The organism is Hydrogenophaga intermedia (assembly GCF_000723405.1).
Classification (GTDB): domain Bacteria; phylum Pseudomonadota; class Gammaproteobacteria; order Burkholderiales; family Burkholderiaceae_C; genus Hydrogenophaga; species Hydrogenophaga intermedia.
The window spans coordinates 131,157-187,107 of record NZ_CCAE010000006.1 but is presented as its reverse complement, the minus strand read 5'-3'; the positions used below and the strand labels follow the sequence as shown (position 1 = coordinate 187,107).

The window sequence follows — 55,951 nt, the reverse complement described above, 5'->3', positions numbered from 1 at the left end:
CACCGAGGTGCGGCGCTCCTCGTCCATGATGCCCAGCTTGACGGTGCTGGCTGGCAGGCCCAGCAGTTGCTCGACGCGGCCGAACAGCTCGTCCGCGAAGGCCACTTCGCGCGGGCCGTGCATCTTGGGCTTGACGATGTACACCGAGCCCTTGCGCGAGTTGCGCAGCGGGTGCTTCTTGTCCTTCCTGATGTCGTGCACCGCGATGGCGGTGGTGACCACTGCGTCCATGATGCCCTCGGGAATCTCCTTGCCCTCGGGGCCCCAGAGGATGGCCGGGTTGGTCATCAGGTGGCCCACGTTGCGCACGAAGAGCAGCGAACGGCCGTGCAGGCGCACGGTCTTTTTGCCGTTCGGTGCCGTGTACTCGCGGTCGCCGTTGAGGCCGCGCTTGAGCGTCTGGCCGCCTTTCTCGAAGGTCTCGGTGAGCATGCCCTTGAGAATGCCCAGCCAGTTGCTGTACGCCAGCAGCTTGTCTTCGGCGTCCACCGCGGCCACGGAGTCTTCGAGGTCGAGGATGGTGGAAAGCGCGGCCTCGACCACGAGGTCGCTCACACCCGCCGGGTCGGTCTTGCCGATGGCGCTGTCGGGGCGGATCTGGATCTCCAGGTGCAGGCCGTTGTGCGCCAGCAGGATGGCGGAGGGCTTCTTCGCATCGCCTTGGTAGCCGACGAACTGTTTGCCGTCGGCGAGCTTGCTGGTGCCGCCGTCGGCCAGCGACACGACCAGCTCACCGTCCTTCACGCGGTAGCCCGTGGAGCCCACATGCGAGCCCTTCTTCAGCGGGCAGGTACGGTCCAGCACGTGGCGCGCCCATTCGATGACCTTGGCGCCGCGCTTGGGGTTGTAGCGCGTGCCCTTCTCGCAGCCGCCGTCCTCAGCGATCACGTCGGTGCCGTAGAGCGCGTCGTACAGCGAGCCCCAGCGCGCGTTGGCGGCGTTGAGTGCGTAGCGCGCGTTCAGGATAGGCACCACCAGTTGCGGGCCGGCCTGTACCGCGAGCTCGTCATCCACGTTCTTCGTCGTCGCTTTCACCTTGCCCGGATCGGACACGAGGTAGCCGATGGTTTCGAGGAATTTCCGGTAGGCCGCCATGTCGCGCACCGGGCCGGGGTTGGCGCTGTGCCAGGTGTCCAGCTCGGTCTGCAGGCGGTCGCGCTCGGCCAACAGGGCCGCGTTCTTGGGCGCCAGGCCGCGCACCAGGGTGTCGAAGCCCTGCCAGAAAGCGGCCGGCTCGGTGCCGGTGCCGGGCAGCACTTCGTCGTTGATGAACTGGTACAGGGCCGTGTCGACCTGCAGGCTGTGGATCGTGGTGCGTGGGCTCATGCGAAGGCTCCGGAAGAAACGAACAGAAGAAGAGGCATCAGAAGAAGTCGAGCACCGCGCGCAGGTTGGTGCCTGTCGCGGTGGGCTGCGTGTCGAGCTGCTCGAAGGGCAGGTTGGCTCGGTTGATCCAGAGCGTCTGGTAGCCGAACCAGGTGGCGCCCAGCACGTCCCAGGCGTTGCTGCTCACGAAGACGATCTGCCCGCGTGGCAGGCCCGTGGCCTGTTCGCCCAGGCCGTAGAGCGCGGGCGATACCTTGAAGGCGCGCACCGCGTCGGCGCTGATCACGTGGTCGAACAGGCCATCGAGCCCGGCGCTGCGCAGGGCGATGCCGAGCATCTCCGGGTCGCCGTTGGACAGGATCCCCGTGACCACGCCTTGCGCGCGCAAGGCCTGCACGACTTCTCGGTTCTCGGGGAAGGACGAAAGGTGGCGGTACTGGTTCATCAGGCTGGCCGCCGCCTCGGCGTAGTCGCCCCAGCGCTCGGCCGCTTGCGGCACCAGTGCCTGGATGGCGTAGCGCAGCGCGCGCTCGGTGAGGTCCCAGAAGCTGCGGTAGTGCGCCGGGTCACCGCTCATGGTGATGAGACGCGAGTAGTCGATCTGGCGCTCGCGCCACAGCACGGCCAGGCGCGCGCCCCGGCCCGGGAACAGCTGTTCCGCGCGCAGGCCCACGCTGTACACGTCGAACAGCGTGCCGTAGGCGTCGAAGAGCACGGCGCGGGGTTTGGCCATGGGAAAGCACTGTATTGCAAACATGGGCGCGCATTGAAGCGCCGCAACGCGATGGATCCATGACTTTTTTGCGTGTAATCTGCGCCCAGTCATTCGAGGAGACCCCATTGAGCCCCGCCCCCGACCACCCGAGCCTGCCGCTGGCCGGCATCCGCGTCGCCGAGTTCTCTCACATGGTGATGGGCCCCATGTGCGGCATGGTGCTGGCCGACCTGGGTGCCGAGGTGATCAAGGTGGAGCCGCCCGCCGGCGACAACACGCGCCGCCTGCTGGGCTCGGGTGCGGGCTTCTTCCCGCTGTTCAACCGCAACAAGAAGAGCCTGGTGCTGGACCTGCAGAGCGAGGCCGGCCGCGAGGCCGCACTGCGACTGGTGGCCACGGCCGACGTGCTGGTGGAGAACTTCAAGCCCGAGACCATGCGCAAGCTGGGCCTCGACCATCAGAGCCTCAAGGCGCGCTTCCCGCGCCTGATCCACGTGAGCCACAAGGGCTTCCTGCCCGGGCCGTACGACCACCGCACCGCGCTGGATGAAGTGGTGCAGATGATGGGCGGCCTGGCCTACATGACCGGGCGTCCCGGCGACCCGTTGCGCGCGGGCAGCAGCGTCAACGACATCATGGGCGGCATGTTCGGCGCCATCGGCGTGATGGCCGCGCTGCGCGAGCGCGAGCGCACCGGACGCGGTCAGGCGGTGCAGAGTGCGCTGTTCGAGAACAACATCTTCCTGGTGGCGCAGCACATGCTGCAATACGCCGTGACGGGCGCCGCCGCCAACCCCATGCCGCAGCGCATCTCGCCCTGGGGCATCTACGACGTGTTCACCGCGGCCGGCGGCGAGCAGATCTTCCTGGCGGTGGTGAGCGACACGCAGTGGGCCATCTTCTGCAGCGCCATAGGCTGGAGCGACTGGCGCGACGACCCGCGCCTGCGGACCAACAACGAGCGCGTGCGCGCGCGCGACTGGCTGCTGCCCGAGTTGCGCGCGCGCGTGGCGCAGCGGCCGGTGAAGGAGCTGGCCGAGCTGTTCGAGCGCCACGGCCTGCCTTTCGCCCCCATCGCCAAACCGCACGAGTTGCTGGACGACCCGCACCTTCGCGCCACGGGCGGGTTGGCGCCCATTACCTTGCCCGACGGCGAGCGCGCGGGGCAGACTGTGCAGACCGTGCCGCTGCCCTTCACGCTGGATGACCAGCGCCTGCCGGTGCACAGCCCGCCACGCCTGGGGGCCGACAGCAGCGAGGTGCTGCGCGAACTGGGCTACGACGACGCGGCGATCGAGCGCCTGTCGCGCACCGCCAGCAAGGGCTGAACGGCGTGGACAAACTCAAGCAACTGGAGACCTTCGTGTCGGTGGCCACGCGCGGCAGCCTCACGGCGGCGGCGCGCGCCGAGTCGGTGGCGCCGGCCATCATCGGGCGCCGGCTGGACGCGCTGGAATCGCGCCTGGGCGTGAAGCTGCTGGTGCGCACCACGCGGCGCATCTCGCTCACGCACGAGGGCAGCGCCTTCCTGGAGGACTGTCAGCGCCTGCTGACCGACCTGTCGAACGCGGAAGCGAGCGTGAGTGCCGGCGGCGTGAAGGCCAGCGGGCATCTGCGCATCACCGCGCCCGCCGGCTTCGGCCGGCGCCACGTGGCGCCGCTGGTGCCGCGCTTTCGCGAGCTGCACCCGGAGGTGACGGTCTCGCTGAACCTGTCCGACCGCGTGGTGGACGTGGCCGGCGAAGGCTATGACTGCGCCGTGCGCGTGGGCGATCTGCCGGACTCGTCCCTGGTGAGCGTGCGCCTGGCCGACAACCGCCGCCTCTGCGTGGCCGCGCCCGCCTACCTGCAACGGCGCGGAACGCCCGAGGCCCCGGCCGATCTGGCGCGCCACGACTGCCTCACCCTGTCCAGCGACGCCTCGCAGACGCGCGGCTGGGCGTTCTCCATGCCCGCCGAGGGCGGCGAGGAGCGCGAGATCCACTATCTGCGCCCCGGCGGCCCCATGGACTGCAGCGACGGCCAGGTGCTGCACGAGTGGTGCCTCGCGGGCCAGGGCATCGCCTGGCGCAGCACCTGGGAGGTGGAGGCCGATGTCGCCGCCGGCCGCCTGGTGCGCGTGCTCGACGCCTTTGCGGCGCCGCCGAACGGCATTTACGCGCTGTTCCCCCAGCGCAAGCACCTGGCGTTGCGCGTGCGCTTGTGGATCGACTACCTCAAGCACGAGTACGGCAGAGTGGAGTACTGGGCGGGGCGGTGAGCGCCGCCTGCAGCATGGCCTCGTGGCGCGCCAGCGCGCCCAGGCGCTGTCCTTTGTGCGTGCACACGGTGGACAGGCCGTTGTAGACCGTATCGCCTTCCCGCCCGCAGGCGTTTGCATAGGCGATGGCCATGCCGAAGCGGCGCGCCGCTTCCGGCAGGCGGGTTTGCTGCACCTCGTCGTAGCCCACCATGTTGGCCGTGGGCACCAGCACCGCCTGCGCGCCCGCGTCGGCGAGTTGCCGCAGCGGTTCGTCGTGCTCCACGTCGAAGCAGATCAGCAGGCCCAGGTGCCAGCCGCGCCAGTCGAAGCGCGCCGGTGGATCGGTGCCGGGTGTGAAGCGCTGCGCGTCGCCCGCGCCGAACAGGTGGATCTTGCGGTGCACCGCCAGCAGCGCGCCGTTCTCGTCGATGGCGGTTACGCTGTTGAAGGGCGGGGCGTCTCCATTCGCTTCGGGCCAGCCCGTGACGACGCCGATGCCGCGGCGCCGCGCGATGCCCCGCACCGCCTGCAGCAGCAGGCCATCGGCCGGCTCGGCGTGCGCGGCCAGGCGCTCGGGCGCGATCAGGTAGCCCGTGAGGAACATCTCGGGCGTGATGAGCCAGTGCGCGCCCTGCGCGGCGGCCTCGCGCGCGGCGCTGTCCAGCCGCGCCAGCGCCTCGGTGCTCTCGGCTGGGTGGGCCGTCTGCCAGAGCGCGAGACGCAGCGGCTCCATGGCGTCAATCGCTCAACGCAACCGGTCCGATGTCCGGCCAGGCCTCGCAGGGCCCGGGGTTGTCCGCGTGGCTTGCGCCGCCCAGGTGGCGCACCATGCCCGCCACCGCGTTCAGCGCCGTCTGCACCGCGCCCTCCACCCAGGCCGGGGTGAACGACACGTCGTCGCCCGCGAGGAAGAGGCCGCGCTCGGCCTCGTGCAGGGTGTCCTGCACGAAGTGCCCATACATGCGGTGGTTGTAGCGGTAGTGGCCCGGCAGTGCGCCCTTGAACGCGCCGAGAAAGTGCGGGTCGGCCTCCCAGGACACGCTGATCGGGTCGCCAATGACATGGCTGGCGATGTCCACGTCGGGGTAGATCTTCTTCAGCGCCGACAGCGCGAGCTGAACGCGCCGCGCGGTGGGGTGCGGCAGCATCTTCAGCGCGTCGCTCATCCAGGCGTAGCTCAGGCAGATCACGCCGGGCTTGTCCGGGCCGTTGTCGAACAGGTAGGTGCCGCGCGTGAGCCGGTCCGTCAGCGTCATGCCCATCACGGGCCAGCCATCGGCCTTCAGGTCGTTCCAGAACGGCCGGTCCACCATCACGAAGGTCTTGGACGACTGCATGTAGCGCGTGCGGTCCAGCGCCATCCACAGCTTGTGCGAGAACAGCGATTCCTCCACCGCGATCTGCGTGGTGAGCAGCCAGCTCTGGCAGGTGACGAGCACGGCGGGGTAGCGGCGGGTGTTGCCCAGCACGTCGGTGACGTCGAGCTGGCCGTGCGGTGCGCGCGCGATGGCCGCGACGCCGGGGCGGGGCGCGCCGCCGTGCAATTGCGCGAGTGAGGTGCCGGCGCCCCAGTGCGCGAGCGCCTTCGCGTCGGGCGCGCATTGCCACAGGCCCTGCGGCACCTGCTGCACGCCGCCCACCACCAGGTGCTGGTTCTCGTCGCAGCCCGTGAGCACCACGCGCAGGATCTCCAGCATGGAGTTGGGGAAGTCCGAATCCCAGCCGCCGGTGCCGAAGCCCACCTGGCCGAAGACCTCGCGGTGGTGGAAGGACAGGCGCTGGAAGGCGCGCGACTGCGCGACGAAGTCGTAGAAGGTGCGGTCGTCCCACAGCGGCACCAGGCGGTCCCACAGGGCCTTCAGGCGCAGCACGTCGCGCTCGTGCAGGGCGTCCTGCAGCTCGCCGAAACCGGCGCCTTCTTGCAGCGCGTCGGCCCAGGCCTCGGCCACTTCGCTGAACAGGGGCGGCAGGTCGGCCAGGGTGCGCGCGCGGTGCGTGCGGCCTTCCAGGTCGATTACCGTGCAGCCGGCGGCGGGTGTGAGCGGATTGGGGAACGGCTTTGTGGCCAGGCCCAGTTGGTCCACGTAGTGGAAGAAGGCCGTGCCCGAGCGCGGAAAGCGCATGCCGCCGAGCTCGGCCACCACGCCATGGCCGCCGTCGAAGGCCTGCGAGCGCAGCCGCCCGCCCAGGCGAGAGGCCTCGTAGACCACGGGCCTGAGGCCCAGCTTCATGAGCTCGTGCGCGGCGGTCAGGCCGGCCATGCCGGCGCCGACGATCGCCACCTCGCTGCCCAGCAGATCGCGCGGCAGCGCGCCCAGGCCCGCGGGGTGGCGCAGCCAGTCGTCATAGGCGAAGGGGAAGTCGGGGCCGAAGACGGTGACGGGTTTGCTTGATGGCATGGTGCTCAGAACAGCGAAGCCAGCAGCCAGGCGGCCGTGCCCCACATCATGAGCGCAACCAGCCCATCCAGCACGCGCCAGATGTGCAGGGAATTGAGCCGGCGCCCTGCCCAGAAGGCGGCGGCGCCCAGGCCGGTGAACCAGATCAGCGAGCCCGTGGCCGCGCCCAGGCCGAACACCTCGCTCGCCGGGCCGTAGGCCAGCGAGGCGGTGCCGATCAGCACGGCGGTGTCCAGCCAGGCGTGCGGGTTGAGCCAGGAAAAGGCCAGGGCCGAGAACACGGCCTGGCGGCGCGTGGTGGGCGGCGGCGCCAGCGGCTGGCCCTCCAGGCTGCGCACCATCGGCGAACGGAAACGCTGGAAGGCTTGCCAGCCGTAGGCCAGCAGGAACAGCACGCCCGCGCCGATGAGCGCGCCCTGCAGCTTGTCCGACAGGCCGCCGAGCTGGGCCAGGCCCAACACGCCCAGGGCGATGAGCGCGACGTCGGACAGCGCGCACAGCGCCACGGTGAGCCACAGGTGCTGGCGCTGCAGGCCCATGCGCAGCACGTGCGCGTTCTGCGGGCCGATGGCCATGATCAGCGACAGGCTCAGCACCATGCCGGCGGAAAAGACGGGGAAGCTCAGGGTCATGGCGTTCTCGGGTTCGGGTGACAGCGGAGCGCATGGTGCCGCAAAGGCGCTTGTTGTTTAATCGAGTTGATTCGAATTCAAATCACTCAAATTCGGTTTAATCGATGCTTGATCCCCGTCACCTGGATGCCCTGTCCGCCGTGGTGGAACACGGTGGCTTCGGCCCGGCCGCGCAAGCCTTGAAGCTCACCCTGGCGGCGGTGTCGTTGCGCATCAAGTCGCTGGAGGACCAGCTCGGCCAGCGCCTGCTGGTGCGCGGCAAGCGCGTGCGCGCCACGCCCGCTGGCCAGGCCTTGCTGGGCCACGTGAAGCAGGTGCGCCTGATGGAGGCCGACCTGCTGGCCGGCCTCGTGGGCGGCGAGGCGCGCGCGGGCGAGCGGTGGCAGAGCTTGTCGGTGGCGATCAACGCCGATTCGGTGTCGAGCTGGTTCCTGCCCGGCGTGGCGCCCCTGCTGGCGCGCCAACGCCTGCTGCTGGAGGTCGTCATCGACGACCAGGACCACACGCACGACGCCTTGAAGAGCGGCGACGTGGTGGGATGCGTCACCACCCGCGCCGACGCCATGCGTGGCTGCGTGGCCGAGCCCCTGGGCGTGATCCGCTACCACTGCGTGGCCACGCCCGCCGTCGCGCAGCGCTGCCGCACGCCGCGCGGCGCGGTGTCGCCGCACAAGCTGCTGGCCCAGCCCGCCATCATCTTCAACCGCAAGGACGCGCTGCAGGACGCCTTCCTCGAGCAGCACATCGGCCTGCGCCAGCCGGCGTACCCGCGCCACTACGTGCCGGCCGTGGAAGCCTTCGAAACCGCCATAGAGCTGGGCATGGGCTGGGGCATGGTGCCCGCGCAGCACCTGCCCAAACACCCCACGCTGACCGAGCTGCTGCCCGGCGCCACAGTGGACGTGGCCCTGTACTGGCAGCACTGGACGCATGAGCCGCCCTCGGCGCAGCGCCTGACGGCGGCGGTGAAGGCGGCCGCGCGCGAGCGTCTGGCCCCGCTGGCGGAGGTGGCGCGGCCCGCCACCTAAAATCGCGCGATGCTCCAGATCCAACAAGACCTGCTCGCGGCCCTGCGCGACGAGCTGGACAAACTCAGCCCCGGCGCGGGCGAGAAGGCCGCCTTCGAGTCGCCCAAGGTGGCGGCCCATGGCGATTTCGCCGTCACGGCGGCCATGCAACTGGCCAAGCCGCTCAAGCTCAACCCGCGCGCCGTGGGCGAGCAGTTGCGCGCGGCGCTGCTGGCGCAACCCGCATTCGAGCGCTGGGTCGAGGCGATCGAGATCGCCGGTCCGGGCTTCATCAACATCCGCTTGAAGCCCGAGGCCAAGCAGCAGGTGGTGCACGAGGTGTTGGGCGCGGGCGAGCATTTCGGCCGCCAGGCCAGCAACGGACAGCGCCTGATGGTCGAGTTCGTCTCGGCCAACCCCACCGGCCCGCTGCACGTGGGCCACGGCCGCCAGGCCGCGCTGGGCGACGCCATTTGCAACCTGTACCAGACCCAGGGCTGGGACGTGCACCGCGAGTTCTATTACAACGACGCGGGCGTGCAGATCAACACCCTGGCCACGTCCACGCAACTGCGCGCGCAGGGCGTGAAGCCGGGCGACGCCAACTGGCCGGAGGCTGCCTACAACGGCGACTACATCGGCGACATCGCGAACGACTTCCTCGCGAAGCAGACCGTGAAGGCCGATGACCGCGAATTCACCGCCAGCGGCGACGCGAACGATCTCGATGGCATCCGCCAGTTCGCCGTGGCCTATCTGCGCCACGAGCAGGACCTGGACCTGCAGGCCTTCGCGGTCAAGTTCGACCACTACTACCTCGAGTCCAGCCTGTACACCAGCGGGCGCGTCGAGGCCGCGGTGAATCGGCTCATCGCCAACGGCAAGACCTACGAGCAGGATGGCGCGCTGTGGCTGCGCAGCACCGACTACGGCGACGACAAGGACCGCGTGATGCGCAAGTCCGACGGCTCGTACACCTACTTCGTGCCCGATGTGGCGTACCACATCGCCAAATGGGAGCGTGGCTTCAGCAAGGTCATCAATATCCAGGGCACCGACCACCACGGCACCATCGCGCGTGTGCGCGCCGGCCTGCAGGCGGCCGACGTGGGCATTCCACCCGGCTACCCCGACTACGTGCTGCACACCATGGTGCGCGTGGTGCGCGGTGGGCAGGAGGTGAAGATCAGCAAGCGCGCGGGCAGCTACGTCACGCTGCGCGACCTGATCGAATGGACCAGCAAGGACGCGGTGCGCTTCTTCCTGCTCAGCCGCAAGCCCGACACCGAATACACCTTCGACGTCGACCTGGCTGTCCAGCAAAACAATGACAACCCCGTCTACTACGTGCAGTACGCGCACGCGCGCATCTGCTCGGTGCTGGCCGGCTGGGGGGGCGACGTGGCCACGCTGACGGGCGCCGAGTTGTCCGCGTTGGACACGCCGGCCGCGCAGGCCCTGATGCGCCAGATCGCCAAGTACCCCGAGATGCTCACCGCCGCCGCGCGCGACTTCGCGCCGCACGACGTGACCTTCTACCTGCGAGAGCTTGCCGCGAGTTACCACAGTTACTACGACGCCGAACGCATCCTGGTCGATGATGAAGCGGTCAAGCGCGCGCGCCTGGCGCTCGTCGCGGCCACGCGGCAGGTGCTGCACAATGGCCTGGCCGTGCTGGGCGTGAGCGCGCCGCAGAAGATGTAAGAGCCACCATGAGCAAGAAATCCTCCTCCTCCAAGTCGTCGTCGCGCAGCAGCCTGGGCGGCACGCTGGTGGGCTTCATCGTCGGCCTGCTGGTCGGCCTGGCTGCGGCCTTGGCCGTGGCGGTCTACGTCACGCGCGTGCCCGTGCCCTTCGTCGATCGCGGCCTCTCGCGCAGCGCCGAGGACGACGCGAAGGAGGCCGAGCGCAACAAGGGCTGGAACCCCAACCGCGGCGTGAGCGGTGCGCCGGCCGCGCCACCCGCCGCACCGGGCGCGGCCCCCGGCACCGAAGGCGCCATCTCCGTGCCCCCCACCGACGGCCGCACGCTGCCCCCCGCCGGCACCGCCACGCCGCCCAGTGACCCGCTGGGCGATCTGGCCCGTTCCCGCACCGCTCAGCCCACACCCGCCGCGCCGGCCGCCGCACCGGGGGCCGCACCCGCCGAAACCCCCGCGCCGGGCGCCGACCCCTACACCTACTTCGTGCAGGCCGGCGCCTTCCGCAACGCCTCCGACGCCGAAGCCCAGCGCGCACGCCTGGCCATGCTGGGCATCGCCGCCACGGTGGACGAGCGCGAGCAGGCCGGCCGCACCCTGTACCGCGTGCGCGTGGGCCCGTTCGCCCAGAAGGCCCTGGCCGACCTGACCATCGAGCAGTTGCAGGTCAACGGGGTCGAATCGGCCCTGGTGCGCGTCCAGCGCTGAGCCGCGCGGGAACTTCCCGCGCTTCGCCCGGCCCAAGCGCTGGTTCAACCCCTCGGAGTGCCTTGCCATGCTTCGCCGCGATTTCGCCCTGTCCCTGCTCGCCACCGGCGCCGCCCTGCCGGCCCTGGCCCAACGCGTCGCCCCCCAAGAGGGCACCGAATACGTGCGGCTGGGCAAACCCGTGCCCGTGGAGGCGCCGGCCGGCCAGATCGAGGTGGTCGAGTTTTTCGCCTATTCCTGTATTCACTGCTTCAACTTCGAGCCGCTGCTGGAAGACTGGGACAAGCGCAAACCCAGTGGCACGGTGCTGCGCCGCGTGCCGGTGGCCTTCAGTCCGGCCTTCGTGCCCATGCAGCGCCTGTACTACACGCTGGAGGCCATGAATCTGGTCGAGCGCCTGCACACCCAGGTGTTCAAGGCCATTCACGTGGACCGCTTGCCGCTGACGACGCCGGGCCCGATCACCGACTGGGTGGTCAAGCAGGGCGTGGATCGGGCGAAGTTCTCGGAGATCTTCAACCACGCCGACACCTTGAAGAAGGCCCAGCACGCGGCCTTGCTGCAGGACGTCTACGGTGTGGAGGGCACGCCCGCCCTGGGCGTGGCCGGCCGCTTCTACATCCCCGGCCAGGGCCCGAAAACGCTGACCATCGCCAACTACCTCATCGGCGAAGCCCGAAAAGGCTGAGGCGGGGCACCCAGGGGTTCACCCTGGGTGTTTAGAATGCATGCAAGTTTCGTGCCCTTGACATGCCACACGCCATCCCCCTGCTGCACCGCACCACCCTTGGTTTGCTGATCGCCTGTGCCCTGGCGGGCACGGCACAGGCCGAGCAGGCCGACCGGCTCAAGCCGATGAACGCCGAGTCCGACAACCTGCGCTACGACGACGCGCGGCAGGTCAGCATCTTCACTGGCAACGTGGTCATCACCAAAGGCACCATCGTGATCCGTGGCAACCAGGTCGAGGTGCGCCAGGACGCCCAGGGCAATCAGTTCGGCATCGTGCTGGGCAACCTGGCCTACTTCAAGCAGAAGCGTGACGGCGTCAACGAATTCATCGAGGGCGAGGCCCGGCGCATCGAGTACGACAGCCGCGCCGACAACGTGCGTTTCATTGGCGACGCGGTGCTTCGCCGCTACCTGGGCACCCAGCTCAACGACGAGACGCGCGGCAGCGTGATCGTCTACGACAACCGCACCGAAGTGTTCACGGTCGACAGCAGTCCGGCGGGTGCCAACCCCGGCAACCCCTCGGGCCGCGTGCGCGCCACGCTCACGCCGGTGCCGCGCGAGGGCGAGGCGGCGCCGCCGCCCACGCCCGCTCCCACGCCGCTGCGCCCGTCCAACGAGCTCGGCGGAGAGCGGAAGTGAGCGGGTCGCCGTCCACCACATTCCCCGAGACCCAGGTGCTGGCGACCAGCCGCCTGGAAGCCAACGGGCTGAAGAAGGCCTACGGCAGCCGCCTCGTCGTAAAGGACGTGTCGCTCGCGGTGGACAAGGGTGAGGTGGTGGGCCTGCTGGGCCCCAACGGCGCCGGCAAGACGACCTCGTTTTACATGCTCGTGGGCCTGCTGCGCGCCGACGGCGGGCAGATCCTGCTCGACGGCCAATCCATCGAACGCCTGCCCATTCACCGCCGTGCGCGACTGGGGCTGGGCTACCTGCCACAGGAGGCCTCCATCTTCCGCAAGCTCAGCGTGGCGCAGAACGTGCGCGCCGTGCTGGAGCTGCAGGAGGATGCACGCGGTCGCCCGCTGAGCGCCGCCGCCATCGACGAGCGCCTGGACACGCTGCTGCGCGACCTGCACGTCGAGCACCTGCGCGATTCGCCCGCGCCCGCGTTGTCGGGCGGCGAGCGCCGCCGCGTCGAGATCGCGCGGGCCCTGGCCACCGACCCGCGCTTCATCCTGCTCGACGAACCCTTCGCCGGCATCGACCCGATTGCCGTGATCGAGATCCAGCGCATCATCGGCTTCCTCAAGTCGCGCGGCATCGGCGTGCTCATCACCGACCACAACGTGCGCGAGACCCTGGGCATCTGCGACCGCGCCTACATCATCAACGACGGCCACGTGCTCACCAGCGGCACACCGTCGGACATCGTCGAGAACGCCGACGTGCGCCGGGTGTACCTCGGCGAGCACTTCCGGATGTGACCGTGTTGGCCGGTTCACGATGAAACAGAGTCTTTCCCTTCGCGTCTCTCAGCACCTGGCGCTCACGCCTCAGTTGCAGCAGTCGATACGCCTGCTGCAACTGTCGACGCTGGAGATGGCGCAGGAGGTCGAGCAGATGCTCGACGAGAACCCATTTCTTGAACGCGCCGACGAGACGCTGGAGCGCGAGGAGTTCGGCCTGGCCGCGACCGATGCGCCGGTGAATGCGGGCGAGCAGATCGCCGATGCGGCCGCACCCGCCCCCAGCACGACCGCCGACACCGGTGACAGCGGAGACGGTGAAGCCGTCGAAGCGAACCTGGACGGCGCCTCGCCGGTGGAAGAAAGCTGGGAAGGCGACGGCACCGTGGAGGTGGCGCCCGACGACAGCGAGTGGGGTGGCGACGCGCCGCCGCGCAGCACCGGCTCGGGCGACGACGGCGAGACCGCCAGCGCGGCCGACCTCGCGCGCGCGCTGGTGTCCCTGCAGGACCACCTGCACGAGCAGGCGCGCTGCCTGCGCCTGTCCGACGAAGACGCCGCCGTGCTGCTCTTCCTGATCGAATCGCTCGACGACGACGGCTACCTGAGCGACCCGCTGTCCGAACTCGCGCTCGCGCTGCTGCGCCTGCAAGGCGACGATGGCAACGACGCCGACTCGCCCGAAGCCACCGAGCGCCGCGAGGCCTGCGAGCAGCTGCTGCGCACCAACCTGCAGTTGCTGCAGCACATGGACCCGCCCGGCGTGGGTGCGCGCGACCTCGCCGAGTGCCTCAAGCTGCAGATCCTGGAGTTGCGCAACACGCCCGAGGCGCGCGCGGCGCTGGCCATCTGCGCGCAGCCGCTGGAGCTCATCGCCAAGCGCGACATCCGCAAGCTCGTGCAACTGTGCCGCGCCGACGAGGACACCGTGCGCGGCGCGCTCGCGCTCATCGCGCGGCTCGAGCCCAAGCCCGGGCGCCGCTTCGTTGACGTCGAGCGCAACATCGTCGTGCCCGACGTGATCGTCACGCGCGCCGGGCGCGGCTTCAAGGTCATCCTCAACCCCGACGTGATGCCCCGCCTGCGCGTGCACGACGTGTACGCCAACGCCCTGCGCCAGAACCGCGGCGGGCGCGATGGCGGCGAGGGCGGCCACGCCGCCATGCAGCAGCGCCTGCAGGAGGCTCGCTGGTTCATCAAGAACATCCAGCAGCGCTTCGACACCATCCTGCGCGTCTCCAGCGCCATCGTCGAACGCCAGCGCAACTTCTTCATGCACGGCGAACTCGCCATGCGCCCGCTGGTGCTGCGCGAGATCGCTGACGAGCTGGGCCTGCACGAATCCACCATCAGCCGCGTGACCACCGCCAAGTACATGGCCACGCCCTTCGGCACCTACGAACTCAAGTACTTCTTCGGTTCCTCGCTCGGCACCGAAACCGGCGGCAACGCCTCCAGCACGGCGGTGCGCGCGCTGCTCAAGCAGTTCATCGCCGCCGAGGCACCGGCCAAGCCGCTGTCCGACAACCAGCTCTCCGACCTGCTCAAGGAGCAGGGCATCGAGTGCGCGCGCCGCACCGTGGCCAAGTACCGCGAGGCCATGCGCATCGCCCCGGCCAACCTTCGCAAATCGCTTTGAACCAGCTCCAGATCTTTCTTCCCTGCGCCGCCGGCGTGGAGGACTTTCTCGCCGCCGAGGTGCAGCGCATCACCGGCGTCGATTCGCTGCAGCGCTCGCGCGGCGGTGTGTCGCTGGAGGCCTCGTGGCGCGACGCCTTGCTGCTCAACCTGCACAGCCGCCTTGCGCAGCGCGTGCTGGTGCGCCTGTGGCACGGCACCTACCGCGCCGAGCAGGACCTGTACACCGCCGCCGCCGAGGTGGCCTGGGAAATCTGGTTCACGCCGAAGCAGACCATCAAGGTGGAGCTGACCGCGCAGCACAGCCCGCTCAAGAGCCTGAACTTCGCCGCGCTGCGCATCAAGGACGCCGTCTGCGACCGCTTCCGCGACAAGCGCGGCGAGCGTCCCAGCGTGGACACGCAGCGGCCCGACGTGCGCCTGTTCGGCCACGTCACGGCAGAGACGCTCACGCTCTACATCGACACCACGGGCGAGCCGCTGTTCAAGCGCGGCTGGCGTGAGGACAAGGGCGATGCGCCACTGAAGGAAACCCTGGCCGCCGCCATGATCGTGGCCACCGGCTGGGACGCACTGGCGCGCGAGGCCGCCACGCTGGCCGACGTGCCGCCGCTGGTCGATCCCTGCTGCGGCAGCGGCACCGTGCCCATCGAGGCCGCGCAGATCGCGCTCAGGATCGCGCCGGGCGGACAGCGCCGCTTCGGTTTCGAGAAGCTGCTGCCCTTTCAGCCCCACGTGTGGCAGGCCCTGCGCGACGAGGCGCGCGCGGCCGAGCGGCCCTGGCCCGAAGGCCAGGCGCCCATCGTCTTCGGCAGCGATGTGGCCTTCCGCATGGTCGACTTCGCCAAGCGCAACGCCGAGCGCGCGCGCGTGGCCCAGGCCATCGAACTGCGCGGCGGCGACGCGCTGCAGCGCCTGCCGCCCAGCCCGCGCGCGGGCGTGCTGCTGCTCAACCCGCCATATGGTGAGCGCATCGCGGCAGCGGGCGTGGCCGGCCGCAACGCAGCCGAGCGCGCGCGCGTGGGCGGGCGCGAGCAGGCCCGCGACGAAGACGGGCAGACCGCCGACGCCTTCTTCGAGCGTCTGGCCGCGCACTGGAAATCGCACTACGCGGGCTGGAGCGCCTGGCTGCTCACGCCCGACCTGAAGCTGCCCGGGCGCATGCGCTTCAAGGAGTCGCGCCGCGTGCCGCTGTGGAACGGCCCCATCGAGTGCCGGCTGTTCCGCTTCGACCTGACCGCGCGCGCCCCGCGCCCGGCGAATCCCGATAAGGCCTGACGATGGGCCTGGTCGTCATCGACACCAACGTCGTGCTCGACCTGTTCGTTTTCGACGATCCTGCCGTGGCGCCGCTGCGTGCGGCGCTGGTGGAAAGTCGCGTGGCCTGGATCGCGACCGAGGCGATGCGTGAGGAGCTGCGGCGTGTGCTGGACTACCCGCACCTCGCTCGCCGCCTCGGCGCAACGGGGGCAGACGTCGTGCTGGCCGATTTCGACCGACACACCCGCCGCGTCGAACCCGCCGACAAGGCCCCCTTCACCTGCCGCGACCCCGACGACCAGCGCTTCATCGACCTCGCCGTGGCCCACGGTGCCGCGCTGCTGAGCAAGGACGCGCAGGTGCTGGCGCTGGCGCGCCGCCTCGTGCGCGTCGGTGTGCGGGTGACCCGCTCGTGGGCACCGCCGACAGAGGAGGTCGGCACATGAACGCCTGGCGGGCCGGCTGGCTGGTGGGGTTGTTGACCGCCTTGCCTCCGGCCTGGGCCGACGACGAGCCACGTTGCGGTCCCGTCGGACCGGCCGGCCAGCAGCGCTGCGCGATGCCCGACGGCTCCACCCTCCAGCGCGCGATGAGCGCCGATGGCCGCCGAGCGATGGCCTTGCTGCGCCGCTGGAGCGACGGCAGCCTGGCCGAATTGCGTTGCGCGCCCACCAGCCTGCTGCCCGAGGACCGTGGGCCCTGCGGCCACGGCGGCGAACTTGCCGAGGTCACGCTCTACCGCGAACCCGGCAAGCCCCTGGGCACCGTAAGCCACCGGCGCGGCGTGCTGATCCGCCAGGTCATCGTCAATCCGCAGGGCGGGGTGGTGCGCAGCGAGGAGTTCGTCGACAACACCTTCGCGCCGGACCGCCGCATCAAGCGCGTCTACTACCCCTCGGGTCGCCTGCGCCACGAGATCGACCTGATCGAACCTCCGCCCGAACAGTACCCTGGCCGTGAGGGCGTAGGGCGCGAGTTCGCCGAGTCGGGCCAGCTCACGCAGGAGGTGGAATGGGTCGGCGGACGCGAGCGGCGCATCCGCCAGTGGCACCTCAACGGCCGGCTCAAGCTCGATCAGACCATTCGCCACCTGGGCCGCGACGAACTGCGCGAGACGCGCAGCTTCTACGAGGACGGCACCGAGGCCGCCCTCAACCGCGAGCGCAACGGCCGCCTGTTCGGTTGGCAGCAGTACCACGCGCCCGGCGGCGCGCTGCAACGCGAGGAGGAGTACGGCGAGCGCGGCGTGCTGCTGCGCCGCAAGCTCTACGACCCGCGCGGGCACTTGCTGCGCGATGAACGCGTGAACGAGGACCCATCGAGCAGTTGAGGCCGCGGCGCGGCCTCAACGCTGGGCGAAGCTCTCCGCGCTCGCGCGCCGCCACCAGGTCGTGAACACCGCGTGCTCACCTTCCGCGTCGTCGTCCAGCAAGGCGCCCGGCGAGGTGGTGGGCAGCAGGTTGGCCAGCAGGCGCACCTCGTTGTCGCTCACGCGGCGCACCAGGTGCTGCGCGCTGATCTCGCCCGGGTGCTGCAGCCCGGCGGCCTGCACCAGCTCCTTCAACGCCTTCAGCGTGTTCTGGTGAAAGCGCCACACGCGCTCGGCCTTGTCGGGCACCACCAGGGCCTGCTGGCGCAGCGGGTCCTGCGCCGTTACGCCGGTGGGGCACTGGCCGGTGTGGCAAGTCTGGGCCTGGATGCAGCCCAGCGCGAACATGAAGCCGCGCGCGCTGTTGCACCAGTCGGCGCCGATGGCGATGGCGCGCACGATGTCGAAGGCGCTCACCACCTTGCCCGCGCAGCCGATGCGGATGCGATCGCGCAGGTTCACGCCCACCAGGGTGTTGTGCACCAGGCGCAGGCCTTCCTGCAGTGGCGCGCCCACGTGGTCGGTGAACTCCAGTGGCGCCGCGCCCGTGCCGCCCTCGGCGCCATCCACGACGATGAAGTCGGGCGTGATGCCGCTCTTCTGCATGGCCTTGACGATGGCAAACCACTCCCAGGGGTGGCCGATGCACAGCTTGAAACCCACCGGCTTGCCGCCCGACAGCGAGCGCAGCTTCACGATGAAGGCCATCAGTTCCAGCGGCGTGGAGAAGGCGCTGTGCGCGGCGGGCGAGATGCAGTCCACCGCCTCGGGCACGCCGCGCGCGGCGGCGATCTCGGCGGTCACCTTGGCACCGGGCAGCATGCCGCCGTGGCCGGGCTTGGCGCCCTGGCTCAGCTTGATCTCGATCATCTTCACTTGCGGGTCGCTCGCGTTGGCGGCGAACCTCTCGTCGCTGAACGTGCCGTCCTCGTCGCGGCAGCCGAAATAGCCCGAGCCGATCTCCCAGATCAGGTCGCCGCCATGCAGGCGGTGCCAGGCCGAGATGGAGCCCTCGCCCGTGTCGTGCGCGAAGCCGCCGCGCTGCGCGCCCGCGTTGAGCGCCTGGATGGCGTTGGCCGAGAGCGCGCCGAAGCTCATGGCCGAAATGTTGAACACGCTGGCCTCGTAGGGCTGGGCGCAGTCGGGCCCGCCGATGCGCACGCGGAAATCGTGCGAGGGCAGGCTGGTCGGCGCGATCGAGTGGTTGATCCACTCGTGCCCGTTGCTCAGCATGTCGATCTGGCTGCCGAAGGGGCGCTTGTCGGTCTCGCCCTTGGCGCGCGCATAGACCAGGCTGCGCTGCGCGCGCGAGAACGGTTGCGCCTCGGTGTCGCTTTCGATGAAGTACTGGCGCATCTCGGGCCGGATGTACTCCAGCATGAAGCGCAGATGGCCGATCACCGGGTAGTTGCGCAGCACCGAGCTGCGCGTCTGGCGCAGGTCCCACAGGCCCAGCAGCGCCAGCGCACCGAACAGCAGGAACCAGAAGCCACCAATGCCGAAGGCCACCAGGGAGAACAGGCTCAGCAGCGCGATGAAGGCGCACAGGCCGAGCGCGGTGTAGCGCACGGGGTAGATGGCGTTGAGTCGGTCAAGCATGGGCGTTCGTCGTCTGGTCGTGGGGAAAAAATCCTGCCTACGCATTATTGGGGCGTGTTTTGAACAAGCGAACAATGGCTTGAATCCAAACACCACCGCACGCGCCGGGCAGGCGACGCGCAGGCGGGAACCCAGGGCCTGCCAATAAGGAGATCGACATGTTCCCCATCCTGATGGACGAGCCCGATTCGATGACCGTGGCGCCCAGTGTCTGGCAGAGCCTGCAGAACGCCTGGCGCAGCGTGTACGAAGCGCCTCCGCCCGCCACGCACCAGTCGCCGCCCGAGCGGCCTGCCACCCCGAGCGCGCTGGCCTCGTTGGCCATGGGCGCGGTCGAGGCGTCGGGCCACACGCGCCACTGACGCACCGCTCCGCGCGACAGGCGGCACTACACTGTCGGGCCTTTTCCGCCCGACCGCCGCCCACCGATGACCACCGACAGCGATTCCGCCCTGCAGGCCAGCGATTTTGACGAGCTCGATGCCATCCTGGATGAGCTCGCTGCCCTGGGCGGCGACGTGCCCCCTTGGGAATACCTGGACGGCGCGCTGACGGCCCTGGTGTGCACGCGCCGACCCGTGCCGCCGGCCGAGTGGTTGCCCGTATTGCTGGGCACGGGCCCGCTGCCCACGGTGCCGCACCCTGAGGGCGTGCATTTCCCGAATACCGCCCGATACGAGCGTTTCATGGCGCTGTGGGCGCGACGTGAGGCCGAGGTGCGCCAGGCCCTGGGCACCGAGGTGGGCACGCTCGATGACGAGCGCGCCTACCACCCCGAGGTGGTCGACCTGCGCGGTGCCGTGGCCGCCATGCCCGAGGCCGAGCGCCCTTCCGGCGACGAGCCGCTGCCCTCGTACGCGCAGGCCTGGGCCGAGGGCTTCTTCGACGTGGTGGAGCAATGGGCCGAGGAGTGGACCCCGCCGCGCGACAAGGAAACGGCGCGCTGGATCGCCGAGGCGCTGGAGACCATCGGCGCGCTCACGGACGATGACCGCGGCGTGCCGACGCAGAACCTGCACGACGAAGAGGCCGCGCCCAGCGTGAGCGACGCGCGGCTTGACCAGTTCTACGGTGCGGTCTGGGCCGTGTACGAGCTGTACCGCATCTGGACGGCGCTGGGCCCGCGCGCCGAGCCGCTGCGCCAGGCCGCCACGCCCGGACGCAACGACCCCTGCTGGTGCGGCAGCGGCAAGAAATTCAAGAAGTGCCACGGCGCCTGAGGGGCGCCTGACGCGGCCAAGCGGGGCGCGGTTGACGCCGCGCGACCTCAACCGAGGATCTCGAACGGCCCGCCCTTGTCGATCGCGCGCCGGTAAGCCGGGCGCTCGTGGATGCGGCGCAGCCAGTCCATCAGGCGCGGGCGCTTCGCATCGAGCCCGCCGCGCGCCACGGCCGCTTCCACCGGAAAGCTCATCTGCACGTCGGCCGCGCTGAAGGCCTGGCCGGCGAACCACGGGTCGCTGGCCAGTTCGGCCTCCAGGAAGTCCAGGTGTTGCTTCAGGTTGGGCGTGATGAAGCGGCGCTTGACCTTGGCCGAGATGGCTTTCGCCACCGGCCGCACGATCAGCGGCGCCTTCTCCACTTGGTCGAACACCAGCTTGAGCAGCAGCGGCGGCATCAGCGAGCCCTCGGCGTAGTGCATCCAGTAGCGGTAGCGCAGGAACTCTGGCGACGCCGGGTCGGGCCGCAGCTGCGGCCCGTGGCGTTCCACCAGGGTTTCCAGGATGGCGCCGGATTCGGCCAGCACCAGCGCACCGTCGGTGACCACGGGCGACTTGCCCAGCGGGTGCACCCGCTTGAGCTCGGGCGGCGCCAGCATGGTCTTGCGGTCGCGTTCGTAGCGCACGATCTCGTAGGGCAGGCCCAGCTCTTCCAGGAGCCAGAGCACGCGCTGCGAGCGCGAGTGGTTGAGGTGGTGGACGCGGATCATGCGGGCAGTCCAGACGTGTGGTTCAGTCCAGCAACTCCTTTGGCACGTTGCCGCCATTGGCCGCGATGTGGCCGAGCACGTTCTTGTGCAGCCACACGTTCATCTTGGCCGAGTCGTTCATGAACTCATCGGGGCAGTAGAGCTCCTTGGCCAGTTCCTTGCGCGCCTGCAGGCTGCTGTCCATGTCGAGCAGCTTGAGCAGGTCGACGATGGAGGTCTTCCAGTTGAGCTTCTGCGGGTTGGCGGCGGCGCGCTTTTCCAGCTGCGCGACCACGTCCACCATGGCGATGGGGTTGACCACGGCCGGCGCGGGCGCGGCGGCGGCCGGTGCCGGGCTGGGTGCGGCCACGGGCGCCTGTGCAGGCGACGCGGCCGGCGGCGTGGCGGCGTTGGCGGTGGACAGGCCCAGCTTGTCGAGGATGGTGGTGAAGAACCCCATGGCGATCTCCTGAAGTCGTTGGTGGGCGGCCAGTATAGAAGTGGGGGATGACGCCTGGGGCATTCAACCCAGCGCGCCGGGCAGGGATGCCGCCAGGTAATCCCACACCGCGCGTACGCGCGGGTTGCTGCGGATCTCACGGTGCACCGCCAGCCACATGGGCAGCGGCGGGATCGGCAGCGTCGGCAGCAGAGGCACCAGCTCGGCGTGCTGGCGCGCCACGTAGCGTGTGAGGAAGCCGATGCCCGCGCCCGCGCGCACCAGCGCCTCGTGCGCGATGAGGTCGTCGGTGCGCAGCGCGAAGTGCTCGCGCGTGACCGCATGCCCCAGCGCTGCGAAGCCACGCACGATGTCGGTCTGGCGGTCGTTGCCGATCAGCTCGTGCTGCAGCAGGTCGGCGGGTTGGCGCGGCGTGCCGCGGCGGCGCAGGTAGTCGCGGTGGGCGTACGCGCCGATGGCCGCCTGGCCCACGCGCCGGCTCACCAGCGAGCCCTGGTCCGGGCGCACCAGGCGGATCGCGATGTCGGCGTCGCGCTGCAGCAGGTTGCTCACCGCGTTGCTCACCACGAGTTCGATCTGCACCTCGGGCAAGGCCGCGCGCAGTTGCACGAGCACGGGGGGCAGCAGCGTGCAGGCCACGGGCTGGCTGGCGCTCAGGCGCACGGTGCCCTGCAGGCCGTGCTGCGCGCCGCTGGCCCGGCGCGCGAGCTGGTCGGCCGCCGCCGCCATGCCGCGTGCCGACTCGGCCAGCCGCAGCGCGTCGGGCGTGGGGATCAGGCCGCGCCCGGTGCGTTCGAACAGTGTCAGGCCGAGTTGCGCCTCCAGCTCGCCGATGTGCCGGCCCAGGGTGGGCTGGTGCAGGCCCAGGGCGCGCGCGGCGCCCATGAGGCTGCCCTGGTCGAGCGCGGCCAGGAAGGAGCGGATCAGCGACCAGTTGAAGCCCGGGTCATTCATTTGTGCATGGCTGGTGTTTGATGTTCGTCAATTGTTCTAGAGGCCTGGTCTTTCGACAATGGCCTCACCCAGCACCCAACAGGAGCCCACCATGCACCGCCGTTCCCTCCTTCGCCTCGCGGGTGGTGGCGCCATCGCCGCAGCAACCGCGGGTCTGCCAGGCTGCAGCAGCGCGCTGCCCGACGAGGCCATCGCGGCCTGGCGCGGCCCAGGTGACGAGCCAGATCCTCGCCGCTGGGCCCTGTCGTACGCGCTGCTCGCGCCACATTCGCACAACTTGCAAAGCTGGCTGGTGGACCTGTCGGTGCCGGGCGAGATCACGCTGTTCATCGACCGCACGCGCTTGCTGCCCGAAACTGATCCGTTCTCGCGCCAGATGCTGATGAGCCAGGGCACCTTCATCGAATTGCTGGAACAGGCCACGCGGCAGAAGGGCCACCGCGCCGACATCGCGCTGTTTCCCGAGGGCGAGTTCGGTCCGGCCGCGGTGGATGCGCGGCCCACCGCACGCATCCGCCTGGTGCCCGACGCCAGCGTGCGGCCCGACCCCTTGTTCGCCCAGGTGCTGCGCCGCCGCACCAACCGCGAGGCCTACGAGCCCCGCGTGCCCGAGGCCAGCGCGCGCGAGGCGATCGCGCGCAGCACCTCGGCCCACCCGTTCCGCACGGGCTTCGTCACGGCCGACGACGCCGAGGCCATAGAACACCACAGGCGCATCGCCAAGGAGGCCTGGCGCATCGAGCTCACCACGCCGCGCACCGTGCTCGAATCGTTCAAGGTGCTGCGCGTTGGCCCGCGCGAGATCGCCGCGCACCGTGACGGCCTGTCGGTCAACGACCCGATGGTGCGCGTGGCGACCGCGCTCGGCTTGTTCGACCGCAGCGTCGCGCCCGCGCCCGGCGACCGCGCTGTCCAGAGCCAGATCGACGGCTTCAACGCCAAGATCGACACCACGCCGGCCTTCTACTGGCTGGTCACCGAGGGCAACGACCGGGTGACGCAGGTGAACGCCGGTCGCGCCTGGGTGCGCACGCAACTCGCGGCCACCGAACAGGGCCTGTCGATGCAGCCCATCTCGCAGGCCTTGCAGGAGTACCCGGAGATGGGCGCGCTCTACCGCGAGATCCACGAGCGGCTGCAGGCCAGCGCCCCGCGCTTCACGGTGCAGATGTGGGCGCGTCTGGGCCACGCGCCAGCGGTGCAGCCAGCCCCTAGGCGCGGTTTGCAGGCGCACATCCTCAAGGCCTGATCAAGGCCCGAGTCAGGCCGACAGATCGAACGCGGCCTCGGCCACCGCCACACCGTTGACCAGCAGCTCCACCCGGTGGCGGCCCGGGTACAGGCGCCGCGTCGTCACCTCCCGAAGCGAATGCGCCTTGCCCAGCGCGCGGGTCTCGCCCGGTGCGAGGTCGAGCTTCCACCCTTTGAACACCTTGGGCGAGGCCGAGCCATTGGCCTTCACGTGGTGCACGGCGTAATCGACCACCAGCGCCTGCGCAGTGCGCGCGCGGGACCGCAGCGTGGCGTCGAGTCGCAGGCTGCCGCCCACCACCACCTTCGCGGGCGTGAGCTTCAGCGTGGCCCCACCGTCGAGACCGTGTGCGAGGCCCCAGGCCGCCAGCGTGGGCGCGTGCCCGGCCTTGATGAGGCCGCGGCTGGCGTGGCGCAGCAAGGCCTCGCGCGCCGCGCTGGCGCCCACGCGGTGCTCGCGCACCCAGCTGGCCACCAGCTCGGGGTGGTCCTTGGCGATGTCGTTGAGGTGGTTGGCCACGCTGCGGCGCACGTAGGCGCTGCCGTCGTTCTGCAGCGCGTGCAGCAGCGGCAGCGTGGGGGCCGGATCGACCACCAAAGCCTGCAGCCGCAGGCCCCAGGGCAGTCGCGGGCGGCTGCCTTCGCTGACCAGCCGACGCACGTGCGCGCTGCTGTCGCCGGTCCAGCGCTCGAGCACCGGGAACACCGCCTCGGGCCGCTGCGCGATGAAGGGGCGGATGGCGAACTCGGCCGTGAAGCGCTGCGTGATCTCGCGCAGGCAGAGCAGGGCGCGTTCGGGCTCGCCCAGGCCGGCGCGCGCCACCCATTCGCCGGCGCCCCACAGCGCCCAGCCCGACACGCCCTGCGGTTGCGCGCCCTGCAAGCCCACGGGCTCGCCGTCGGCGTCCAGGGCCAACGGCGGCGCGAGCGCGGTCTCCAGCACGCCGCAGGCGCGGTCGAAGTCCTCGGGCAGCGTGGCCAGCAGCGCGTCGGCCAGACGGTGCGCGCGGGCCTTGAACTCCAGGCCGTCCTGGCCGTCGAGTGCGATGGCCGAGAAGCGCTCGGCGTCGAAGCCGCGCCAGGCGCGTCGCAGGTGGCGCGCGGTGTGCGCCACGGTCTCGGGGTTGATGAGCAGCTTGAAGGCGTCGGCCATGGGGGAATCAGGGCAAGCGTTGCAGCAGGCCGGCGAGCGCGTGCCGCACGGCCTGCGCGCGCACGGCGGCGCGGTCGCCGTCGAAGCGGCGGTGTTCGGTGGCCACGCCGGCCGGCGTGCTCCAGCCGAACCACACGGTGCCCACGGGTTTGTCGGCGCTGCCACCTGTGGGACCGGCCACGCCGGTGACCGCGAGCGCGCAGCGCGCCGCCGAGTGCGCCACCGCGCCCGAGGCCATGGCGCGCGCCACGGGCTCGCTCACCGCGCCGTGCGCGTCGATGAGGGCGGCGGGCACGCCCAGTGAGTCGGTCTTGGCGGCGTTGGAGTAGGTCACGAAGCCGCGATCGAACCAGTCGCTGGAGCCGCTGAGTTCGGTGCAGGCGGCGGCGATCAGGCCGCCGGTGCAGCTTTCGGCGCTGGCCATCTGCCAGCCGCGTTCGCGCAGGCGGGTGGCGAGTTCGGTCACGACGTCGGTGAGGTCCATGGTCAGAAGCGCCAGAGCGCGATCACCAGCAGCGTGCACAGCGCGGCCGCGAAGTCGTCGAGCAGGATGCCGAAGCCGCCGCGCGGGCCGAAGCCTTTGAACGCGCGGTCGGCCCAGGCCATGGGCCCCAGCTTCACCGCGTCGAACAGGCGGAACAGCGCGAAGGCCACGAGCTGCGCCCAGAAGCCGCTGGGCGCGATGAGCCAGAGCACGAGCCAGAAGGCGACCACCTCGTCCCACACGATGTGGCCCGAGTCGGCCACGCCCATGTGCCGCGCGGTGACGGTGCAGGCCCACCAGCCGATCAGCGTGGCGGCGGCGATGAGCAGGCCCCAGGTGCTGTGCGGGAGCACCGGCTCCAGCACCAGCCAGGCCACCCAGGCCCACAGCGTGCCCGAGGTGCCCGGCGCCAGCCTCGACAGGCCCGCGCCCGCGCCGAGCGCGATGAAGTGGGCGGGGTGGGCGAAGAGGAAGCGCCAGGTGGGGCGGGCCGGCGACGCGGTGAGCGTGTCGCGGGGGGCGGTGTCGGGCATGCGCGGATTATCGGACGCCGCCGGTCGCCGCTCCTGGCGCGCGCGGGGCTCAGGCCCAGGATTTGCGGTCGCGTCGGAAGCCGTTGGCCACGAACTCGCCGGCCACCACCGGTTCGAAGTTGGCGGGTTCGCCACGCACGAGGTCCAGCGGATCCACCACCGCATGGAACGTGGTGTGATGGAACTGCGGGATGGAGTAGCGCTGGCGCCCGGTGGCGTTGACCACGCGGTGCATTGCCGAGCGGAAGCGCCCGTTGGTCCAGCGCGTCATCAGGTCGCCCACGTTGACGATGATGGCCTCAGGGTCGGGCGGCGCATCGATCCACTGCCCGTCGTCGGACATGACGTGCAGGCCGCCCACGTCGTCGTTGAGCAGGAGGGTGACGATGCCCTTGTCGGTGTGCGCGCGCGCGCCCAGGCCCGCGTCGGGGTCGGTGCTTTGCGGCGGGTAGTGCACCAGGCGCATGTTGGTCGTGGGCTTGCGGCAGCGGCCGACGAAGAAGTTCTCGTCGGCGTCCAGCGAGAGCGCCATGGCGCGCAGGATCTGGTGGCCGCAGTGGAGCATGGCGAAGTACAGGCCTTCGACGTGGGCGCGAAAGCCGGGCAGTTGGGGCCAGGCGTTGGGCGCGTGGAAGGGCAGGCCGGCTTCGATGTCGGCGTCGTCCTCGGGCAGGGGAAAGCCCATGTCGAAGGAATGCTTGAGGTCGCTCTTGCCGCCGGCCAGGGCTGTGTCGAACATCGGTTGGTAGCCGCGGTTCTGGCGCGGGCGGGTGACGCGGCAGGCCATTCGCTCGTCCAGCGGCAGCTCGAAGAAGCGCCGCGCCGACTCGAAGCCGCCCGCGATGGTGTCGGCCGGAATGCCGTGTCCGCGCAGGTAGAAAAAGCCGTAGGCCTCGCAGGCGATCGCGATGTCGCGGGCGACCGCGTGTCGCGCGGCGGCGTCGCCAAAGAGGAAGGGCTGCAGGTCCACCACCGGCAGGCGGCGTGTGGACATGGCGGTGGGAACGGCGGCGGTGTCGATGGCCGTGTTCATGCGGAAAACACCTTGCGTTGTGCCAGCGGCGGCAGGAACCGGGTGTCGACCAGGGTGGCCGCGTCGGGCGTGGTCTTGAAGGACAGGAACTTCGCGAGCGCGTCGATGCCTTCCTGGTAGCGCGCCAGGTCGATGTCGCCGATGCCTTGGCGGCGCACGGTGGGCGTGGCGATTTCGCCGTCGAGCACGACGCCCAGGCGCATGGCTTCGATGCGTGTGTCCACCAGCGGCTCGTGGCCCTTGAGCACGGCCACGGCTCCGGCGCGGTCGGTGTGAGCGTCCTTCAGGCCGCGCGTGACGGCGCGCAGGAAGGCCGCGACCGCCTCGGGCTGCTCGTCGATGAAGCCCGGGCGCGCCAGGATGGCGTTGCCCGGCAGCTTCACGCCATGCTCGGCGTACTTCATCACCGCGATGTCCTTCGGGTCCACGCCCAGGCGCTGCAGCGAGACCCAGCCCGAGGCCATGTAGCCCGAAATCACCTCGGCCTGGCCGCGCGCCAGCATGGTCTCGCGCATGGCCGGGTCCACCGAGGTCCAGGCCACGTCGTTTGCGGGATCCAGGCCGTTGGCCAGGGCAAATGCCGGGAAGATGCGGCGCGCGCCGTCGTTGGCCGGCGCGGCGAGCGTGCGCCCGCGCAGGTCGGCCGGCTTGCTGATGCCGGTCTTGCGCAGCGAGAAGATGGCGGCCGGCGTGCTTTCGTACATCAGCATCACGGCCTTGGCGGGCACCAGGCCGTTGTTGCCCGCGAACTCGGCCAACGAGTTCATGTCGCCGGTGCCCATGTCGAAGTTGCCCGACGCCAGGCGCGTGACGGTGGCCGACGCGCCCGCCCCCACGTTGAGCGTGACGTCCAGACCCTCGTCGGCGAAGTAGCCCTTTCTGAGCGCCACCACGTAGGGGATGGTGCCGGCTTCGAAGCGCCAATCGCACTGGAAGCGCACTTTCACCGGGGTGCGCTGCGACCAGGCCGGTGCGCCCACCAGCGCGGCGAGTCCGCCGAGCGCGAGGCTGCGGCGGCGAGGGGAGAAGGAAGAGAGGCTGCCCATGTCCGTGTTCCATTCGACAGCGCAGGAAAACGCCTGCGTGAGGGGGAATCTAGGCCTTGCCTTGTTCAGCTACAAGAATCGTTTTTCGAACTTCGTGTTGCCATCAAGGCAACACAACCCCGGGCCCGCCCGTTTCAGAACTGCCCGGCGTAGCGGTCGAAGCGCAGGTCCAGCAGGTCCAGGATCAGCGCGGCCATGGGCGGCAGGGTGCGCTCGGCACGCACCAGCAACTCAAGTTGAAGCCCCTGCATGCCGCGGTCGGACAAAGGGATGTGCACCAGGGTGCCGGCGCGGATCTCGTCCGCCACGGTCACGCGCGTCATGACGGCCACACCCGCCCCGGCCAGCACCAGACGCGTCATGGTGGCCATGGAATTCGTTTCGGCCAGCAGCTGCAGCGAGGCGGAGGCGCCGCGCAGCATGCTGTCGATCATGCGGCGCGGCTCGGTGTCGGGCGTGGGCAGGATCAGTGGCTGGCCCAGGCACTCCGACAGGGTGATGCTCTTGCGCCGCGCCCATTCGTGTCGGGGCGGTACCGTCAGGCCCAGTGACACCGGGTAGGAGCGCACGCGGCGCACCGGAGCGGCGGAGGGCGGCGCCCAACACATGCCGATGTCGAGTTCACCGTTGGCCACGCGGTCCACGATCTCCGGCGAGTTGGCCGACAGCACGGAGAAGAAGATGCCCGGGTAGTCGCGGCTGACGTCGGCGATGAGGTCCGGAATGAGTTGCGCGCCCATGTACTGCAGGATGCCCAGGCGCACCTGGCCGCGGCGCATGCCCTTGAGCGCGTCGATCTGGGATAGCGCGCCGCCGAAGTCGCGGCGCATGCGGCGCACGTTGGCCAGCATGATCTCGCCGGCCGAGGTGAGCCTCACACCTCGCGGCAGGCGCTCGAACAGCGGCATGCCCAGCATCTCCTCGAAACGGGCGATCTGACGCGTGACCGCGCTGGGCGCGATGTGCAGGCGCTCGGCCGCGCGGCGGATCGATTGCTGCTCGGCCACTTCCTCGAAGTAGCGGACCAGGGGCGAGAAGGCGCTCATGGGCGCATCCTATCGCCGGCGGCGTGCACGTCGCCTCAGTCGGCGAAGTGATCGAAGCCGTGCCGCGCGAGCGGGAGCGGGGTGCCGTCGCGGTCCAGGACCAGCATGCCGCCATCGGCCGGCGTGATTCGCCCGATGCAGGTGACGGCGGTGGCGCTTGCCGTGCCGGCGGCGAGCACCGCCTCGTGCGCCGATGCGTCGGCGGTGAACAGCAGCTCGTAGTCATCGCCCCCGGCCAGCAGGCAGTCGAGCCGGTGCTGATCGTCCAGTGCGCGCAGTGCGGGCGCCAGCGGCAGGGCTGCGGTCTCGATCTCGGCGCCCACGCCGCTGGCCTTGAGGATGTGACCGAGGTCGCCGAGCAGGCCATCGCTGACGTCCAGCGCGGCGCGCACGCCCTCGGTGGCGGCCAGGGCCTGGCCCAGGGCCAGGCGCGGCATGGGCCGGTCCATGCGCTCCTGCACCTCGGCCAGATCGCCCCGCGCCCAGGGCTCGCCGCGCCGCAAGGCCAGGGCCAGGCGCGCTTCGCCCGTGCGCCCGCTGATCCACAAGTCGTCGCCCGCACGCGCGGCGTTGCGGCGCAGGGCGCGTCCGGGGAGCACCTCGCCGAACACGGTGAGGCTGATGGTGAGCGGCCCGCGCGTGGTGTCGCCGCCCACCAGCGGGCAGGCCTGTGCATCGGCCAAGGCCAACAGCCCGCGCGCGAAGGGCGCGAGCCAGGCCTCGTCGGCCGCGGGCAGAGCCAGCGCCAGCGTGAAGCCCAGCGGGCGCGCGCCCATGGCGGCCAGGTCAGACAGGTTGACGGCGAGCGCCTTGTGGCCCAGGGCCTCGGGCTCGGCACCGGCGAAGAAGTGTCGGCCCTCGACCAGCATGTCGCTGCTGATGGCGAGCTGGTGGCCCGGCGTGGGCTGCAACAGGGCGCAGTCGTCGCCCACGCCCAGCACCACGGCGCCGCCGGCGGGCGCGGCGCGCGTGAAGTGGCGTGCGATCAGCTCGAACTCACCCATGCGCGGAAGGCGCGGTGGCATCACCATCGTCGCCGCTGTCGGGCCGCGCGCGCGGTGGCAGCAGGAAACTCAGCGGTGCCGCGCGCAGGCGCCGGCGCATGGCCACGCGGATGAGTTGGCGGTTGCCGGTGCTGATGGCCTGCGCCCGCAGCGCCAGGCGGAAGGCCAGGTAGAAGCTCACCGTGAGGTTCAGCGGCCCCACCACCAGCACACCGGCCACGGCCCACCAGAAGGCGGGCTCGCGCAGCACGTCGAGCCCGAGTGCGAAGCCGGCGGCCGTGAGCTGGCCGGCAGAGAGGGTGACGTGGCGCACGTCCAGCCCCAGGCCGAAGAACTGCGCGAACACCGGCACCAGGCCCAGCATGAAGCCCAGCGAGATGTTGGCCGCCAGGCCCGAGACGTTGGCTCGCGCGAACATGGCCCAGCGCGCGGCGCGTTCGCGGCCCAGCGCGCGCGTGAAGCGCGGGTTGTGCGTGATGGCCGAGTCGAGCTTGTGGAAGACGAACCAGTTCTCGAACCAGCCCGCGACGATGCTGCTGGCGAACAGCAGCACACCGGTGAAGGCGGCGAAGAGCGCCGTGGGCCCCAGCAGGTGCAGGCTGTGCAGCACATGTTGCGCCTGCTCGGGGCCGATCATGGCCTCGCCCGTGAGGAACAGCAGCGGCGCGCTGATCAGCAGCACCGTGGGCACCACCATGCCCACGTTGCCCAGGATGGCCGCGATCTGCGAGCGGAACAGGTTCGCGACCTCGTCGATGAAGCGGCGCACCGCGCCGGTGGCCTTGATGTCGCGCAGCTTGGCCACCATGGCCGGTGCGGTCACGGCGGGTTGCTTGGTCGCCACCGTCCACTGCAGCAGCATGATGAGCACGAAGCAGGCAGCGTAGTTGAAGCCGGCCGCGAAGCCGCCCCAGAAGGCCGAGAGCCCCAGGCCATAGAGCGCGAACTTGATCCAGGTGGTGAAGCCGAGCACGAAGCCGCCGCCTGCGGCCTTGCCGAGCATTTCCTTGTACTCGGCCGCGTTGCGGGTGATGTAGTGCTCGCCGCTCTCGGCGCTGCGCTCGGCCACCTTGGCGGCGGTGAGGTGCGAGCTGGCGGCGATGAGCGCGCGCACGCTGCGGTTTTCGATGCCGACCTGGACCAGGTCGGCCAGCAGCGCGGCGTTGGCGCGGCCCGGTTGATCGGCCAGCAGGCAGTCCAGCAATTGCTTGATGCGCACGATGCGCTCGCGCAACTGGCGCAGGCGGAACACGATGCCCACCGACACGCCGTGTTCCTCGAGGTGGTGGTAGACCGTGTAGGCGGCGTGTCGGCAGGCGTCGAGCTGCTCGCGCAGGCGGTCGGCGGCCTGGTCAGCTTCGGCGCTGCGCGGGCCGTGCACGCGCACCTCGCGCCGCAGCGCCTCGAACACGCTGGGCAGCTCGTGAAAGGGGCGTTCGGCCTGCGCCTCGGCCGACATGCGGATGCGGATCTCGGAGGCGAAGCCGGTGGCGCTGACCTGGCTGGTGCAGAAGGTCAACGCGTCCATCAGCGACTCGTTCCACACCTGCGTGCCGCGCTCGGGGGTGAGCACGGCCAGGCGCCCCAGCGTGGCGGTGTCCAGCGCCTTGATCCAGCGCACGTCGAAGGGCGAGGGGAGCAGCAGCGAGAACAGCTCGGCGAGGTCGCGCGTCTCGGGCGTGCCGGGCAGCAGCTTGCGGCGCAGGCGGTGGCCCAGCTCGCTCAGGAAGGCGGTGCGCGGTGCGAAGCCGAAGTCGGCCAGCAGGGGGGTGATGTCCACGCCCGCCACGAAGGCGCGCAGCCAGGCGTGCCAGCGCTCGCGCAGGGCGGCGTCGTTCTCGAGCGCGCCGACGAACAGGCGCACGCGAGAGATCGCGGCGGCCACGTCGAGCGCGTCGCCGCGCACCCAGGCCAGGGCGTTGGCGAGCCACAGGTGGCGTTGCGCCAGCGGCGCCTCGGGCGCCATCGAGTCGAGGAGCTCTTGCAGGTCCATGCGGGCCCTGGGGATGCCGCTCAGTGCAGCACGCGAGAGGACGGGGCGTCGCTGGCGCCGCTGCCGCCCGCGCGCAGGGCGAATTCGGGCACGGCTGCCTCGAAGCGCTCGCCGTCCTCGGCCACGCAGAAGAAGCTGCCGCGCATGGCGCCGGTGGGCGTGCGCAGGCGGGTGCCACTGGTGTACTGGAAGGACTCGCCTGGGCGCAGCAGCGGCTGATGGCCCACCACACCCAGGCCCTTCACCTCCTCGGTGTGGCCGTGCGCGTCCTCGATGATCCAGTGCCGCGCGATGAGTTGCGCGGTGGCCTCTCCGTGGTTGGTGATGGTGATGGTGTACGCGAAGGCGTAGAGCTCCTCCTCGGGCGCGGATTGCTCGCTCAGGTATTGCGGCTCGGCCTCGCAGGTGAAGAGGTACTTGGGCATGGCCGGCATGTTACCCGCGGGCTGCGACCGCCGGCGAGGCCTGAGACAATGCCGGCCTTCGCTCTCGCCCTTGCCCGCCATGACCACCTACCGCATCGCCCCCTCCATCCTTTCCGCCGATTTCGCCCGCCTGGGCGAAGAGGTGCGCCAGGTGGTGGCCGCCGGCGCCGACTGGATTCACTTCGACGTGATGGACAACCACTACGTGCCCAACCTCACCTTCGGGCCCATGGTGTGCCAGGCACTCAAGCCGCACGCGAAAACGCCCGACGGCACGCCGGTGCCCATCGATGTGCACCTGATGGTGCAGCCGGTGGACGCGCTGGCCCAGGCCTTCGCCGACGCTGGCGCCGACCTGATCAGCTTCCACCCCGATGCGAGCACCCACGCCCACCGCAGCGTGCAGGCCATCAAGGCGCGTGGCGTCAAGGCAGGCCTCACCTTCAACCCGGCGGCCTCGCTGGATGTGCTGGACTGGCTGATCGACGACATCGACCTCATCCTCATCATGAGCGTCAACCCCGGCTTCGGCGGCCAGGGCTTCATCGACTCGGCGCTGCGCAAGATCGAGGACGCGCGTCGCCGCATCGAGGCCAGCGGCCGGGACATCCGGCTGGAGGTGGACGGCGGCATCAAGCCCGACAACATCCGCCGCGTGGCCGACGCGGGTGCCGACACCTTCGTGGCCGGCAGCGCCATCTTCGGCAAACCCGACTACAAGGGCGTCATCGACCAGATGCGCGCCGCGCTGTCTTGATGCTGCGGGGCATCCGCGCGGCCATCGTGGACCTGGATGGCACGATGGTCGACACGCTGGGCGATTTCGACGTTACGCTCAATGCCACGCTGCGCGAACTGGGCCGTCCGGTGGTGGTCCGGGCCGACATCGAGCGCATGGTGGGCAAGGGCTCGATGCACCTGATCCGGTCGGCGCTGGTGCATGGCGGGCTGGATGGCGCGGGCGCGCAGGAGCGGCTGGACGAGGCCTGGGCGATCTACCAGCGGCACTACGCCGCCACCAATGGCGCGCACAGCGAGGTCTATGCCGGCGTGGACGAAGGCCTGCGGGCCCTGCGCGAGCGCGGCTTGCCCCTGGCCTGCGTCACCAACAAGCCCCTGGCGTTCGCGCGCGAGCTGCTTCAGGCCAAGGGTCTGGCGCCCTTCTTCTCGCAGGTGTTCGGTGGCGACAGTTTCGCGCGCAGCAAGCCCGATCCTTTGCCCCTGATCGAGACCTGCAAGGCCCTGGGCAGCGAGCCCCCGCACACGCTGATGGTGGGGGACTCGCTCAACGACGCCCTGGCGGCGCGCGCCGCCGGCTGCCCGGTGGCGCTGGTGACCTACGGCTACAACCACGGCGAGCCGGTGCGCGGCGTGGACGCCGACGCCTACCTCGACCGGCTCGACGAGTTACTTGCCCGCCTTCAGTAGAGCAGGCGGCCCTCGGCGGTGGCCACGCCGATGTCCACCCACTGGCTGCCTTCGTTGCCCTTGCTGAAGTCCACGCGGAAGCCGCCGAAGTCGATTTCCCCCATGCGATGCAGGGCGTCGGTGAGCCCGGCGGGCGTCAGCGGCCGGGCTCGGCGCGCCGCTTCGGCAAAGATCTGCGCGCTCACGTAGCCCTCGAGGTGGAACGGCGTGTAAGTCTTGAGCTCGGGGTGCGCACGCTGCATGGCGGCCTTGAAGAGGCGCTGCAGCGGCGTGTTGGAGCCGTTCGGGTTGGGAAAGGTCTGTGCGATGCCCACGCCGCGCGCGCCGCTGCTGGCCAGGGCCTTGAGGGCAGGCGCCGGCAGATAGGACAGCGTGAACAGCTGCTGCGACACGCCGGCAGCGCGCAGCGCGGCCACGCCCTGGCCCATGAACTTGGGCGCGCCGATGACCATGGCCGAGTGCGGGTTCTTCGCGGCGATCTGCTGGGCCGCCTTCGCGAGTTCGGCCACGTCCGTGCCCGACTCCGCCCCGATGACCTCCATTCCCGTGCCCTGCGCGGCCGCCTTGGCCGAGGCCAGGCCCGAGGAGCCCATGGGAATGTTCTGGTACAGCACGCCCATGGATTTGATGTTCAGCGCCTGGGCGTGCGACACGATCTTGGCGATCTGCTGGTCGTCGCCGGCGCGGATGTGGAACAACCGCGGGTGTCCGGGCTCGCGCAGCACGGCCGCGCCGGGCACCGCGTTGATGACGACCACGTCTGTCTGGTCGAGCAGTTTCGTGTCCAGCATCTGCTTGAGCGTGACCGAGCCCAGCGGCGACAGCAGCGCCAGCGGCTTGCGCGGCATGGCCTCCGCCAGCCGGGCCTTGAAGCCGTCGAAGGAGTAGGCGTCGTCCAGCCGGAGCAACTCCACCTTGCGGCCCGCGATGCCGCCCTTGCCGTTGATGTCGGCGAAGGCGGCCTGTGCGCCCTCGTGCAACTCCCTGGCGTCCGGCGCGGGCAGAACGGTGAAGGGTCCGATGTGGGCGACCACGATGTCGCCGGATTCCTGGGCGCGGGCCAGCAGCGGGACGGCGCCGATCGCGGCGGCCTGGAGGACTTGTCGACGGAGCATGGTTTTCGGGTGCCTTCGGTGACGAGGAAAACCCCATACCGTACCCAGGATGTCGCCGCCCGTCGCGCGGCGGTGCCGTTTTGGGGGATGGCCGGCGCTCAGTCCGTCATGGGCGGTTGCCCGTGCGGGCTTTGCCCAACAGCGCGTCCTTGAGCTGCCAGTCGGCCGGCTTGGGACCCAGCCAGATGCGCATGAGGGCGTCGAAGAACGCTGGCTCCTTGAACGGCTCACCCTCGACCTGGCCGCGCACGGTCAGCACCGACCCCGTGCCGGGCACCCAATCCACCGTGAAGGTGTCGCCCTTGTTCAGCTTTTTGTGGGCTGCAAAGATCTGGCTCATGCGCAGCACGCCCGGGATCAGCTTGGAGAAGGCCGCGCGGTCCATGTTGTCCTCCATGCCGCGCGAGAACAGCTTGCCGAGTTCGGCGGCGTCGATATCGCGCAGCATGGTGACGGTGATGCGCTTGGGGCCGCTGTTGCTCAGCACGCCCTCCGTGGTGTCGGCCTTGGCCGTGAGGTAGAGGCCTGCCGTGTAGACCTGGAACACGGCCTTGTAGCGCACGCCCGCGCCATTGAGCACCAGTGGGCTGCCGGCAACGGTGACCCGCTCCTCCAGCGGCACGCCGGCCACGTCGATGGTGGCGGCCCCGGCCGACCAGCAGACAAAAAAAGCGCCGGCCGCAGCCAGCGTGTGCAAACGCGTCTGAAACATGTCGGACTCAGAAAAGTGAACGATCGTTCGATTTTGGAATTCTCCCAGCGACGGCGGTGCCGGTCCAGCGGGTAAGGCTCTAGAACGAAAGCTTGGCGGCGTGATCCGCTGCACGGCCCGGCGGCTTTGTCGTGGCGCTTTGATATAGTGCGCGCACCATGTTTCGTCCCTGCACGCTCACCCTCGGCTCACTGCCGCGCCTCCATGGCGGGGGAGCCTGGCCCTGGCGCAAGCCAGCCTGAACGTGCACCCCTCCCCCCGCGGAGACCGGCCCGGCGCCTGAGCGCCTCCGCCGCCCGCAGCGCCCCCCGGCAGCTCGCCTGCCGGACCGATGGAACCCCCGGCCGCCTGCCCCCACCGCTTCGCGGCGGCCCCGGACGGATGGAACGAACATGATCACCGAACTGGAATTCAAGAGCCTCGCCCAGCAGGGCTACAACCGCATCCCGCTGATGCTCGAGGCCTTCGCCGACCTCGAAACCCCGCTCTCCCTCTATCTCAAGCTCGCCCATGGGCGCGGCGACGGCCGCCACAGCTTCCTGCTGGAATCGGTGGTGGGCGGCGAGCGCTTCGGCCGCTACAGCTTCATCGGCCTGCCCGCTCGCACCCTGCTGCGTGCCAGCGGCTTCGGCGCCGAGGCGAAGACCGAGGTGGTGCGCGATGGCGAAGTGGTCGAAACCGCGCACGGCAACCCGCTGGACTTCATCGCCGCCTACCAGCAGCGCTTCAAGGTGGCGCTGCGCCCGGGCCTGCCGCGTTTCTGCGGCGGCCTGGCCGGCTACTTCGGCTACGACGCGGTGCGCTACGTGGAGAAGAAGCTGCAAGCCGGCTGCCCGCCCGACACCCTGGGCTGTCCCGACATCCTGCTGCTGCAGTGCGAAGAACTCGCGGTCATCGACAACCTCTCGGGCAAGCTCTACCTCATCGTCTACGCCGACCCAGGCCAGCCGGAGGCCTACAGCGCTGCCAAGAAGCGCCTGCGCGAGCTGAAGGAGGCGCTGAAGTACTCGGTCAGCGCGCCGCAGGTCAAACCCACCCAGCACCATCCGGCCGAGCGCGGTTTCGCCAAGGCCGACTACCTGGCGGCCGTGGAGCGCGCCAAGGAGCTCATCGCCGCGGGTGACTTCATGCAGGTGCAGGTGGGCCAGCGCATTCAGAAGCGCTACACGGAGTCGCCGTTGTCGCTGTACCGTGCGCTGCGCTCGCTCAACCCCTCGCCCTACATGTACTACTACCACTTCGGCGACTTCCACGTGGTGGGGGCGAGCCCGGAGATCCTGGTGCGCCAGGAGCACACGGAAGAGGGGCAGAAGATCACCATCCGCCCCTTGGCCGGCACGCGCCCGCGCGGCGCCACGACCGAGAGGGACAAAGCCACCGAGGTCGAGCTTGTCAACGACCCCAAGGAGCGCGCCGAGCACGTGATGCTGATCGACCTCGCGCGCAACGACATCGGCCGCATCGCAAAGATCGGCAGCGTGAAGGTGACCGAGGCCTTCGCGGTAGAGCGCTACAGCCACGTGATGCACATCGTGAGCAACGTCGAGGGCATCCTCAACGATGGCATGACCAACATGGACGTACTCAGGGCCACCTTCCCCGCCGGCACGCTCACGGGCGCACCCAAGGTGCACGCCATGGAACTCATCGACCAGCTCGAGCCGGTCAAGCGCGGCATCTACGGCGGCGCCTGCGGCTACCTCAGCTACGCGGGCGACATGGACGTGGCCATTGCCATCCGCACGGCCATCGTGAAGGACCAGGTGCTGTACGTGCAGGCAGCGGCTGGTGTGGTGGCCGATTCGGTGCCCGAGATGGAGTGGAGGGAAACCGAGCACAAGGCGCGCGCGTTGCTGCGCGCGGCCGAACTGGTCGAGGAGGGCCTGGAATGAGTGGCATCAAGGTCCTCATGGTGGACAACTACGACTCGTTCACCTTCAACATCGTGCAGTACCTGGGCGAGCTGGGTGCCGTGGTGGACGTGGTGCGCAACGACGAGATCACCTTGGACGAACTGCAGGCTCGGCTGGACGCGGGCGGCATGGACCGACTCGTCATCTCTCCCGGGCCTTGCTCGCCGGCCGAGGCGGGCATCTCGGTGCCAGCGATCCGCCATTTCGCCGGCAAGCTGCCCATCCTGGGTGTGTGCCTGGGACACCAGAGCATCGGCGCGGCCTTTGGGGGCAGCATCGTGCGCGCCCGTGAGTTGATGCACGGCAAGACCAGCGAGATCGGCACGACGCAGCGCGGTGTGTTCGCGGGGCTGCCCGAGCGCTTCACCGTCAATCGCTACCACTCGTTGGCGATCCGCCGCGACGACTGTCCGGCCGATCTTGAGGTCACTGCCTGGACGGACGACGGCGAGATCATGGGCGTGAAGCACAGGACCCTTGCAATCGAGGGGGTGCAGTTCCACCCCGAGAGCATCCTTACCGAGCACGGGCACGCGATGCTCAAGAACTTCCTGGAGCAGAACGCATGAACATGGTTGACTTGCGCAGCGACACCGTCACACAGCCCACCGCGGCCATGCGCGAGGCCATGATGGCCTCGCCCCTGGGCGACGATGTGTTCGGTGATGACCCTTCCGTGAACGCCCTTCAAGAAAAGATTGCCGCGCTCACTGGCAAGGAGGCCGCGTTGTTCATGAGCAGCGGCACCCAGAGCAACTTGTGCGGGATGATGGCCCACTGCGGCCGAGGCGACGAATACATCGTCGGCCAGAACGCGCACACCTATCGCTACGAGGGCGGCGGTGCCGCGGTGCTGGGCAGCATCCAGCCGCAGCCGCTGGCGCAGGATTCACAGGGCCTGATGAAGCTGGCCGACGTACAGGCCGCGATCAAGCCCGACGACCCGCACTTCGCGCGCACGCGCCTGCTGTGTCTGGAGAACACGTGGAACGGCCACCCCATGCCGGCGGCCTATCTGGACGGCATGACCGAACTCGCGCGTCGCCACGGACTGGCGCTTCATCTCGATGGCGCGCGCGTCTTCAACGCGGCGGTGTCCGACGCAGGCGCGGGCGGCGACGTGATCGCCGCGCTGCGCGCCATCACCGACCGCTTCGACAGCGTCTCGGTGTGCTTCAGCAAGGGGCTGGGCGCGCCCGTGGGCTCGGCGCTGTGCGGGTCGCGTGAACTGATCGATCGCGCGCGCCGCTGGCGCAAGATGGTCGGCGGGGGGCTGCGCCAGGCGGGCCTGCTCGCAGCCGCCGCCTCGCACGCGCTGGACCACCACGTCAATCGACTCGCCGACGACCACGCGCTCGCGCAGCGGCTGGCCCAGGGTCTCGCGACCATCGACGGCCTCGCGGTGCGCTCGGCGCAGACCAATATCGTGTTCGTCGATGTGGCCGACGGTCGCGGCCCGGACCTGCTCGCCCACCTGGAGCGTCAGGGCGTGCTGGCCACGGGGCTGATCGGCCTGCGTTTCGTCACGCACCTGGGCGTGGACGCTGCCGCCATCGACCACGCGCTGGCCAGCGTGCGCGACTTCTTCGATCGTGCCGCGCCGCAGGGCACCGCTGCACGCGGCCACGCGGTGTACTGAGCCGGACAGACCATGCCCGATCTGCCGCAACTGCTCCTGTTCATCGCGGCCGGCTGGCTGCTCAACCTCACGCCGGGGCCCGACGTGCTCTACATCGTGAGCCACGGCCTGCGCAGCGGCGCGCGCGCCGGCATGGTGGCGGCGCTGGGCATCATCAGCGGCTGCTTCGTGCACGTCTTTGCCGCAGCCGCCGGCCTGAGCGCGCTGCTGGCCACCTCGGCCACTGCGTTCACGGTGCTCAAGTGGGTCGGCGCGGCCTACCTGCTGTGGATGGGCGTGAGGCTGCTGTTGTCGCGTGGCGGCCGGTTGTCGCTGGACGAGGGTTCTCCGCCCGAAACCGACCTTTGGGCCGTGTGGCGCCGGGGCTTTCTCACCAACGTGCTCAATCCCAAGGTGGCGTTGTTCTTCCTCGCCTTCGTGCCGCAGTTCATTCGCCCTGACGCTGCGCACCCCGCCTTGAGCTTCCTGCTGCTGGGCGTTCTGTTCAACCTCAACTCGCTGCCCATCAACCTGGGCTACGCCTGGCTGGCGGCCTGGGCCGCGCGCCGCCTGCACACACTTCAGCGCGCCATGGGCTGGATGGACCGCGCCGCAGGGGCGTTGTTCATCGGCTTCGGCCTGCGCCTGGCCTTCACCGATCACCCTTCTTCCCGAGCCTGAGGAGACGAGACACATGGTCCAACGCATCCACCACATCACGCCGCAGGAGGCCCTGCAGCGCACCATCGAGCACCGCGAGATCTTCCACGACGAGATGCTGCACCTCATGCGCCTCATCATGAGCGGCGAGATGTCGCCCGTGATGATGGCCGCGCTCATCACCGGTCTGCGCGTGAAGAAGGAAACCATCGGCGAGATCACCGCCGCCGCGCAGGTGATGCGCGAGTTTTCCACCAAGGTGCACGTGGCCGACAAGTCCCACTTGGTCGACATCGTCGGCACCGGGGGCGACGGCTCGCACACCTTCAACATCTCCACCTGCAGCATGTTCGTGGCGGCGGCTGCTGGTGCGCGCGTCAGCAAGCACGGCGGGCGCAGTGTCTCCAGCAAGAGCGGCAGTGCCGACGTGCTGGAGAGCCTGGGGGTGAACATCAACCTCACGCCCGAACAGATCGCCCGCTGCATCGAGCAGGTGGGGGTGGGCTTCATGTTCGCGCCCAACCACCACCCGGCGATGAAGAACGTCGCCCCCGTGCGACGCGAGCTCGGCATCAAGACGATCTTCAACATCCTGGGCCCGCTCACCAATCCCGCTTCGGCACCGAACATCCTCATGGGCGTGTTCCATCCTGACCTCGTGGGGATCCAGGTTCGTGCCTTGCAGCGCCTCGGTGCCGAACACGCGGTGGTGGTTTATGGCCGCGACGGCATGGACGAGGTCTCGTTGGGCGCGGCCACCATGGTTGGCGAGCTCAAGAACGGCGAGATCGTCGAGTACGAGATTCACCCCGAGGACTTCGGCCTGACCATGGCGAGCAACCGCGCGCTGCGCGTGGACACGCCGGAGGCTTCGCGCGACATGCTGCTGGGGGTCCTGGAGCGTCGCGAGAGTCCGGCCTTCAAGGCTGCGAGCGAAATCGTGGTGCTCAACGCGGGCGTGGCGCTGTATGCCGCCAACGTCTCGGCGGACGTGGAAGCGGGCATCGCCCTGGCACGGCGCACGCTGGAGTCGGGTGCGGCGCTGGCCAAGCTCGAGCAGCTCAAGGCCTTTGCGGTCGCTTGAGGAGGCAGACATGAGCGACATCCTCGACAAGATCGTGGCTGTGAAGCACCAAGAGGTGGCGGCCGCGAAGAAGAAGAAACCGCTGGAAGCAATGCGCGAGGACGCCGAGAGCCGCGTGCTCACGCGTGACTTCGTGGGCGCGCTGCGCGCCAAGATCGCCGCCGGTCAGGCCGCGGTGATCGCCGAGGTCAAGAAGGCCAGCCCCAGCAAGGGCGTACTGCGCGAGGATTTCATTCCCGCCGACATCGCGCAGAGCTACGCCGAGGGAGACGGCGCGGTGAGCGCGGCCTGCCTGTCGGTGCTGACCGACCGGCAGTTCTTCCAGGGGTCGGCCGACTACCTCAAGCAGGCGCGCGCGAGTTGCGCGCTGCCTGTGCTGCGCAAGGATTTCATGGTCGACCCGTATCAGGTCTACGAGGCGCGGGCCATGGGGGCGGACGCCATCCTGCTCATCGCAGCATGCCTGGACGATGCGCGCATGGCCGAACTCGAGGCCATCGCGATGGACCTGGACATGGCGGTGCTCGTCGAGGTGCACGATGGCGGGGAGCTGCAGCGTGCGCTCAAGCTCAAGACGCCGCTGCTGGGCATCAACAACCGCAACCTCAAGACCTTCGAGGTGTCGTTGCAAACCACGCTCGACCTTCTGCCCGAGGTGCCGCCCGACAAGCTGCTGATCACCGAGTCGGGCATCCTCGCGCGGGCTGACGTGCAGACCATGCGCGCCGCCGGCGTGCACGCCTTCCTGGTCGGGGAGGCTTTCATGCGGGCGGACGAACCGGGCCTGGCGCTGGCCGAACTGTTCGCATGAAGCTCCAAGGTGCTGACATCACGCGCTGGCCAGTGGCGTCTGGCTGGGCGGCGTTGGTGGACGCCTTTGCGGCATCACCCGCTGGCGTCGCTCTCAAGGTCTTCCTCACGCAGCGCCTGGAGCAGGGCGCCACCATTTACCCGCCCGAACCGCTGCGCGCGCTCGCGCTTGCGCCGCCGGAGTCGGTGCGCGTGGTGATCCTGGGCCAGGACCCCTACCACGGTCCAGGCCAGGCCGAAGGCCTGGCCTTCTCGGTCGCGCCGGGCGTGAAGTGGCCACCCAGCCTGCGAAACATCTTTCTGGAACGCCAGCGCGACCTCGGGCTGTTGCCTCCCATGAGCGGCTCTCTGGTGCACTGGGCCGAGCAAGGCGTGCTGCTGCTCAATACCTGCCTGACGGTGGAGGAAGGTGCGCCCGCCAGTCATGCAGGGCGAGGTTGGGAAGTGCTCACTGACGAATTGATCCAGCATGTGGGGGCATCGATGAGTCCCAAAGTCTTTCTTCTGTGGGGGGCTCACGCCCAGAAGAAGGCGGGGCTGATCGATGCGCGGCACCACTTGCTGCAGGCCAATCACCCGTCGCCGCTGTCGGCTCGCCGTGGTCCCGCGCCTTTTCTCGGCTGTGGGCATTTCGGAGCCGTCAACGCTTGGCTGGCCGGGCAGGGCGAGGCGCCGATCCAGTGGTGAAGCGCCGTCCCAGGTCGCTGGGCGGTCGCCACATTTCCATGGCATAATCGTCGGCTGCGCTATGGAGGGGTGCCCGAGTGGCTAAAGGGGGCAGACTGTAAATCTGTTGGCTTACGCCTACGCTGGTTCGAATCCAGCCTCCTCCACCAAAGCGCGACCGAAAAGGCATGCCAGCCCGGGCGGGAGTAGTTCAATGGTAGAACCCCAGCCTTCCAAGCTGATGACGCGGGTTCGATTCCCGTCTCCCGCTCCATGTCCTGTCGGTGGTGAGTGAAAGTTTTCGGGTGCCGGCGGTGCCGGTGCCTTGGCCCATGTGGCTCAGTGGTAGAGCACTCCCTTGGTAAGGGAGAGGTCGCGGGTCCGATTCCCGCCATGGGCACCAGTTGCTTGATTGGGTGTTTCGGCAATTTCGTTTTTGGAGCTGAAGAAATGGCTAAGGAAAAATTCGAGCGGACCAAGCCGCACGTGAACGTAGGCACGATCGGGCACGTGGACCACGGCAAGACGACGCTGACGGCGGCGATCACGACGGTGCTGGCCAGCAAGTTCGGCGGCGCGGCCAAGGCTTACGACCAGATCGACGCGGCTCCGGAAGAAAAGGCGCGCGGCATCACCATCAACACCGCGCACGTGGAATACGAGACGGCCAATCGCCACTACGCCCACGTGGACTGCCCCGGCCACGCCGACTACGTGAAGAACATGATCACCGGTGCCGCCCAGATGGACGGCGCCATTCTGGTGTGCTCGGCCGCTGACGGCCCGATGCCCCAGACGCGCGAGCACATCCTGCTGGCCCGCCAGGTGGGCGTGCCCTACATCATCGTCTTCCTCAACAAGTGCGACATGGTCGACGACGCCGAGCTGCTCGAGCTCGTTGAGATGGAAGTGCGCGAGCTGCTCTCCAAGTACGACTTCCCTGGCGACGACACCCCCATCGTCAAGGGCTCGGCCAAGCTCGCCCTCGAGGGCGACAAGGGCGAGCTGGGCGAGCAGGCCATCATGCGCCTGGCCGACGCGCTGGACAGCTACATCCCCACGCCCGAGCGCGCGGTGGACGGCGCCTTCCTCATGCCCGTCGAAGACGTGTTCTCCATCTCGGGTCGCGGCACCGTGGTGACCGGCCGTATCGAGCGTGGCGTGGTCAAGGTCGGCGAAGAAATCGAGATCGTCGGCATTGCTGCCACCCAGAAGACCACCTGCACGGGCGTGGAGATGTTCCGCAAGCTGCTGGACCAGGGCCAGGCGGGCGACAACGTCGGTATCCTGCTGCGCGGCACCAAGCGCGAAGAAGTGCAGCGCGGCCAAGTGCTGTGCAAGCCCGGCTCCATCAAGCCGCACACGCACTTCACCGGTGAGGTGTACGTGCTCAGCAAGGACGAAGGCGGCCGTCACACGCCCTTCTTCAACAACTACCGTCCGCAGTTCTACTTCCGCACCACCGACGTCACGGGCTCCATCGAGCTGCCCAAGGACAAGGAAATGGTCATGCCCGGCGACAACGTCTCGATCACCGTCAAGCTGATCGCGCCCATCGCCATGGAAGAAGGTCTGCGCTTCGCCATCCGCGAGGGCGGTCGCACCGTCGGCGCCGGCGTCGTGGCCAAAATCATCGAGTGATACCAGGTCAGCCTGGGTCACTGAAAACTGCGTAGGGGTATAGCTCAATTGGCAGAGCGTCGGTCTCCAAAACCGAAGGTTGGGGGTTCGATTCCCTCTGCCCCTGCCACCTGACAGGAACCGATAGAGCCCAACAACGCTCTCTGTCTCGTGGTCCACAAGCCCACCGAAGTCGTCAAGACCTCTGGTGGGCTTGCGTGTCTCCTGCTCCAGCGGCTTGAGGCGCGTCATTCGAAAACATTAGTCTTAGTCCACATGGCTTCCTCCGACGTTCAGACCGTTCACTCCGGTGCCGACAAGGCCAAGCTCGGCTTGGCTGTCGTGCTGGCGGTTGGCGGTTTCGCGGCCTTCTACTTGCTTGCGGGCCGTGGCGCACTGGCGCAGTGGGGCGCCCTGTTGGTGGCGCTCGCGGCGGCCATCGGGGTGTTTGTGGCGTCCGAGTCGGGTCGCCAGCTCATCGCCTTTGGCCGCGATTCGTGGAAAGAGGTCAAGAAGGTCGTGTGGCCCGCCCGCAAGGAGGCGATGCAGATGACGGCCTACGTTTTCGCTTTCGTGGTGGTGATGGCCTTGTTCCTGTGGTTGACGGACAAGACCTTGGAGTGGGTCTTCTACGACCTGATCCTGGGCTGGAGGAAATAAGCAATGACCGAAGAACAGAGTTCAGTGGCCTCGCTGGCTCCCGCCGACGGTATGCGCTGGTACGTGGTGCACGCCTACTCAGGCATGGAGAAAGCCGCCGAACGCAACATCATCGAACGCATCAACCGCGCTGGCATGCAGAGCAAGTTCGGCCGCATCCTTGTGCCGACAGAAGAAGTGGTCGAGGTCAAGAACGGTCAGAAGCGCACGACAGAGCGCAAGTTCTTCCCGGGTTATGTGTTGGTTGAAATGGTGATGGACGACGAGTCCTGGCATCTGATCAAGCACACCAACAAAGTGACAGGTTTCGTCGGTGGCGCCAAGAATCGCCCGGTGGCGATCTCCGAGGAAGACGTCCAGAAGATCGTCAGCCAGATGCAGGAAGGCACCGACAAGCCCCGCCACAAGGTGGAGTTCGTCGTCGGCGAATACGTGCGAGTCAAGGAAGGCCCGTTCACCGACTTCAACGGCACGGTGGAAGAAGTCAACTACGAGAAGAACAAGATGCGCGTGTCGGTGACCATCTTCGGCCGCGCCACGCCCGTCGAACTCGAATTCAGCCAGGTCGAGAAGACCTGACGCGCTCAGGCGCAGGTGGCTCGGCCCGACACCTGCGCTGTTGTATCTCCGGGTCCCAACCGCGAGGAGGTGGCATGAAACCCCACCGTTTGCACTCGCAGGAGCTGAAAAATGGCGAAGAAAATCGTCGGCTTCATCAAGCTGCAGGTGCCAGCTGGTAAGGCCAACCCCTCCCCCCCGATTGGCCCGGCGCTGGGTCAGCGTGGCCTCAACATCATGGAGTTCTGCAAGGCGTTCAACGCCCAGACCCAGGGTGTGGAGCCTGGTCTGCCGCTGCCCGTGGTGATCACCGCGTTCGCGGACAAGAGCTTCACCTTCATCATCAAGACGCCCCCGGCGACCACCTTGATCAAGAAGGCCATCAAGCTCGACAAGGGCTCCTCGGTGCCCAACAAGAACAAGGTCGGCAAGATCACCCGGGCCCAGCTCGAGGAAATCGCCAAGACCAAGATGAAGGACATGACCGCTGCCGACATCGACGCAGCCGTCAAGACCATCGCGGGTTCGGCCCGCTCGATGGGCGTGATCGTGGAGGGCGTGTAAATGGCCAAGCTCACCAAAAAGCAGAAAGCATTCGACGGCAAGATCGACAGCACCAAGCTGTACACGCTGGATGAAGCGCTTAAGCTCGTCAAGGAATTCGCCACGGCCAAGTTCGACGAGTCGATCGACGTGGCGATCCAGCTCGGCGTGGACGCCAAGAAGTCCGACCAGGTGGTGCGTGGTGCTGTCGTGATGCCCAACGGCACCGGCAAGACCAAGCGGGTGGCGGTGTTCGCCCAGGGCGCCAAGGCCGAAGAGGCCAAGGCCGCTGGCGCCGACATTGTCGGCATGGACGACCTGGCGGCCGACATCAAGGCCGGCAACATGAACTTCGACGTCGTGATTGCCTCCCCCGATGCCATGCGTATCGTGGGTACCCTGGGTCAGGTGCTCGGTCCCCGTGGCCTGATGCCCAACCCCAAGGTCGGCACCGTGACGCCGGATGTGGCCACCGCGGTGAAGAACGCCAAGGCGGGCCAGGTGCAGTTCCGCGTCGACAAGGCCGGCATCGTGCACGGCACGATCGGCCGCCGCTCGTTCGACGCCACGCAACTCCAGGGCAACCTGGTGGCGCTGCTCGACGCGCTGAACAAGGCCAAGCCGGCCACCAGCAAAGGCATCTACCTGCGCAAGGTGGCCGTGTCGTCGACGATGGGCGTGGGTGTCCGTGTGGACACCCAGACCATCTCGGCGTGATGAATTCGGGCGCCCTCGGGTGCCCGGGTGTGGTGGGTTCGTGGTGCGCCTTCTGGCAAACCGCGAAGCCATCCGAGACCGTTGGCGCCGACCTTGACCGGTCGGCTTAATCGTCAAAGGCCAACGCAGATGGCGATCCCGCCGCTGAAGGATTCGAGAGTGTCCTGCAACGGTTGATCGCTGCAATGAGGCGTGTGGTGGGTGGTGACGCCCCCGCACATTGAAGGAGTGAACCTTGAGTCTGAATCGCAGTGAGAAAGAAGCGGTCATCAATGAAGTGACCAGCCTCGCCGCCAAAGCTCAAACCCTCGTGATGGCGGAATACCGCGGCATCACGGTTGCCTCCATGGACCAACTGCGCATCAGCGCCCGCAAGAGCGGTGTGAGTCTGAGTGTGTTGAAAAACACCCTGGCTCGCCGCGCGGTCGCCGGCAGTGCGTTCGAGGTGGTGGCCGACAAGATGACCGGTCCGCTCGTCTACGGCTTCTCCGAAGACGCCGTGGCCGCCGCGAAAGTGGTGGCTGATTTCGCGAAGACCAACGACAAGCTGGTCATTCGCGGCGGTGTCTACGGTGGCAAGGCCCTGGACGTCGAGGGTGTGAAGCAACTGGCCAGCATCCCCTCCAAAGAGGTTCTGCTGGCACAGCTTTGTGGCCTGCTCAAGTCGCCGATCTCGCGCACCGCAGTGGTGCTCGGCGCGCTGGCCAAGAAAAAAGGCGAAGGCGAAACCGCTGCCGCCTGATGGCCGCAGCTTCCCGCAAACATCAACCGATTGATAGGAAATTCAAATGGCATTCGATAAAGACGCATTTCTGACCGCCCTGGACAGCATGTCGGTCATGGAGCTCAACGACCTGGTGAAAGCCATCGAAGAGAAGTTCGGCGTGAGCGCCGCCGCGATGGCCGCCCCGGCCGCCGCCGGTGGTGGTGGCGCCGCCGCCGCCGCTGAAGAGAAGACCGAGTTCAACGTCGTGCTGACCGAAGCCGGCGCCAACAAGGTGTCCGTGATCAAGGCTGTGCGCGAAATCACCGGCCTGGGCCTGAAGGAAGCCAAGGACCTGGTCGACGGCGCGCCGAAGAACGTGAAGGAAGGCATCGCCAAGGCCGACGCCGAAGCCGCCGTGAAGAAGCTGGTGGAAGCCGGCGCCAAGGCCGAGCTGAAGTAATCTGCTCCGCCCTGCAGGCTGGAGTGTCCGCAAGGGCCTCCAGCCTTGTGTGCTTTCAGAGCACACCCGGAATGGCCGCTTCGCGACCTTTCCGAGTGTTTTGATGAAACACCGATAAGCAGACTCTGGTGAGTCTTCTTATCAGTGTTTTCTGACCCCGACTGCAGAAGACCACTTGGTTCGGGCCCGCGTGCAACGCGCGGGCCGTCCGCCATCGGTTGGTAGAGGCCAGCCACCAAGCTCGTCAGCGCAGCGCGCCGCTGACCGACAGTCGCCAAGACCTCAAGCCCGGAGATCTCATGGCATCGAAGTACTCATACACCGAACGCAAGCGCATCCGAAAAAGTTTCGGCACGCGCGAGAACGTGCTCACCATCCCCTATCTGCTGCAGATGCAGAAGGACGCCTACACCGCCTTCTTGCAGGCCGATGTGCTGCCCAGGCAGCGCACCGAAGAGGGCCTGCAGGCCGCCTTTACTGCCGCGTTCCCGATCGTCTCGCACAATGGCTTCGTCGAGATGAAGTTCGTGGAGTACAACCTGGCCAAGCCAGCGTTCGACGTGCGCGAATGCCAGACGCGCGGCTTGACCTTTGCGTCCGCCGTGCGCGCCCGCGTGCAACTCATCATCTACGACCGCGAGTCCTCCACGCCGCAGTCCAAGGTGGTCAAGGAAGTGAAGGAGCAAGAGGTCTACATGGGCGAAGTGCCGCTCATGACCGACAAGGGCTCGTTCATCATCAACGGCACCGAGCGCGTGATCGTCTCGCAGCTTCACCGCTCGCCGGGTGTTTTCTTCGAACATGACAAGGGCAAGACGCACAGCTCGGGCAAGCTGCTGTTCTCGGCCCGCATCATTCCCTACCGCGGCTCGTGGCTTGATTTCGAGTTTGACCCGAAGGACGTGCTGTTCTTCCGCGTCGACCGCCGCCGCAAGATGCCGGTGACCATCCTGCTCAAGGCCATCGGCCTGACGCCGGAAACGATTCTGGCGAACTTCTTCGTCAACGACCACTTCCGCATCATGGACAGCGGCGCGCAGATGGCCTTCGTGCCTGAGCGCCTGCGCGGGGAAGTGGCGCGCTTCGACATCACCGACAAATCGGGCAAGGTGGTGGTAGCCAAGGACAAGCGCATCACCGCGCGCCACACGCGCGAGATGGAGCAGTCGGGCACCACCCACGTGAGCGTGCCGGAGGACTTCCTCATTGGCCGCGTGGTGGCCAAGAACATCGTTGACCCGGACAGCGGCGAGATCATCGCCAAGGCCAACGAGGAGATCACCGAGGCGCTGCTCAAGAAGCTGCGCGCCGCGTCGATCCAGGAGCTGGCCTGCATCTACACCAACGAACTCGACCAGGGTGCTTACATCAGCCAGACCCTGCGCATCGACGAGACCGCCGATGAGTTCGCCGCGCGCGTGGCCATCTACCGCATGATGCGCCCTGGTGAGCCGCCGACCGAGGACGCAGTGCAGGCCCTGTTCCATCGCCTGTTCTACAACCCGGACACGTACGACCTTTCGCGCGTGGGCCGAATGAAGTTCAACGCTCGCGTCGGCCGCAACGAGGCCACCGGCCCCATGGTGTTCTCCAACGACGACATCCTGGCCGTGGTGAAGATCCTCGTGGACCTGCGCAACGGCCGCGGTGAAGTCGACGACATCGATCACCTGGGCAACCGCCGCGTGCGCTGCGTGGGCGAACTCGCCGAGAACCAGTACCGCACCGGTCTCGCGCGCATCGAGAAGGCCGTGAAGGAGCGCCTGGGCCAGGCCGAGCAAGAGCCGCTGATGCCGCACGACCTGATCAACTCCAAGCCGATTTCCGCGGCCCTCAAGGAGTTCTTCGGTGCGTCGCAGCTCTCGCAGTTCATGGACCAGACCAACCCGTTGGCCGAGATCACGCACAAGCGCCGCGTCTCGGCCCTGGGCCCGGGCGGTCTGACGCGCGAGCGCGCCGGCTTCGAGGTGCGCGACGTGCACGTCACGCACTACGGCCGCGTCTGCCCGATCGAAACGCCGGAAGGCCCGAACATCGGTCTGATCAACTCGCTGGCCCTGTACGCCCGTCTCAACGAGTACGGCTTCATCGAGACGCCGTACCGCCGCGTGAGCGACGGCAAGGTCACGAACCAGATCGACTACCTGTCCGCTATCGAGGAAGGCAAGTACGTCATCGCCCAGGCCAACGCCGCGCTCGACAAGGACGGCAAGCTGGTCGGTGAGCTGGTTTCGGCGCGTGAGAAGGGCGAATCCATCCTGACCGGTCCCGACACCATCCAGTACATGGACGTGTCGCCGGCGCAGATCGTCTCGGTGGCCGCTTCGCTCGTGCCATTCCTGGAGCACGACGATGCCAACCGCGCGCTGATGGGCGCCAACATGTCGCGCCAGGCCGTGCCCGTGCTGCGCCCCGAGAAGCCCTTCGTGGGCACCGGTATCGAGCGCGTCGCCGCGATCGACTCGGGCACGGTCGTGACCGCCAACCGCGGCGGCGTGGTCGACTACGTCGATGCCACCCGCATCGTGATCCGCGTCAACGACGAGGAGGCGGTGGCCGGTGAAGTGGGTGTGGACATCTACAACCTCATCAAGTACCAGCGCTCCAACCAGAACACCAACATCCACCAGCGCCCCATCGTCAAGAAGGGCGACAAGCTGGCCAAGGGTGACGTGATCGCGGACGGCGCGTCCACCGACCTCGGCGAGATCTCGATCGGCCAGAACATGCTGATCGCCTTCATGCCCTGGAACGGCTACAACTTCGAGGACTCCATCCTCATCAGCGAACGCGTGGTGGCCGACGACCGCTACACCAGCATCCACATCGAGGAGCTGGTGGTGATGGCGCGCGACACCAAGCTCGGTGCCGAGGAAATCACCCGCGACATCCCGAACCTGGCCGAGCAGCAACTCAACCGCCTCGACGAGTCCGGCATCATCTACGTGGGTGCCGAGGTGCTGCCCGGCGACGTGCTGGTCGGCAAGGTCACGCCCAAGGGCGAGACCACGCTCACGCCCGAAGAGAAGCTGCTGCGCGCCATCTTCGGCGAGAAGGCTTCCGACGTGAAGGACACCTCGCTGCGTGTCGAACAGGGCTCGCAGGGCACTGTGATCGACGTGCAGGTCTTCACCCGCGAAGGCATCCAGCGCGACAAGCGCGCCCAGCAAATCATCGACGATGAACTGAAGCGCTTCCGCCTCGACCTGAACGACCAGCTGCGCATCGTTGAGGCCGACGCTTTCGACCGCATCGAGAAGCTGATCACGGGCAAGGTCGCCAACGGCGGCCCGAAGAAGCTCGCCAAGGGCACGACCATCGACAAGGCCTACCTGGCCGATGTCGAGAAGTACCACTGGTTCGACATCCGCCCGGCGGACGACAACGTGGCCGCCCAGCTCGAATCGATCAAGAACTCGATGGAGCAGACGCGCCACAGCTTCGACCTCGCCTTCGAAGAGAAGCGCAAGAAGCTCACCCAGGGCGACGAGCTGCCCGCGGGCGTGCTCAAGATGGTCAAGGTCTACCTGGCCGTCAAGCGCCGCCTTCAGCCCGGTGACAAGATGGCCGGCCGCCACGGCAACAAGGGCGTGGTCTCCAAGATCGTGCCCGTGGAAGACATGCCGCACATGGCCGACGGCACCCCCGCCGACGTGGTGCTCAACCCGCTGGGCGTGCCCTCGCGCATGAACGTGGGTCAGGTGCTGGAAGTGCACCTGGGTTGGGCCGCCAAGGGCCTGGGCCAGCGCATCGGTGACATGCTGCAGCGCGAAGCCAAGGTCGCCGAGGTGCGCCAGTACCTCGAGACCATCTTCAACCAGGCGGGCAAGAAAGAGGACTTCGCCGCCATGTCCGACACCGAGGTGCTGGAGATGGCCGAAAACCTGCAGCACGGCGTGCCCTTCGCGTCGCCCGTGTTCGACGGCGCCTCGGAAGACGAGATCCGCGCGATGCTCAAGCTGGCTTACCCGGACGACATCGCCGCCCTCAAAGGCCTGACCGAGACGCGCACCCAGGCGCAGCTCTACGACGGCCGCACCGGCGATGCTTTCGAGCGCAAGACCACCGTGGGCTACATGCACTTCCTGAAGCTGCACCACCTGGTCGACGACAAGATGCACGCCCGCTCCACCGGCCCGTACTCGCTCGTCACTCAGCAGCCGCTGGGCGGCAAGGCGCAGTTCGGTGGCCAGCGTTTCGGCGAGATGGAGGTGTGGGCGCTGGAAGCCTACGGCGCCTCCTACATCCTGCAGGAAATGCTCACCGTCAAATCCGACGATGTTCAGGGCCGCACCAAGGTGTACGAGTCCATCGTCAAGGGCGAGCACACCATCGACGCGGGCATGCCCGAGTCGTTCAACGTGCTGGTCAAAGAGATCCGCTCGCTCGGCATCGACATCGAACTCGAGCGTTCGTGATCCACAGAAGTAAAGGAAAGCTCACATGAAATCCTTGCTCGACCTGTTCAAGCAGTTCACGCCCGACGAGCATTTCGATGCCATCCGCATCGGCCTGGCATCGCCGGAAAAAATCCGCTCGTGGTCTTTCGGTGAAGTGAAGAAGCCCGAGACCATCAACTACCGCACCTTCAAGCCGGAACGCGACGGCCTGTTCTGCGCCAAGATCTTCGGCCCCATCAAAGACTATGAGTGCCTGTGCGGCAAGTACAAGCGCCTGAAGCACCGTGGGGTGATCTGCGAGAAGTGCGGCGTCGAAGTGACCCAGACCAAGGTGCGCCGCGAGCGCATGGGCCACATTGACCTGGCCGCGCCCTGCGCGCACATCTGGTTCCTGAAGTCGCTGCCGTCGCGTCTGGGCCTGGTGCTCGACATGACGCTGCGCGACATTGAACGCGTGCTGTACTTCGAAGCGTACGTGGTGACCGACCCCGGCATGACCCCGCTGAAGAAGTTCGGCATCATGTCCGAGGACGACTACGACGCCAAGCGCAAGGAATACGGTGACGAGTTCGTCGCCAAGATGGGCGCCGAGGGCATCAAGGAGCTGCTCGAAGCCATCGATCTCGATGTCGAGATCGAGAAGCTGCGCAATGACCTGACCGGCTCGGAACTCAAGATCAAGAAGAACGCCAAGCGCCTGAAGGTCATCGAGGCCTTCAAGCGCTCGGGCATCAAGCCCGAGTGGATGGTGCTCGACGTGCTGCCCGTGCTGCCGCCGGACCTGCGTCCGCTGGTGCCGCTGGACGGTGGCCGCTTCGCGACCTCGGACCTGAACGACCTGTACCGCCGCGTCATCAACCGCAACAGCCGCCTGAAGCGCCTGCTGGAGTTGAAGGCGCCCGAGATCATCGCGCGCAACGAGAAGCGCATGCTGCAAGAAGCCGTGGACAGCCTGCTGGACAACGGCCGCCGCGGCAAGGCCATGACGGGCGCCAACAAGCGCGCGCTCAAGTCCCTGGCCGACATGATCAAGGGCAAGAGCGGTCGCTTCCGCCAGAACCTGCTGGGCAAGCGCGTCGACTACTCGGGCCGTTCGGTCATCGTGGTGGGCCCCACGCTCAAGCTGCACCAGTGCGGCCTGCCCAAGCTGATGGCGCTGGAACTGTTCAAGCCCTTCATCTTCTCGCGCCTGGAAGCCATGGGCATCGCGACCACCATCAAGGCCGCCAAGAAGGAAGTGGAAGCCGGCACCCCCGTGGTGTGGGACATCCTCGAAGAGGTCATCAAGGAGCACCCGGTTCTGCTGAACCGCGCGCCCACGCTGCACCGCCTGGGCATCCAGGCCTTCGAGCCCATTCTGATCGAAGGCAAGGCCATCCAGCTGCACCCGTTGGTCTGCGCGGCCTTCAACGCCGACTTCGACGGTGACCAGATGGCCGTGCACGTGCCGCTGTCGGTGGAAGCGCAACTGGAAGCCCGCACGCTGATGCTGGCCTCCAACAACGTGCTGTTCCCCGCCAACGGCGAGCCCTCCATCGTGCCCTCGCAGGACGTGGTGCTGGGCCTGTACTACGCCACGCGCGAGAAGATCAACGGCAAGGGCGAAGGCATGATCTTCGCCGACTTGCCCGAGTTGCAGCGCGCGCTGGACAACGGCGTGGTGGAACTCACCGCGCGCGTGAGCGTGCGCCTGATCGAGTGGACCAGGGACAAGGTCAGCGGCGAGTTCGTCGCCGGCCTCAAGCTGGTGGACACCACCGTCGGCCGCGCCCTGCTGTCGGAGATCCTGCCCAAGGGCCTGCCCTTCTCGGTGCTCGACAAGCCGCTGAAGAAGAAGGAAATCTCGCGCCTCATCAACGCGAGCTTCCGCAAGTGCGGCCTGAAGGAAACCGTGGTCTTCGCCGACAAGCTGCTGCAGAACGGCTTCCGCCTCGCCACCCGCGCGGGCATCTCGATCGCTGTGGACGACATGCTGGTGCCGAAGGAGAAGAGCGGCATCATCGAACGTGCCGAATCCGAGGTGAAAGAGATCGCCCAGCAGTACGCCTCCGGTCTCGTGACCGCTGGCGAGCGCTACAACAAAGTGGTGGACATCTGGGGCAAGGCCGGCGACGAAATCTCCAAGGTCATGATGGCCCAGCTGGCCAAGCAGAAGACCACGGACCGCAGCGGCAAGGAAGTGGACCAGGAGTCGTTCAACTCCATCTACATGATGGCCGACTCCGGCGCCCGCGGTTCCGCGGCGCAGATCCGCCAGCTCGCCGGCATGCGCGGCCTGATGGCCAAGCCCGACGGCTCCATCATCGAGACCCCCATCACGGCGAACTTCCGTGAAGGCCTCAACGTGCTGCAGTACTTCATCTCGACACACGGCGCCCGCAAGGGCCTGGCCGACACGGCGCTGAAGACCGCGAACTCGGGCTACCTGACGCGCCGCCTGGTGGACGTGACGCAGGACCTGGTGGTCACCCACCAGGATTGCGGCACCTCCAACGGCACGCTGATGCGCGCCATTGTCGAAGGCGGTGAGGTGATCGAGTCGCTGCGCGACCGCATCCTGGGTCGCACCACGGCCGAGGAAGTGATCCACCCCGAGACGCGCGCCGTGCTGGTGCAGCCGGGCGAAATGCTCGACGAGGACACGCTCGACATGCTCGAGGCCGCTGGCGTCGACGAAGTCAAGGTGCGCACTGCGCTGACCTGCGAAACCCGCTACGGCCTGTGCGCCAAGTGCTACGGCCGCGACCTCGGCCGCGGTGGCCTGGTCAACATCGGCGAGGCGGTGGGCGTGATCGCCGCGCAGTCCATCGGCGAACCCGGCACGCAGCTGACGATGCGCACCTTCCACATCGGTGGTGCGGCGTCGCGTGCGGCCGTTGCCTCCAGCGTGGAAGCCAAGTCCAGCGGCGTGATCGGCTTCAACGCCACCATGCGCTACGTGACCAACTCCAAGGGCGAGCTGGTGGTGATCGCGCGTTCGGGCGAGATCATCATCCAGGACGAGCATGGCCGCGAGCGCGAGCGCCACAAGGTGCCGTATGGCGCCACGCTGACCGTCAAGCCGGACCAGACCATCAAGGCCGGCACCATCCTGGCCAACTGGGACCCGCTGACCCGACCCATCATCACGGAATTCGCCGGTACGGTGAAGTTCGAGAACGTGGAAGAGGGCCTCACGGTCGCCAAGCAGGTCGACGACGTGACCGGTCTGTCCACGCTGGTGGTGATCGATCCCAAGCGCCGCGGCGCCACGAAAGTGGTGCGTCCGCAGGTCAAGCTGATCGACGCTTCCGGCAGCGAGGTGAAGATCCCCGGCACCGACCACGCCGTGACCATCGGCTTCCAGGTCGGTGCGCTGATCCAGGTGCGCGACGGCCAGGACGTGGGCCCCGGCGAGGTGCTGGCCCGCATCCCGGTGGAAGGCCAGAAGACCCGCGACATCACGGGTGGTCTGCCGCGCGTGGCCGAGCTGTTCGAGGCGCGCTCGCCCAAGGACGCCGGCATCCTCGCCGAGATGACCGGCACCGTGTCCTTCGGCAAGGAGACCAAGGGCAAGATCCGCCTGCAGATCACCGACCCCGAGGGCAAGGTCTGGGAAGAGCTCATCCCGAAAGAGAAGAACATCCTGGTGCACGAAGGCCAGGTGGTCAACAAGGGCGAGAGCATCGTCGACGGCCCGGCCGACCCGCAGGACATCCTGCGCCTGCTGGGCATGGAGGAGCTCGCGCGCTACATCGTCGATGAGGTGCAGGACGTTTACCGACTGCAGGGTGTGAAGATCAACGACAAGCACATCGAGGTGATCGTTCGCCAGATGCTGCGCCGCGTCGTGGTCGAGAACCCGGGCGATTCGTCCTACATCGGCGGCGAGCAGGTCGAGCGTTCGGAGATCCTCAACACCAACGACGCCCTGCGCGCCGACGGCAAGATCCCCGCGACCTTCAGCAACATCCTGCTGGGTATCACCAAGGCTTCGCTGTCCACCGACTCGTTCATCTCTGCGGCCTCCTTCCAGGAGACCACGCGCGTGCTGACCGAAGCGGCCATCATGGGCAAGCGCGATGAGCTGCGTGGCCTGAAGGAGAACGTCATCGTCGGCCGCCTGATCCCCGCGGGTACCGGCATGGCCTATCACGAGGCGCGCAAGGTCAAGGAGAAGATGGACGACGAAGAGCGCCGTGCCATCGCCGAGGCCGACGCCCTGTCGCTGGCGGCCGACCAGGCCGATGCGGCGGCTGGCGAGTCCGCCGAGTA

The 55,951-nt window shown here is 68.4% G+C and carries 53 protein-coding genes and 4 tRNA genes (2 of these 57 only partly in view); 37 read left to right on the top strand and 20 right to left on the bottom strand.

Going from position 1 to position 55,951, the window contains the following annotated elements:
• Together BN948_RS06555 and BN948_RS06550 are read right to left on the bottom strand one after the other, a co-directional pair.
• Positions 1-1,326 carry the 5' portion of a malate synthase G gene (locus BN948_RS06555; protein ID WP_009520562.1) on the bottom strand. It extends 873 nt beyond the left edge of the window, so the window shows 1,326 of its 2,199 coding nt (coding positions 1-1,326); the start codon lies at positions 1,324-1,326; the stop codon falls past the left edge of the window.
• Between the two features lie 37 nt (positions 1,327-1,363).
• Positions 1,364-2,059, bottom strand: a complete 696-nt coding sequence (locus BN948_RS06550; RefSeq protein ID WP_009520561.1) for a haloacid dehalogenase type II — start codon at positions 2,057-2,059, stop codon at positions 1,364-1,366.
• A 107-nt stretch (positions 2,060-2,166) separates the two neighbouring features.
• On the opposite strand from BN948_RS06550, the gene BN948_RS06545 reads away from it, so the two are divergent.
• Together BN948_RS06545 and BN948_RS06540 are read left to right on the top strand one after the other, a co-directional pair.
• Entirely contained in the window at positions 2,167-3,369 is a 1,203-nt protein-coding gene (locus tag BN948_RS06545) for a CaiB/BaiF CoA transferase family protein (protein WP_009520560.1), read from the top strand.
• A gap of 5 nt (positions 3,370-3,374) precedes the next feature.
• Entirely contained in the window at positions 3,375-4,301 is a 927-nt protein-coding gene (locus tag BN948_RS06540; protein ID WP_009520559.1) for a LysR family transcriptional regulator, read from the top strand.
• On the opposite strand, the gene BN948_RS06535 is transcribed toward BN948_RS06540, so the two are convergent.
• Genes BN948_RS06535 through BN948_RS06525 form a run of 3 tightly spaced genes read right to left on the bottom strand, consistent with a single transcriptional unit; the run spans position 4,258 to position 7,314 of the window.
• Entirely contained in the window at positions 4,258-5,016 is a 759-nt protein-coding gene (locus BN948_RS06535; protein WP_009520558.1) for a nitrilase-related carbon-nitrogen hydrolase, read from the bottom strand. The two genes, BN948_RS06540 and BN948_RS06535, sit on opposite strands and share 44 nt — an antisense overlap.
• Before the next feature lie 4 nt (positions 5,017-5,020).
• Positions 5,021-6,682, bottom strand: a complete 1,662-nt coding sequence (locus BN948_RS06530; protein ID WP_009520557.1) for a flavin monoamine oxidase family protein — start codon at positions 6,680-6,682, stop codon at positions 5,021-5,023.
• A 5-nt stretch (positions 6,683-6,687) separates the two neighbouring features.
• Complete coding sequence (locus tag BN948_RS06525; RefSeq protein WP_009520556.1) at positions 6,688-7,314, bottom strand: LysE/ArgO family amino acid transporter; 627 nt, start codon at positions 7,312-7,314, stop codon at positions 6,688-6,690.
• 104 nt (positions 7,315-7,418) lie between these two features.
• On the opposite strand from BN948_RS06525, the gene BN948_RS06520 reads away from it, so the two are divergent.
• From BN948_RS06520 to BN948_RS06475, 10 genes are all read left to right on the top strand, one after another.
• On the top strand, positions 7,419-8,342 hold the full coding sequence (locus tag BN948_RS06520; protein WP_009520555.1) for an HTH-type transcriptional regulator ArgP: 924 nt from the start codon (positions 7,419-7,421) through the stop codon (positions 8,340-8,342).
• Positions 8,343-8,351: 9 nt separating this feature from the next.
• A complete protein-coding gene (gene argS, locus BN948_RS06515) occupies positions 8,352-10,025 on the top strand; it encodes an arginine--tRNA ligase (RefSeq protein ID WP_009520553.1) in 1,674 nt (557 codons plus the stop codon).
• 8 nt (positions 10,026-10,033) lie between these two features.
• The gene (locus BN948_RS06510; RefSeq protein ID WP_009520552.1) at positions 10,034-10,729 is read left to right on the top strand and encodes an SPOR domain-containing protein; all 696 of its coding nucleotides are present in this window, start codon (positions 10,034-10,036) and stop codon (positions 10,727-10,729) included.
• 67 nt (positions 10,730-10,796) lie between these two features.
• On the top strand, positions 10,797-11,417 hold the full coding sequence (locus BN948_RS06505; protein ID WP_009520551.1) for a thiol:disulfide interchange protein DsbA/DsbL: 621 nt from the start codon (positions 10,797-10,799) through the stop codon (positions 11,415-11,417).
• Between the two features lie 62 nt (positions 11,418-11,479).
• On the top strand, positions 11,480-12,103 hold the full coding sequence (gene lptA, locus BN948_RS06500; protein WP_009520550.1) for a lipopolysaccharide transport periplasmic protein LptA: 624 nt from the start codon (positions 11,480-11,482) through the stop codon (positions 12,101-12,103).
• Positions 12,100-12,888, top strand: coding sequence for an LPS export ABC transporter ATP-binding protein (gene lptB / locus BN948_RS06495; protein WP_009520549.1), 789 nt, complete (start codon positions 12,100-12,102; stop codon positions 12,886-12,888). Before lptA ends, lptB begins: the two co-directional genes overlap by 4 nt.
• Before the next feature lie 19 nt (positions 12,889-12,907).
• A complete protein-coding gene (locus BN948_RS06490; protein ID WP_009520548.1) occupies positions 12,908-14,509 on the top strand; it encodes an RNA polymerase factor sigma-54 in 1,602 nt (533 codons plus the stop codon).
• Positions 14,506-15,786, top strand: coding sequence for a THUMP domain-containing class I SAM-dependent RNA methyltransferase (locus tag BN948_RS06485; RefSeq protein WP_009520547.1), 1,281 nt, complete (start codon positions 14,506-14,508; stop codon positions 15,784-15,786). The genes BN948_RS06490 and BN948_RS06485 overlap by 4 nt, the downstream gene beginning before the upstream one ends.
• Before the next feature lie 2 nt (positions 15,787-15,788).
• On the top strand, positions 15,789-16,214 hold the full coding sequence (locus BN948_RS06480; protein WP_009520546.1) for a putative toxin-antitoxin system toxin component, PIN family: 426 nt from the start codon (positions 15,789-15,791) through the stop codon (positions 16,212-16,214).
• Positions 16,211-17,098, top strand: coding sequence for a toxin-antitoxin system YwqK family antitoxin (locus BN948_RS06475; RefSeq protein ID WP_009520545.1), 888 nt, complete (start codon positions 16,211-16,213; stop codon positions 17,096-17,098). The genes BN948_RS06480 and BN948_RS06475 overlap by 4 nt, the downstream gene beginning before the upstream one ends.
• Positions 17,099-17,113: 15 nt before the next feature.
• On the opposite strand, the gene BN948_RS06470 is transcribed toward BN948_RS06475, so the two are convergent.
• A complete protein-coding gene (locus BN948_RS06470; RefSeq protein ID WP_009520544.1) occupies positions 17,114-18,736 on the bottom strand; it encodes an FMN-binding glutamate synthase family protein in 1,623 nt (540 codons plus the stop codon).
• A 158-nt stretch (positions 18,737-18,894) separates the two neighbouring features.
• On the opposite strand from BN948_RS06470, the gene BN948_RS06465 reads away from it, so the two are divergent.
• Both BN948_RS06465 and BN948_RS06460 read left to right on the top strand, forming a co-directional pair.
• The gene (locus BN948_RS06465; protein WP_009520543.1) at positions 18,895-19,098 is read left to right on the top strand and encodes a hypothetical protein; all 204 of its coding nucleotides are present in this window, start codon (positions 18,895-18,897) and stop codon (positions 19,096-19,098) included.
• Positions 19,099-19,164: 66 nt separating this feature from the next.
• On the top strand, positions 19,165-19,956 hold the full coding sequence (locus BN948_RS06460; protein WP_009520542.1) for a YecA/YgfB family protein: 792 nt from the start codon (positions 19,165-19,167) through the stop codon (positions 19,954-19,956).
• A 47-nt stretch (positions 19,957-20,003) separates the two neighbouring features.
• Here the strand turns inward: BN948_RS06460 and BN948_RS06455 are convergent, their stop codons facing one another.
• The 3 genes from BN948_RS06455 to BN948_RS06445 all read right to left on the bottom strand — a co-directional run bounded on the left by BN948_RS06455 (position 20,004) and on the right by BN948_RS06445 (position 22,059).
• Complete coding sequence (locus BN948_RS06455; protein WP_009520541.1) at positions 20,004-20,666, bottom strand: glutathione S-transferase; 663 nt, start codon at positions 20,664-20,666, stop codon at positions 20,004-20,006.
• Positions 20,667-20,688: 22 nt separating this feature from the next.
• Positions 20,689-21,105 (bottom strand): DUF3597 domain-containing protein, encoded by a 417-nt coding sequence (locus BN948_RS06450; protein ID WP_009520540.1) that lies wholly within the window; start codon positions 21,103-21,105, stop codon positions 20,689-20,691.
• Between the two features lie 63 nt (positions 21,106-21,168).
• Positions 21,169-22,059, bottom strand: a complete 891-nt coding sequence (locus tag BN948_RS06445) for a LysR family transcriptional regulator (protein WP_009520539.1) — start codon at positions 22,057-22,059, stop codon at positions 21,169-21,171.
• Between the two features lie 91 nt (positions 22,060-22,150).
• Between BN948_RS06445 and BN948_RS06440 the strand changes: the two genes are divergently transcribed.
• Positions 22,151-23,308, top strand: coding sequence for an Acg family FMN-binding oxidoreductase (locus BN948_RS06440; protein WP_009520538.1), 1,158 nt, complete (start codon positions 22,151-22,153; stop codon positions 23,306-23,308).
• 12 nt (positions 23,309-23,320) lie between these two features.
• Here the strand turns inward: BN948_RS06440 and BN948_RS06435 are convergent, their stop codons facing one another.
• The 9 genes from BN948_RS06435 to apaG all read right to left on the bottom strand — a co-directional run bounded on the left by BN948_RS06435 (position 23,321) and on the right by apaG (position 32,027).
• Positions 23,321-24,463: a DNA alkylation repair protein gene (locus tag BN948_RS06435; protein ID WP_009520537.1), complete on the bottom strand. Its 1,143-nt coding sequence runs from the start codon at positions 24,461-24,463 to the stop codon at positions 23,321-23,323.
• Positions 24,464-24,470: 7 nt separating this feature from the next.
• Positions 24,471-24,947 carry a CinA family protein gene (locus BN948_RS06430; protein WP_009520536.1) on the bottom strand — a complete coding sequence of 159 codons (477 nt, stop codon included), beginning with the start codon at positions 24,945-24,947 and terminating at the stop codon, positions 24,471-24,473.
• Positions 24,948-24,949: 2 nt separating this feature from the next.
• Positions 24,950-25,480, bottom strand: a complete 531-nt coding sequence (locus BN948_RS06425) for a phosphatidylglycerophosphatase A family protein (protein ID WP_009520535.1) — start codon at positions 25,478-25,480, stop codon at positions 24,950-24,952.
• 49 nt (positions 25,481-25,529) lie between these two features.
• Positions 25,530-26,513, bottom strand: coding sequence for an isopenicillin N synthase family dioxygenase (locus BN948_RS06420; RefSeq protein WP_009520533.1), 984 nt, complete (start codon positions 26,511-26,513; stop codon positions 25,530-25,532).
• Positions 26,510-27,559: an ABC transporter substrate-binding protein gene (locus tag BN948_RS06415; RefSeq protein ID WP_009520532.1), complete on the bottom strand. Its 1,050-nt coding sequence runs from the start codon at positions 27,557-27,559 to the stop codon at positions 26,510-26,512. The genes BN948_RS06420 and BN948_RS06415 overlap by 4 nt, the downstream gene beginning before the upstream one ends.
• A gap of 134 nt (positions 27,560-27,693) precedes the next feature.
• Entirely contained in the window at positions 27,694-28,605 is a 912-nt protein-coding gene (locus BN948_RS06410; protein ID WP_009520531.1) for a LysR family transcriptional regulator, read from the bottom strand.
• A 35-nt stretch (positions 28,606-28,640) separates the two neighbouring features.
• Positions 28,641-29,636 (bottom strand): thiamine-phosphate kinase, encoded by a 996-nt coding sequence (thiL, locus tag BN948_RS06405; RefSeq protein WP_035620873.1) that lies wholly within the window; start codon positions 29,634-29,636, stop codon positions 28,641-28,643.
• Positions 29,602-31,602, bottom strand: a complete 2,001-nt coding sequence (locus BN948_RS06400; RefSeq protein ID WP_009520529.1) for a site-specific recombinase — start codon at positions 31,600-31,602, stop codon at positions 29,602-29,604. The genes thiL and BN948_RS06400 overlap by 35 nt, the downstream gene beginning before the upstream one ends.
• Positions 31,603-31,622: 20 nt before the next feature.
• Positions 31,623-32,027, bottom strand: coding sequence for a Co2+/Mg2+ efflux protein ApaG (apaG, locus tag BN948_RS06395; protein WP_035620869.1), 405 nt, complete (start codon positions 32,025-32,027; stop codon positions 31,623-31,625).
• 79 nt (positions 32,028-32,106) lie between these two features.
• On the opposite strand from apaG, the gene rpe reads away from it, so the two are divergent.
• Together rpe and gph are read left to right on the top strand one after the other, a co-directional pair.
• Positions 32,107-32,784: a ribulose-phosphate 3-epimerase gene (rpe, locus tag BN948_RS06390; protein WP_009520527.1), complete on the top strand. Its 678-nt coding sequence runs from the start codon at positions 32,107-32,109 to the stop codon at positions 32,782-32,784.
• Positions 32,784-33,455 (top strand): phosphoglycolate phosphatase, encoded by a 672-nt coding sequence (gene gph / locus BN948_RS06385; protein WP_009520526.1) that lies wholly within the window; start codon positions 32,784-32,786, stop codon positions 33,453-33,455. The genes rpe and gph overlap by 1 nt, the downstream gene beginning before the upstream one ends.
• On the opposite strand, the gene BN948_RS06380 is transcribed toward gph, so the two are convergent.
• A complete protein-coding gene (locus BN948_RS06380; protein WP_009520525.1) occupies positions 33,449-34,570 on the bottom strand; it encodes an ABC transporter substrate-binding protein in 1,122 nt (373 codons plus the stop codon). The two genes, gph and BN948_RS06380, sit on opposite strands and share 7 nt — an antisense overlap.
• A gap of 106 nt (positions 34,571-34,676) precedes the next feature.
• Positions 34,677-35,282, bottom strand: a complete 606-nt coding sequence (locus BN948_RS06375; RefSeq protein ID WP_009520524.1) for a chalcone isomerase family protein — start codon at positions 35,280-35,282, stop codon at positions 34,677-34,679.
• Positions 35,283-35,674: 392 nt separating this feature from the next.
• Here BN948_RS06375 and trpE point away from each other — a divergent pair, with 392 nt between their 5' ends.
• The 20 genes from trpE to rpoC form a co-directional block, all read left to right on the top strand.
• Entirely contained in the window at positions 35,675-37,174 is a 1,500-nt protein-coding gene (trpE, locus tag BN948_RS06370; RefSeq protein WP_009520523.1) for an anthranilate synthase component I, read from the top strand.
• 5 nt (positions 37,175-37,179) lie between these two features.
• Entirely contained in the window at positions 37,180-37,764 is a 585-nt protein-coding gene (locus tag BN948_RS06365) for an anthranilate synthase component II (RefSeq protein ID WP_035620866.1), read from the top strand.
• Entirely contained in the window at positions 37,761-38,834 is a 1,074-nt protein-coding gene (gene ltaE, locus BN948_RS06360; RefSeq protein WP_009520521.1) for a low-specificity L-threonine aldolase, read from the top strand. Before BN948_RS06365 ends, ltaE begins: the two co-directional genes overlap by 4 nt.
• Before the next feature lie 12 nt (positions 38,835-38,846).
• Positions 38,847-39,494 (top strand): LysE family translocator, encoded by a 648-nt coding sequence (locus BN948_RS06355; protein ID WP_009520520.1) that lies wholly within the window; start codon positions 38,847-38,849, stop codon positions 39,492-39,494.
• A gap of 13 nt (positions 39,495-39,507) precedes the next feature.
• On the top strand, positions 39,508-40,557 hold the full coding sequence (gene trpD / locus BN948_RS06350; protein ID WP_009520519.1) for an anthranilate phosphoribosyltransferase: 1,050 nt from the start codon (positions 39,508-39,510) through the stop codon (positions 40,555-40,557).
• Between the two features lie 10 nt (positions 40,558-40,567).
• Positions 40,568-41,368 (top strand): indole-3-glycerol phosphate synthase TrpC, encoded by an 801-nt coding sequence (gene trpC / locus BN948_RS06345; RefSeq protein ID WP_009520518.1) that lies wholly within the window; start codon positions 40,568-40,570, stop codon positions 41,366-41,368.
• Positions 41,365-42,054 (top strand): uracil-DNA glycosylase, encoded by a 690-nt coding sequence (locus BN948_RS06340; RefSeq protein WP_009520517.1) that lies wholly within the window; start codon positions 41,365-41,367, stop codon positions 42,052-42,054. The genes trpC and BN948_RS06340 overlap by 4 nt, the downstream gene beginning before the upstream one ends.
• A gap of 63 nt (positions 42,055-42,117) precedes the next feature.
• Positions 42,118-42,203, top strand: a tRNA-Tyr gene (locus tag BN948_RS06335).
• A gap of 30 nt (positions 42,204-42,233) precedes the next feature.
• Positions 42,234-42,307: transfer RNA gene (locus BN948_RS06330), tRNA-Gly, on the top strand.
• Between the two features lie 54 nt (positions 42,308-42,361).
• Positions 42,362-42,436: transfer RNA gene (locus BN948_RS06325), tRNA-Thr, on the top strand.
• A gap of 47 nt (positions 42,437-42,483) precedes the next feature.
• Positions 42,484-43,674 (top strand): elongation factor Tu, encoded by a 1,191-nt coding sequence (gene tuf / locus BN948_RS06320; RefSeq protein ID WP_009516401.1) that lies wholly within the window; start codon positions 42,484-42,486, stop codon positions 43,672-43,674.
• A gap of 33 nt (positions 43,675-43,707) precedes the next feature.
• Positions 43,708-43,783, top strand: a tRNA-Trp gene (locus tag BN948_RS06315).
• 146 nt (positions 43,784-43,929) lie between these two features.
• On the top strand, positions 43,930-44,313 hold the full coding sequence (gene secE / locus BN948_RS06310) for a preprotein translocase subunit SecE (RefSeq protein WP_009516211.1): 384 nt from the start codon (positions 43,930-43,932) through the stop codon (positions 44,311-44,313).
• A gap of 3 nt (positions 44,314-44,316) precedes the next feature.
• On the top strand, positions 44,317-44,892 hold the full coding sequence (gene nusG, locus BN948_RS06305; protein ID WP_009516209.1) for a transcription termination/antitermination protein NusG: 576 nt from the start codon (positions 44,317-44,319) through the stop codon (positions 44,890-44,892).
• Positions 44,893-45,003: 111 nt separating this feature from the next.
• Positions 45,004-45,435 (top strand): 50S ribosomal protein L11, encoded by a 432-nt coding sequence (gene rplK / locus BN948_RS06300; RefSeq protein WP_009516208.1) that lies wholly within the window; start codon positions 45,004-45,006, stop codon positions 45,433-45,435.
• The gene (gene rplA, locus BN948_RS06295; RefSeq protein WP_009516205.1) at positions 45,436-46,131 is read left to right on the top strand and encodes a 50S ribosomal protein L1; all 696 of its coding nucleotides are present in this window, start codon (positions 45,436-45,438) and stop codon (positions 46,129-46,131) included.
• A 235-nt stretch (positions 46,132-46,366) separates the two neighbouring features.
• Positions 46,367-46,873: a 50S ribosomal protein L10 gene (gene rplJ, locus BN948_RS06290; RefSeq protein ID WP_009516204.1), complete on the top strand. Its 507-nt coding sequence runs from the start codon at positions 46,367-46,369 to the stop codon at positions 46,871-46,873.
• Between the two features lie 46 nt (positions 46,874-46,919).
• Positions 46,920-47,297, top strand: coding sequence for a 50S ribosomal protein L7/L12 (gene rplL / locus BN948_RS06285; RefSeq protein ID WP_009516203.1), 378 nt, complete (start codon positions 46,920-46,922; stop codon positions 47,295-47,297).
• Between the two features lie 299 nt (positions 47,298-47,596).
• Positions 47,597-51,715, top strand: coding sequence for a DNA-directed RNA polymerase subunit beta (rpoB, locus tag BN948_RS06280; protein WP_035620817.1), 4,119 nt, complete (start codon positions 47,597-47,599; stop codon positions 51,713-51,715).
• Between the two features lie 25 nt (positions 51,716-51,740).
• Positions 51,741-55,951: the 5' portion of a DNA-directed RNA polymerase subunit beta' gene (gene rpoC / locus BN948_RS06275; protein WP_009516201.1), read on the top strand. 1 nt of this gene lie beyond the right edge of the window; only the first 4,211 of its 4,212 coding nucleotides appear in the window; its start codon is at positions 51,741-51,743; only part of the stop codon is in view: it crosses the right edge, with 2 bases visible at positions 55,950-55,951.

What these genes read in the sequence shown, in the direction of transcription:
- BN948_RS06550 (WP_009520561.1), bottom strand. Translation starts at nt 2,059, where the DNA reads ATGGCCAAACCCCGCGCCGTGCTCTTCGACGCCTACGGCACGCTGTTC.
- BN948_RS06535 (WP_009520558.1), bottom strand. Translation starts at nt 5,016, where the DNA reads ATGGAGCCGCTGCGTCTCGCGCTCTGGCAGACGGCCCACCCAGCCGAG.
- BN948_RS06530 (WP_009520557.1), bottom strand. Translation starts at nt 6,682, where the DNA reads ATGCCATCAAGCAAACCCGTCACCGTCTTCGGCCCCGACTTCCCCTTC.
- BN948_RS06525 (WP_009520556.1), bottom strand. Translation starts at nt 7,314, where the DNA reads ATGACCCTGAGCTTCCCCGTCTTTTCCGCCGGCATGGTGCTGAGCCTG.
- BN948_RS06520 (WP_009520555.1), top strand. Translation starts at nt 7,419, where the DNA reads ATGCTTGATCCCCGTCACCTGGATGCCCTGTCCGCCGTGGTGGAACAC.
- argS (WP_009520553.1), top strand. Translation starts at nt 8,352, where the DNA reads ATGCTCCAGATCCAACAAGACCTGCTCGCGGCCCTGCGCGACGAGCTG.
- BN948_RS06510 (WP_009520552.1), top strand. Translation starts at nt 10,034, where the DNA reads ATGAGCAAGAAATCCTCCTCCTCCAAGTCGTCGTCGCGCAGCAGCCTG.
- BN948_RS06505 (WP_009520551.1), top strand. Translation starts at nt 10,797, where the DNA reads ATGCTTCGCCGCGATTTCGCCCTGTCCCTGCTCGCCACCGGCGCCGCC.
- lptA (WP_009520550.1), top strand. Translation starts at nt 11,480, where the DNA reads ATGCCACACGCCATCCCCCTGCTGCACCGCACCACCCTTGGTTTGCTG.
- BN948_RS06490 (WP_009520548.1), top strand. Translation starts at nt 12,908, where the DNA reads ATGAAACAGAGTCTTTCCCTTCGCGTCTCTCAGCACCTGGCGCTCACG.
- BN948_RS06480 (WP_009520546.1), top strand. Translation starts at nt 15,789, where the DNA reads ATGGGCCTGGTCGTCATCGACACCAACGTCGTGCTCGACCTGTTCGTT.
- BN948_RS06475 (WP_009520545.1), top strand. Translation starts at nt 16,211, where the DNA reads ATGAACGCCTGGCGGGCCGGCTGGCTGGTGGGGTTGTTGACCGCCTTG.
- BN948_RS06470 (WP_009520544.1), bottom strand. Translation starts at nt 18,736, where the DNA reads ATGCTTGACCGACTCAACGCCATCTACCCCGTGCGCTACACCGCGCTC.
- BN948_RS06465 (WP_009520543.1), top strand. Translation starts at nt 18,895, where the DNA reads ATGTTCCCCATCCTGATGGACGAGCCCGATTCGATGACCGTGGCGCCC.
- BN948_RS06460 (WP_009520542.1), top strand. Translation starts at nt 19,165, where the DNA reads ATGACCACCGACAGCGATTCCGCCCTGCAGGCCAGCGATTTTGACGAG.
- BN948_RS06455 (WP_009520541.1), bottom strand. Translation starts at nt 20,666, where the DNA reads ATGATCCGCGTCCACCACCTCAACCACTCGCGCTCGCAGCGCGTGCTC.
- BN948_RS06450 (WP_009520540.1), bottom strand. Translation starts at nt 21,105, where the DNA reads ATGGGGTTCTTCACCACCATCCTCGACAAGCTGGGCCTGTCCACCGCC.
- BN948_RS06445 (WP_009520539.1), bottom strand. Translation starts at nt 22,059, where the DNA reads ATGAATGACCCGGGCTTCAACTGGTCGCTGATCCGCTCCTTCCTGGCC.
- BN948_RS06440 (WP_009520538.1), top strand. Translation starts at nt 22,151, where the DNA reads ATGCACCGCCGTTCCCTCCTTCGCCTCGCGGGTGGTGGCGCCATCGCC.
- BN948_RS06435 (WP_009520537.1), bottom strand. Translation starts at nt 24,463, where the DNA reads ATGGCCGACGCCTTCAAGCTGCTCATCAACCCCGAGACCGTGGCGCAC.
- BN948_RS06430 (WP_009520536.1), bottom strand. Translation starts at nt 24,947, where the DNA reads ATGGACCTCACCGACGTCGTGACCGAACTCGCCACCCGCCTGCGCGAA.
- BN948_RS06425 (WP_009520535.1), bottom strand. Translation starts at nt 25,480, where the DNA reads ATGCCCGACACCGCCCCCCGCGACACGCTCACCGCGTCGCCGGCCCGC.
- BN948_RS06420 (WP_009520533.1), bottom strand. Translation starts at nt 26,513, where the DNA reads ATGAACACGGCCATCGACACCGCCGCCGTTCCCACCGCCATGTCCACA.
- BN948_RS06415 (WP_009520532.1), bottom strand. Translation starts at nt 27,559, where the DNA reads ATGGGCAGCCTCTCTTCCTTCTCCCCTCGCCGCCGCAGCCTCGCGCTC.
- BN948_RS06410 (WP_009520531.1), bottom strand. Translation starts at nt 28,605, where the DNA reads ATGAGCGCCTTCTCGCCCCTGGTCCGCTACTTCGAGGAAGTGGCCGAG.
- thiL (WP_035620873.1), bottom strand. Translation starts at nt 29,636, where the DNA reads ATGGTGATGCCACCGCGCCTTCCGCGCATGGGTGAGTTCGAGCTGATC.
- BN948_RS06400 (WP_009520529.1), bottom strand. Translation starts at nt 31,602, where the DNA reads ATGGACCTGCAAGAGCTCCTCGACTCGATGGCGCCCGAGGCGCCGCTG.
- apaG (WP_035620869.1), bottom strand. Translation starts at nt 32,027, where the DNA reads ATGCCCAAGTACCTCTTCACCTGCGAGGCCGAGCCGCAATACCTGAGC.
- rpe (WP_009520527.1), top strand. Translation starts at nt 32,107, where the DNA reads ATGACCACCTACCGCATCGCCCCCTCCATCCTTTCCGCCGATTTCGCC.
- gph (WP_009520526.1), top strand. Translation starts at nt 32,784, where the DNA reads ATGCTGCGGGGCATCCGCGCGGCCATCGTGGACCTGGATGGCACGATG.
- BN948_RS06380 (WP_009520525.1), bottom strand. Translation starts at nt 34,570, where the DNA reads ATGCTCCGTCGACAAGTCCTCCAGGCCGCCGCGATCGGCGCCGTCCCG.
- BN948_RS06375 (WP_009520524.1), bottom strand. Translation starts at nt 35,282, where the DNA reads ATGTTTCAGACGCGTTTGCACACGCTGGCTGCGGCCGGCGCTTTTTTT.
- trpE (WP_009520523.1), top strand. Translation starts at nt 35,675, where the DNA reads ATGATCACCGAACTGGAATTCAAGAGCCTCGCCCAGCAGGGCTACAAC.
- ltaE (WP_009520521.1), top strand. Translation starts at nt 37,761, where the DNA reads ATGAACATGGTTGACTTGCGCAGCGACACCGTCACACAGCCCACCGCG.
- BN948_RS06355 (WP_009520520.1), top strand. Translation starts at nt 38,847, where the DNA reads ATGCCCGATCTGCCGCAACTGCTCCTGTTCATCGCGGCCGGCTGGCTG.
- trpD (WP_009520519.1), top strand. Translation starts at nt 39,508, where the DNA reads ATGGTCCAACGCATCCACCACATCACGCCGCAGGAGGCCCTGCAGCGC.
- trpC (WP_009520518.1), top strand. Translation starts at nt 40,568, where the DNA reads ATGAGCGACATCCTCGACAAGATCGTGGCTGTGAAGCACCAAGAGGTG.
- BN948_RS06340 (WP_009520517.1), top strand. Translation starts at nt 41,365, where the DNA reads ATGAAGCTCCAAGGTGCTGACATCACGCGCTGGCCAGTGGCGTCTGGC.
- tuf (WP_009516401.1), top strand. Translation starts at nt 42,484, where the DNA reads ATGGCTAAGGAAAAATTCGAGCGGACCAAGCCGCACGTGAACGTAGGC.
- secE (WP_009516211.1), top strand. Translation starts at nt 43,930, where the DNA reads ATGGCTTCCTCCGACGTTCAGACCGTTCACTCCGGTGCCGACAAGGCC.
- nusG (WP_009516209.1), top strand. Translation starts at nt 44,317, where the DNA reads ATGACCGAAGAACAGAGTTCAGTGGCCTCGCTGGCTCCCGCCGACGGT.
- rplK (WP_009516208.1), top strand. Translation starts at nt 45,004, where the DNA reads ATGGCGAAGAAAATCGTCGGCTTCATCAAGCTGCAGGTGCCAGCTGGT.
- rplA (WP_009516205.1), top strand. Translation starts at nt 45,436, where the DNA reads ATGGCCAAGCTCACCAAAAAGCAGAAAGCATTCGACGGCAAGATCGAC.
- rplL (WP_009516203.1), top strand. Translation starts at nt 46,920, where the DNA reads ATGGCATTCGATAAAGACGCATTTCTGACCGCCCTGGACAGCATGTCG.
- rpoB (WP_035620817.1), top strand. Translation starts at nt 47,597, where the DNA reads ATGGCATCGAAGTACTCATACACCGAACGCAAGCGCATCCGAAAAAGT.